This is a genomic window from Streptomyces sp. NPDC002476 (assembly GCF_042889785.1).
In the GTDB taxonomy this organism is placed as follows: Bacteria; Actinomycetota; Actinomycetes; order Streptomycetales; family Streptomycetaceae; genus Streptomyces.
Genome location: NZ_JBIARH010000022.1, coordinates 57672 through 113936, shown reverse-complemented (window position 1 = coordinate 113936; position 56265 = coordinate 57672). Strand labels below are relative to the sequence as shown.

53 protein-coding genes and 1 pseudogene (1 of these 54 cut by a window edge) are annotated in these 56265 nt (G+C 71.0%); 20 read left to right on the top strand and 34 right to left on the bottom strand.

Annotated features, from left to right (window positions below; all coding sequences use genetic code 11):
* Positions 1 to 209, top strand: partial view of a two-component system response regulator CseB gene (gene cseB, locus ACFYXM_RS23900; RefSeq protein ID WP_389292151.1) — the 3' portion only. 496 nt of this gene lie to the left of the window's left edge; 209 of the gene's 705 nt are visible here — the last part of the coding sequence; the start codon falls outside the window, past its left edge; its stop codon occupies positions 207 to 209.
* Positions 98 to 1588, top strand: coding sequence for a two-component system sensor histidine kinase CseC (gene cseC, locus ACFYXM_RS23895; RefSeq protein WP_389292185.1), 1491 nt, complete (start codon positions 98 to 100; stop codon positions 1586 to 1588). The genes cseB and cseC overlap by 112 nt, the downstream gene beginning before the upstream one ends.
* Before the next feature lie 182 nt (positions 1589 to 1770).
* On the opposite strand, the gene ACFYXM_RS23890 is transcribed toward cseC, so the two are convergent.
* Positions 1771 to 2460, bottom strand: coding sequence for a M23 family metallopeptidase (locus tag ACFYXM_RS23890; protein ID WP_389292149.1), 690 nt, complete (start codon positions 2458 to 2460; stop codon positions 1771 to 1773).
* A 584-nt stretch (positions 2461 to 3044) separates the two neighbouring features.
* On the bottom strand, positions 3045 to 5573 hold the full coding sequence (locus ACFYXM_RS23885) for an ATP-dependent Clp protease ATP-binding subunit (RefSeq protein WP_389292147.1): 2529 nt from the start codon (positions 5571 to 5573) through the stop codon (positions 3045 to 3047).
* A gap of 461 nt (positions 5574 to 6034) precedes the next feature.
* Here ACFYXM_RS23885 and ACFYXM_RS23880 point away from each other — a divergent pair.
* Positions 6035 to 6633 (top strand): annotated as a pseudogene (locus tag ACFYXM_RS23880) (SCO3374 family protein).
* On the opposite strand, the gene ACFYXM_RS23875 reads toward ACFYXM_RS23880, so the two are convergent.
* From ACFYXM_RS23875 to ACFYXM_RS23830, 10 genes are all read right to left on the bottom strand, one after another.
* Entirely contained in the window at positions 6612 to 6947 is a 336-nt protein-coding gene (locus ACFYXM_RS23875) for an Lsr2 family protein (RefSeq protein ID WP_389292145.1), read from the bottom strand. The pseudogene ACFYXM_RS23880 and the gene ACFYXM_RS23875 sit on opposite strands and share 22 nt — an antisense overlap.
* Before the next feature lie 144 nt (positions 6948 to 7091).
* Positions 7092 to 7649, bottom strand: a complete 558-nt coding sequence (locus ACFYXM_RS23870; RefSeq protein ID WP_389292144.1) for an amino-acid N-acetyltransferase — start codon at positions 7647 to 7649, stop codon at positions 7092 to 7094.
* A 9-nt stretch (positions 7650 to 7658) separates the two neighbouring features.
* Positions 7659 to 8279 carry a BlaI/MecI/CopY family transcriptional regulator gene (locus ACFYXM_RS23865; RefSeq protein ID WP_389292183.1) on the bottom strand — a complete coding sequence of 207 codons (621 nt, stop codon included), beginning with the start codon at positions 8277 to 8279 and terminating at the stop codon, positions 7659 to 7661.
* A 207-nt stretch (positions 8280 to 8486) separates the two neighbouring features.
* Positions 8487 to 8663 carry a hypothetical protein gene (locus ACFYXM_RS23860; protein ID WP_389292143.1) on the bottom strand — a complete coding sequence of 59 codons (177 nt, stop codon included), beginning with the start codon at positions 8661 to 8663 and terminating at the stop codon, positions 8487 to 8489.
* 84 nt (positions 8664 to 8747) lie between these two features.
* Entirely contained in the window at positions 8748 to 9338 is a 591-nt protein-coding gene (locus ACFYXM_RS23855) for a hypothetical protein (RefSeq protein ID WP_389292181.1), read from the bottom strand.
* 138 nt (positions 9339 to 9476) lie between these two features.
* Positions 9477 to 10274: a type III pantothenate kinase gene (locus ACFYXM_RS23850; RefSeq protein WP_389292141.1), complete on the bottom strand. Its 798-nt coding sequence runs from the start codon at positions 10272 to 10274 to the stop codon at positions 9477 to 9479.
* Positions 10274 to 11341: a carboxylating nicotinate-nucleotide diphosphorylase gene (nadC, locus tag ACFYXM_RS23845; protein ID WP_389292139.1), complete on the bottom strand. Its 1068-nt coding sequence runs from the start codon at positions 11339 to 11341 to the stop codon at positions 10274 to 10276. The genes ACFYXM_RS23850 and nadC overlap by 1 nt, the downstream gene beginning before the upstream one ends.
* A gap of 36 nt (positions 11342 to 11377) precedes the next feature.
* Complete coding sequence (locus ACFYXM_RS23840; RefSeq protein ID WP_389292137.1) at positions 11378 to 13339, bottom strand: L-aspartate oxidase; 1962 nt, start codon at positions 13337 to 13339, stop codon at positions 11378 to 11380.
* Entirely contained in the window at positions 13336 to 14370 is a 1035-nt protein-coding gene (gene panC / locus ACFYXM_RS23835; RefSeq protein WP_389292180.1) for a pantoate--beta-alanine ligase, read from the bottom strand. The genes ACFYXM_RS23840 and panC overlap by 4 nt, the downstream gene beginning before the upstream one ends.
* Positions 14371 to 14549: 179 nt before the next feature.
* Positions 14550 to 15497: a Rossmann-like and DUF2520 domain-containing protein gene (locus ACFYXM_RS23830; protein ID WP_389292135.1), complete on the bottom strand. Its 948-nt coding sequence runs from the start codon at positions 15495 to 15497 to the stop codon at positions 14550 to 14552.
* A 335-nt stretch (positions 15498 to 15832) separates the two neighbouring features.
* Between ACFYXM_RS23830 and ACFYXM_RS23825 the strand changes: the two genes are divergently transcribed.
* Positions 15833 to 17038, top strand: coding sequence for a threonine aldolase family protein (locus tag ACFYXM_RS23825; RefSeq protein ID WP_389292179.1), 1206 nt, complete (start codon positions 15833 to 15835; stop codon positions 17036 to 17038).
* Positions 17039 to 17138: 100 nt separating this feature from the next.
* Here ACFYXM_RS23825 and ACFYXM_RS23820 read toward each other — a convergent pair whose 3' ends face one another.
* The gene (locus ACFYXM_RS23820) at positions 17139 to 17363 is read right to left on the bottom strand and encodes a hypothetical protein (RefSeq protein ID WP_389292134.1); all 225 of its coding nucleotides are present in this window, start codon (positions 17361 to 17363) and stop codon (positions 17139 to 17141) included.
* A 104-nt stretch (positions 17364 to 17467) separates the two neighbouring features.
* On the opposite strand from ACFYXM_RS23820, the gene ACFYXM_RS23815 reads away from it, so the two are divergent.
* Entirely contained in the window at positions 17468 to 18568 is a 1101-nt protein-coding gene (locus tag ACFYXM_RS23815) for a DUF5937 family protein (RefSeq protein ID WP_389292178.1), read from the top strand.
* A gap of 48 nt (positions 18569 to 18616) precedes the next feature.
* On the opposite strand, the gene ACFYXM_RS23810 is transcribed toward ACFYXM_RS23815, so the two are convergent.
* Both ACFYXM_RS23810 and ACFYXM_RS23805 read right to left on the bottom strand, forming a co-directional pair.
* A complete protein-coding gene (locus tag ACFYXM_RS23810; RefSeq protein WP_389292133.1) occupies positions 18617 to 19297 on the bottom strand; it encodes a response regulator in 681 nt (226 codons plus the stop codon).
* A 240-nt stretch (positions 19298 to 19537) separates the two neighbouring features.
* Positions 19538 to 20737, bottom strand: a complete 1200-nt coding sequence (locus ACFYXM_RS23805; protein WP_389292131.1) for a sensor histidine kinase — start codon at positions 20735 to 20737, stop codon at positions 19538 to 19540.
* 348 nt (positions 20738 to 21085) lie between these two features.
* Between ACFYXM_RS23805 and ACFYXM_RS23800 the strand changes: the two genes are divergently transcribed.
* Positions 21086 to 22141, top strand: a complete 1056-nt coding sequence (locus tag ACFYXM_RS23800; RefSeq protein ID WP_389292176.1) for an SAM-dependent methyltransferase — start codon at positions 21086 to 21088, stop codon at positions 22139 to 22141.
* Positions 22142 to 22326: 185 nt separating this feature from the next.
* Entirely contained in the window at positions 22327 to 23469 is a 1143-nt protein-coding gene (locus ACFYXM_RS23795) for an NADH-quinone oxidoreductase subunit D (protein ID WP_389292130.1), read from the top strand.
* Positions 23470 to 23667: 198 nt separating this feature from the next.
* Here ACFYXM_RS23795 and ACFYXM_RS23790 read toward each other — a convergent pair whose 3' ends face one another.
* The 4 genes from ACFYXM_RS23790 to ACFYXM_RS23775 all read right to left on the bottom strand — a co-directional run bounded on the left by ACFYXM_RS23790 (position 23668) and on the right by ACFYXM_RS23775 (position 27359).
* Entirely contained in the window at positions 23668 to 24681 is a 1014-nt protein-coding gene (locus ACFYXM_RS23790; protein WP_389292128.1) for a hypothetical protein, read from the bottom strand.
* Between the two features lie 130 nt (positions 24682 to 24811).
* Positions 24812 to 25795, bottom strand: coding sequence for an ABC transporter substrate-binding protein (locus ACFYXM_RS23785; protein ID WP_389292126.1), 984 nt, complete (start codon positions 25793 to 25795; stop codon positions 24812 to 24814).
* A gap of 182 nt (positions 25796 to 25977) precedes the next feature.
* Positions 25978 to 26652 (bottom strand): ABC transporter permease, encoded by a 675-nt coding sequence (locus ACFYXM_RS23780; RefSeq protein WP_389292125.1) that lies wholly within the window; start codon positions 26650 to 26652, stop codon positions 25978 to 25980.
* 2 nt (positions 26653 to 26654) lie between these two features.
* On the bottom strand, positions 26655 to 27359 hold the full coding sequence (locus ACFYXM_RS23775) for an ABC transporter permease (protein ID WP_389292123.1): 705 nt from the start codon (positions 27357 to 27359) through the stop codon (positions 26655 to 26657).
* Positions 27360 to 27642: 283 nt separating this feature from the next.
* Between ACFYXM_RS23775 and ACFYXM_RS23770 the strand changes: the two genes are divergently transcribed.
* On the top strand, positions 27643 to 28884 hold the full coding sequence (locus ACFYXM_RS23770; RefSeq protein ID WP_389292122.1) for an ABC transporter ATP-binding protein: 1242 nt from the start codon (positions 27643 to 27645) through the stop codon (positions 28882 to 28884).
* On the opposite strand, the gene ACFYXM_RS23765 is transcribed toward ACFYXM_RS23770, so the two are convergent.
* Positions 28871 to 29992 (bottom strand): alpha/beta hydrolase, encoded by a 1122-nt coding sequence (locus ACFYXM_RS23765; protein ID WP_389292120.1) that lies wholly within the window; start codon positions 29990 to 29992, stop codon positions 28871 to 28873. The genes ACFYXM_RS23770 and ACFYXM_RS23765 overlap by 14 nt on opposite strands.
* 148 nt (positions 29993 to 30140) lie before the next feature.
* Here ACFYXM_RS23765 and ACFYXM_RS23760 point away from each other — a divergent pair, with 148 nt between their 5' ends.
* The 6 genes from ACFYXM_RS23760 to ACFYXM_RS23735 all read left to right on the top strand — a co-directional run bounded on the left by ACFYXM_RS23760 (position 30141) and on the right by ACFYXM_RS23735 (position 35177).
* Positions 30141 to 31982, top strand: coding sequence for a phosphatidylglycerol lysyltransferase domain-containing protein (locus ACFYXM_RS23760; protein ID WP_389292118.1), 1842 nt, complete (start codon positions 30141 to 30143; stop codon positions 31980 to 31982).
* 32 nt (positions 31983 to 32014) lie between these two features.
* Positions 32015 to 32872, top strand: a complete 858-nt coding sequence (gene folP, locus ACFYXM_RS23755) for a dihydropteroate synthase (protein ID WP_389292116.1) — start codon at positions 32015 to 32017, stop codon at positions 32870 to 32872.
* Positions 32869 to 33363, top strand: a complete 495-nt coding sequence (locus ACFYXM_RS23750; RefSeq protein ID WP_389292114.1) for a nuclear transport factor 2 family protein — start codon at positions 32869 to 32871, stop codon at positions 33361 to 33363. The genes folP and ACFYXM_RS23750 overlap by 4 nt, the downstream gene beginning before the upstream one ends.
* A gap of 269 nt (positions 33364 to 33632) precedes the next feature.
* Complete coding sequence (folB, locus tag ACFYXM_RS23745; RefSeq protein ID WP_389292113.1) at positions 33633 to 33992, top strand: dihydroneopterin aldolase; 360 nt, start codon at positions 33633 to 33635, stop codon at positions 33990 to 33992.
* Positions 33989 to 34600 carry a 2-amino-4-hydroxy-6-hydroxymethyldihydropteridine diphosphokinase gene (gene folK, locus ACFYXM_RS23740; RefSeq protein ID WP_389292112.1) on the top strand — a complete coding sequence of 204 codons (612 nt, stop codon included), beginning with the start codon at positions 33989 to 33991 and terminating at the stop codon, positions 34598 to 34600. The genes folB and folK overlap by 4 nt, the downstream gene beginning before the upstream one ends.
* A 94-nt stretch (positions 34601 to 34694) precedes the next feature.
* Positions 34695 to 35177, top strand: coding sequence for a DUF3180 domain-containing protein (locus ACFYXM_RS23735; RefSeq protein ID WP_389292111.1), 483 nt, complete (start codon positions 34695 to 34697; stop codon positions 35175 to 35177).
* Between the two features lie 108 nt (positions 35178 to 35285).
* Here ACFYXM_RS23735 and folE read toward each other — a convergent pair whose 3' ends face one another.
* The 6 genes from folE to dacB all read right to left on the bottom strand — a co-directional run bounded on the left by folE (position 35286) and on the right by dacB (position 43046).
* The gene (gene folE, locus ACFYXM_RS23730) at positions 35286 to 35891 is read right to left on the bottom strand and encodes a GTP cyclohydrolase I FolE (RefSeq protein WP_389292174.1); all 606 of its coding nucleotides are present in this window, start codon (positions 35889 to 35891) and stop codon (positions 35286 to 35288) included.
* Positions 35892 to 36036: 145 nt separating this feature from the next.
* Positions 36037 to 38067 (bottom strand): ATP-dependent zinc metalloprotease FtsH, encoded by a 2031-nt coding sequence (gene ftsH / locus ACFYXM_RS23725; RefSeq protein ID WP_389292109.1) that lies wholly within the window; start codon positions 38065 to 38067, stop codon positions 36037 to 36039.
* A 218-nt stretch (positions 38068 to 38285) separates the two neighbouring features.
* Entirely contained in the window at positions 38286 to 38825 is a 540-nt protein-coding gene (gene hpt / locus ACFYXM_RS23720) for a hypoxanthine phosphoribosyltransferase (RefSeq protein WP_389292172.1), read from the bottom strand.
* Positions 38826 to 38925: 100 nt separating this feature from the next.
* Positions 38926 to 40062: a tRNA lysidine(34) synthetase TilS gene (gene tilS / locus ACFYXM_RS23715; RefSeq protein ID WP_389292108.1), complete on the bottom strand. Its 1137-nt coding sequence runs from the start codon at positions 40060 to 40062 to the stop codon at positions 38926 to 38928.
* A 225-nt stretch (positions 40063 to 40287) separates the two neighbouring features.
* Positions 40288 to 41415: a zinc-dependent metalloprotease gene (locus ACFYXM_RS23710; RefSeq protein WP_389292107.1), complete on the bottom strand. Its 1128-nt coding sequence runs from the start codon at positions 41413 to 41415 to the stop codon at positions 40288 to 40290.
* 125 nt (positions 41416 to 41540) lie between these two features.
* Positions 41541 to 43046, bottom strand: coding sequence for a D-alanyl-D-alanine carboxypeptidase/D-alanyl-D-alanine-endopeptidase (gene dacB / locus ACFYXM_RS23705; protein ID WP_389292106.1), 1506 nt, complete (start codon positions 43044 to 43046; stop codon positions 41541 to 41543).
* Positions 43047 to 43132: 86 nt separating this feature from the next.
* Between dacB and ACFYXM_RS23700 the strand changes: the two genes are divergently transcribed.
* Together ACFYXM_RS23700 and ACFYXM_RS23695 are read left to right on the top strand one after the other, a co-directional pair.
* Positions 43133 to 43627, top strand: a complete 495-nt coding sequence (locus ACFYXM_RS23700; protein ID WP_351518875.1) for an inorganic diphosphatase — start codon at positions 43133 to 43135, stop codon at positions 43625 to 43627.
* A 305-nt stretch (positions 43628 to 43932) separates the two neighbouring features.
* Positions 43933 to 45648, top strand: coding sequence for a threonine/serine exporter ThrE family protein (locus tag ACFYXM_RS23695; RefSeq protein WP_389292104.1), 1716 nt, complete (start codon positions 43933 to 43935; stop codon positions 45646 to 45648).
* A 319-nt stretch (positions 45649 to 45967) separates the two neighbouring features.
* On the opposite strand, the gene ACFYXM_RS23690 is transcribed toward ACFYXM_RS23695, so the two are convergent.
* Together ACFYXM_RS23690 and ACFYXM_RS23685 are read right to left on the bottom strand one after the other, a co-directional pair.
* Positions 45968 to 46684, bottom strand: a complete 717-nt coding sequence (locus tag ACFYXM_RS23690) for a DedA family protein (protein WP_389292102.1) — start codon at positions 46682 to 46684, stop codon at positions 45968 to 45970.
* A gap of 187 nt (positions 46685 to 46871) precedes the next feature.
* A complete protein-coding gene (locus tag ACFYXM_RS23685; protein WP_389292101.1) occupies positions 46872 to 47630 on the bottom strand; it encodes a MerR family transcriptional regulator in 759 nt (252 codons plus the stop codon).
* Between the two features lie 235 nt (positions 47631 to 47865).
* Here ACFYXM_RS23685 and wrbA point away from each other — a divergent pair, with 235 nt between their 5' ends.
* Together wrbA and ACFYXM_RS23675 are read left to right on the top strand one after the other, a co-directional pair.
* The gene (gene wrbA, locus ACFYXM_RS23680) at positions 47866 to 48489 is read left to right on the top strand and encodes an NAD(P)H:quinone oxidoreductase (protein WP_389292170.1); all 624 of its coding nucleotides are present in this window, start codon (positions 47866 to 47868) and stop codon (positions 48487 to 48489) included.
* Between the two features lie 47 nt (positions 48490 to 48536).
* Positions 48537 to 49961: a glutamate decarboxylase gene (locus tag ACFYXM_RS23675; RefSeq protein WP_389292099.1), complete on the top strand. Its 1425-nt coding sequence runs from the start codon at positions 48537 to 48539 to the stop codon at positions 49959 to 49961.
* A 158-nt stretch (positions 49962 to 50119) separates the two neighbouring features.
* Here the strand turns inward: ACFYXM_RS23675 and ACFYXM_RS23670 are convergent, their stop codons facing one another.
* From ACFYXM_RS23670 to ACFYXM_RS23650, 5 genes are all read right to left on the bottom strand, one after another.
* Positions 50120 to 50761 carry a PadR family transcriptional regulator gene (locus tag ACFYXM_RS23670; protein WP_389292097.1) on the bottom strand — a complete coding sequence of 214 codons (642 nt, stop codon included), beginning with the start codon at positions 50759 to 50761 and terminating at the stop codon, positions 50120 to 50122.
* A gap of 18 nt (positions 50762 to 50779) precedes the next feature.
* Positions 50780 to 51331, bottom strand: coding sequence for a DinB family protein (locus tag ACFYXM_RS23665; protein WP_389292095.1), 552 nt, complete (start codon positions 51329 to 51331; stop codon positions 50780 to 50782).
* A 200-nt stretch (positions 51332 to 51531) separates the two neighbouring features.
* Positions 51532 to 52989 carry an aldehyde dehydrogenase family protein gene (locus tag ACFYXM_RS23660; protein ID WP_389292093.1) on the bottom strand — a complete coding sequence of 486 codons (1458 nt, stop codon included), beginning with the start codon at positions 52987 to 52989 and terminating at the stop codon, positions 51532 to 51534.
* Positions 52990 to 53042: 53 nt separating this feature from the next.
* The gene (locus tag ACFYXM_RS23655; RefSeq protein WP_389292091.1) at positions 53043 to 53927 is read right to left on the bottom strand and encodes a helix-turn-helix domain-containing protein; all 885 of its coding nucleotides are present in this window, start codon (positions 53925 to 53927) and stop codon (positions 53043 to 53045) included.
* 73 nt (positions 53928 to 54000) lie between these two features.
* On the bottom strand, positions 54001 to 54318 hold the full coding sequence (locus ACFYXM_RS23650; RefSeq protein WP_389292187.1) for a hypothetical protein: 318 nt from the start codon (positions 54316 to 54318) through the stop codon (positions 54001 to 54003).
* On the opposite strand from ACFYXM_RS23650, the gene ACFYXM_RS23645 reads away from it, so the two are divergent.
* A complete protein-coding gene (locus tag ACFYXM_RS23645; RefSeq protein WP_389292089.1) occupies positions 54254 to 54817 on the top strand; it encodes an ATP-binding protein in 564 nt (187 codons plus the stop codon). The two genes, ACFYXM_RS23650 and ACFYXM_RS23645, sit on opposite strands and share 65 nt — an antisense overlap.
* Before the next feature lie 252 nt (positions 54818 to 55069).
* Here the strand turns inward: ACFYXM_RS23645 and ACFYXM_RS23640 are convergent, their stop codons facing one another.
* Entirely contained in the window at positions 55070 to 55312 is a 243-nt protein-coding gene (locus ACFYXM_RS23640; protein WP_376239767.1) for a DUF397 domain-containing protein, read from the bottom strand.
* 280 nt (positions 55313 to 55592) lie between these two features.
* Between ACFYXM_RS23640 and ACFYXM_RS23635 the strand changes: the two genes are divergently transcribed.
* Complete coding sequence (locus ACFYXM_RS23635) at positions 55593 to 56129, top strand: hypothetical protein (protein ID WP_389292087.1); 537 nt, start codon at positions 55593 to 55595, stop codon at positions 56127 to 56129.
* The last annotated feature ends 136 nt before the right edge of the window (positions 56130 to 56265 follow it).

The window sequence follows — 56265 nt, the reverse complement described above, 5'->3', positions numbered from 1 at the left end:
TGACCCCGACCGAGATGCGGTTGCTGCTGGAGTTCTCCGCCGCGCCCGGCACGGTGCTCTCCCGCGACAAGCTCCTGGAGCGCGTCTGGGACTACGGCTGGGGCGGGGACACCCGGGTCGTGGACGTCCATGTGCAGCGGCTGCGCACCAAGATCGGCCAGGACCGGATCGAGACGGTCCGCGGCTTCGGCTACAAACTCAGGCCATGAGGCGGCCGGCGCTGCGGACGAGCGTCCGCTGGAAGATCAGCATCGCGATCGCCGCGGTCGGCGCGCTGACCGCGGTGGCGCTCAGCTTCGTCGTCCACAACGCCGCCCGGGTCTCGATGCTGGAGAACGCGCGCGAGGTGCAGCTGACACGGCTGACGTACGCGCATCTGCTGTACGAGGCGAAGAAGACGCAGAAGTCCGACCCCCGTTTCGGCGCCAAGCTCAACGACCCGTCGATGCCGAGCAGCCTGCGCGCGGAGGTCAGGAAGAACCACCGGGCCACGCATGTCGAGATACTGCGGAACGGGGTGCCCGACGTGTGGGCGGCGGTGCCGGTCGGCAACGACGACGTGCTCTCGCTGCACACCCGTTTCACCGGCCGCAGCGCCAAGATCATGGGCGATCTCGACCGGGCGCTGATCATCGGCTCGGTGTCGGTGGTGCTCGGCAGCTGTGCGCTGGGCGTGCTGATCGGCGGGCAGCTGTCGCGCCGGCTGCGCAAGGCCGCCGCGGCCGCGGGCAGGGTCGCCCAGGGCAACACGGACGTACGGGTGCGGGAGGCTGTCGGCGGAGTCGTCCTGGACGAGACCGACGAGCTGGCCCGCGCGGTGGACGCGCTGACCGACGCGTTGAACGAGCGGATCGAGGCGGAGCGCCGGGTCACCGCGGACATCGCGCACGAACTGCGGACGCCGGTGACCGGTCTGCTGACGGCGGCCGAGCTGCTGCCGCCGGGCCGCCCCACCGAGCTGGTACGGGACCGGGCGCAGGCGCTGCGCACCCTGGTCGAGGACGTGCTGGAGGTGGCCCGGCTGGACAGCGCCTCGGAGCGGGCCGAGCTCCAGGAGATCGCGCTGGGCGAGTTCGTCAGCCGACGGATCGCGCTGCTGGACCCGAACGTACGGGTGCGGGTCGTCCACGAGTCATGGGTGAGCACCGATCCACGCCGCCTGGAACGCATCCTCGGCAATCTGCTGGGCAACGCCGCGAAGCACGGTGCCACCCCGGTGGAGGTCACGGTCGAGGGCCGGGTGGTACGGATCCGTGACCACGGCCCCGGGTTCCCGGCGGCCCTGCTGCGCGAGGGCCCGAGCCGGTTCCGTACCGGAAGCAGCGACCGGGCGGGACACGGACACGGTCTCGGCCTGACCATCGCGGCCGGTCAGGCGAGGGTCCTCGGGGCCCGGCTGACCTTCCGCAACGCGGCCCCGGAGGGGGCGGCGAAGGGGGCGGGCGGGGCGATCGCCGTCCTGTGGCTGCCCGAGCACGCGCCGACGAACACCGGCAGCTTCCCGGTCCTGCGCCTGTCCGAGCAGCGCGCGGCGGACGACGACGCGGCGGGGAGCGGTACGGCGGGCAGGTCCCGGTCCGGCGCCTGAGACCGGACCACGACGCGACCGGACCACGACGCGACCGGACCACAACGCGGCGGGCTCCCGAGGGCATGTGCCCCGGGAGCCCGCCGCGCGAGGTGTGCGTCTGCCACGGGTCCGGATTCCCGGTCCATGAGGCCCGGACGCGTGACCCGTGAGGCCCGGTTCCGGGCCCGACGGTGGTCGGGTCAGACCCCGACGCCCTTCTGGTGCAGGAACGTGACCGGGTTGACCGCGGAGCCGTAGTCGGCGGTGTGGCGGATCTCGAAGTGCAGGTGCGGGCCGCTGGAGTTGCCGGTGTTGCCCGAGAGCGCGATCCGCTCGCCGGTCGTCACCTTCTGGCCGACGTGGACGTCGATCTGCGAGAGGTGCGCGTACTGCGAGTACGTACCGTTGCCGTGCTTGATCACGACGGCGTTGCCGTACGCGGGGCCGTCGCCGCCGCCGTTCGGGCCGGCCTTCACGACGACGCCGCTGTGCGCGGCCGTGACCTTCGTGCCGACCGGAACGGCGAAGTCCTGGCCGGAGTGCTTGTGGGCCCAGCGGCTGCCGTCGTTGCCGAAGCTCGCGCTCAGCTCGTAACGGCTCACCGGCTTCTCCCAGGAGGCCGCCTTCTTCGCGGCCGCCTTGACGGCCGCCACGCGCTCGGCCTCGGCGGCCTTGGCCGCCTTGCCCTGCACGGCCGCCTGCTTGGCGACCGAGTGGGCGGCGGTGCCGTCGATCAGGTTCGCGGCTTCGGGGGAGCCCATCGTGCCGGCCGCGAACGCAGCACTCGCACCGAGCGCCATCGTCGTTCCCAGGCCGGCTGCCACCACGGCGCCACGGACACGGGACAGGGACGGGCGGCGGGAGTGCTGGAACGGAACGCGCTTCGACATATGCGGAAATCCTCCGGGGATGACGGGACCCGACGCTTTCGGCCGGGCTGGCCGTTCCTTGGTAACCCGCACCCTTGCCGGTGCTCAAACCCCCCATCTACGAACAAAAGCCGTAGCCGAGAGCTCGCGAGGGCCCCGGAGTCCACCCCGCTCACCGCCGAATCCCACCCCGTCGACGCCGCCGCCCGGAGCAGATCCGCCGCAGCTCAAACCCTATATAAACGGACTAAACATACTGATCTCGGCTTTTTTGCACCGGTTCCCGACGCCCCTCCCGCGCGGGTGCGCACGCCGCCGCCGCGATCAGGGCGTTCTCCCCTATCGGCCGTAGTAGTCCCGAAAAGGCTGTGTGCCTTGTCACCGCCGACAGGCCCGGAAGGCGTCCGATCCCGGACCTCCGGCCCCGCGTCCGACCGCCGCGCGCGACACCGCACCGACGCGTGCGACGCCGGACCGAACGCACGGAGACGCCCGACCGAAGACATGGAAAAGGGGCTGCCCCGGACCGTTTCCAACGGTCCGGGGCAGCCCCTTCGGTCGTTCAGACGCCCGATCGCGCCTTCACGGCGTTCTCACGCGTCCGGTCACGCGTCCTTCGACAAGTTCGGACCCGCGCCGCCCGCCGCCTGCTCGATCGGCGGAACGTCGGGCAGCGCCGACTTCTCCTCGCCGCGGAAGGTGAACTTCTTCTCCTCACCCTCGCCCTCGGTGCCGACGACCACGATGTGGCCGGGTCGCAGCTCGCCGAAGAGGATCTTCTCGGAGAGGACGTCCTCGATCTCGCGCTGGATCGTCCGGCGCAGCGGCCGGGCGCCCATCACGGGGTCGTAGCCCTTCTTCGCCAGGAGCAACTTGGCCTCCGAGCTGAGCTCGATGCCCATGTCGCGGTCCTTCAGGCGCTCGTCCACCTTGGCGATCATGAGGTCGACGATCTGGATGATGTCTTCCTCGCTGAGCTGGTGGAAGACGACCGTGTCGTCGACACGGTTGAGGAACTCGGGGCGGAAGTGCTGCTTGAGCTCTTCGTTGACCTTGTTCTTCATCCGCTCGTAGCCGGTCTTGACGTCGCCCTGGGCGGCGAAGCCCAGGTTGAAGCCCTTGGAGATGTCCCGGGTCCCGAGGTTGGTCGTCATGATGATGACCGTGTTCTTGAAGTCCACGACCCGACCCTGGGAGTCGGTCAGACGACCGTCCTCCAGAATCTGGAGCAGGGAATTGAAGATATCGGGGTGGGCCTTCTCGACCTCGTCGAAGAGAACGACGGAGAACGGCTTGCGGCGCACCTTCTCGGTGAGCTGGCCACCCTCTTCGTAACCCACGTAACCGGGGGGAGAACCGAAGAGGCGGGAAACCGTGTGCTTCTCGCTGAACTCCGACATGTCGAGAGCGATCAGCGCGTCCTCGTCGCCGAAGAGGAATTCGGCGAGCGTCTTGGAGAGCTCGGTCTTACCGACACCGGACGGGCCGGCGAAGATGAACGAGCCACCGGGACGCTTCGGGTCCTTCAGACCGGCCCGCGTACGGCGGATCGCCTGCGAAAGGGCCTTGATGGCGTCCTTCTGACCGATGACGCGCTTGTGGAGCTCGTCCTCCATGCGCAGCAGACGCGAGGACTCCTCCTCCGTCAGCTTGAAGACGGGAATGCCGGTCGCGGTGGCCAGGACCTCGGCGATCAGCTCGCCGTCGACCTCGGCCACGACGTCCATGTCGCCGGCCTTCCATTCCTTCTCGCGCTTGTTCTTCGCGGCGAGGAGCTGCTTCTCCTTGTCGCGCAGGGACGCGGCCTTCTCGAAGTCCTGCGAGTCGATCGCGGACTCCTTGTCGCGGCGGACGCCCGCGATCTTCTCGTCGAACTCGCGGAGGTCCGGCGGCGCGGTCATCCGGCGGATGCGCATCCGGGAACCGGCCTCGTCGATCAGGTCGATCGCCTTGTCCGGCAGGAAGCGGTCCGAGATGTACCGGTCGGCCAGGGTCGCGGCCTGGACCAGTGCCTCGTCCGTGATGGAGACGCGGTGGTGGGCCTCGTAGCGGTCGCGCAGACCCTTGAGGATCTCGATCGCGTGCGGCAGCGAGGGCTCGGCGACCTGGATGGGCTGGAAGCGGCGCTCCAGCGCGGCGTCCTTCTCCAGGTGCTTGCGGTACTCGTCGAGCGTCGTGGCACCGATGGTCTGCAGCTCGCCGCGGGCCAGCATCGGCTTGAGGATGCTGGCGGCGTCGATCGCGCCCTCGGCGGCACCCGCACCCACCAGGGTGTGGAGCTCGTCGATGAACAGGATGATGTCGCCGCGGGTGCGGATCTCCTTGAGGACCTTCTTCAGGCGCTCCTCGAAGTCACCGCGGTAGCGGGAGCCGGCGACCAGGGCACCGAGGTCCAGGGTGTAGAGGTGCTTGTCCTTGAGGGTCTCGGGCACCTCGCCCTTGACGATGGCCTGCGCCAGTCCCTCGACGACCGCCGTCTTGCCGACGCCGGGCTCGCCGATGAGCACGGGGTTGTTCTTGGTGCGGCGGGACAGCACCTGCATGACCCGCTCGATCTCCTTCTCGCGCCCGATGACCGGGTCGAGCTTGGACTCCCGGGCGGCCTGGGTGAGATTCCGGCCGAACTGGTCGAGCACCAGGGACGTGGAAGGGGTGCCTTCCGCGGGTCCGCCCGCGGTGGCCGCCTCCTTGCTGCCGGAGTAACCGGAGAGCAGCTGGATGACCTGCTGCCGCACCCGGTTCAGGTCGGCTCCGAGCTTCACGAGGACCTGGGCGGCGACGCCCTCGCCCTCGCGGATCAGACCGAGCAGGATGTGCTCGGTACCGATGTAGTTGTGGCCGAGCTGGAGGGCCTCGCGGAGCGACAGCTCCAGGACCTTCTTGGCCCGGGGCGTGAAGGGGATGTGCCCGGACGGGGCCTGCTGGCCCTGGCCGATGATCTCCTCCACCTGCTGGCGGACCGCCTCGAGCGAGATCCCGAGGCTCTCCAGGGCCTTAGCGGCGACACCCTCACCCTCATGGATCAGGCCCAGGAGAATGTGCTCGGTGCCGATGTAGTTGTGGTTGAGCATCCGGGCTTCTTCCTGAGCCAGGACGACAACCCGCCGCGCGCGGTCGGTGAACCTCTCGAACATCGTTAATCGCTCCTCAGAGCGGTCAGGCAGTAAGGGGTCGGTCCCCTCCCTGTCCTTCCGCAGCTTAGTCCCGCAAGCGGGGACCGCTCATTCCAACTGCCGACACCGGCCGGATCACCCCGCTCCCGCGAGGACGGAGTTGCCGCCTCCCCGTCGTCCGAACGCCGACATCTGCTCCAACCCGATGGTGCGAGACGATGTTCCCGCAGGCCAGACAGATACGCCTTTCGCCAGTACGCCGTTGGCGAACGGGAGATGTCCGGGCCCGCGTGTCGCCCCTCCCCACTAGGGATGTCATACCCGCAATTACAGACAGTCCATGCGACGCGCGGCGGTTCCCTCCGCTACGGGCGAACATTTTTGCGCCGCCCAACCCGCCCATACGCCCCCATTCCGGACACACCGCACAACGGGACGTGAACACCACGTAACTCCGGAGGGCTGCCGGACGTTCCTCCGGCATGGCCGACACCTCCCCGCCGTCGCCCGACGGCGGAGGGAAGGGGCACGACGAGGGTGCGCGCTGGGCTCGGTGGTACGAGCGCGAGCTCGGCTGGACGACCGAGGGCGTCGCACCGGTGCGGCTGCCGACCGGTCTCCTCTTCGATGTCCTCGACGTGCCCGCGGCCGTGGGGCGCGCGGTGCTGCGGCGGGTGGGCCGCACCGGTCCGGTGGCGTCGACCGGCTCCCGGACGAGCCTGCTGGTGGCGGCGGGGAGCGCCGGGGAACTGCCCGGGCTGCTCGACTGGCTGGAGTGGGGCGGGGTCGCCCTCTCACTGACCGCCGTCGGCAGGGGCGGTCGGATCGAGGCGCCGGCACCGCCCGGTGGGGCGGCGGGCCGGCCAGGGGCCGCGGTGTGGTTGCGACCCCCCGGACTGCCGCGCGAGGGAGGGCCGGGCTCCCGGACCTCGCCGGCCTCGGGAGCAGGGGTGGGGATGCTCCCGATCTCGTGCGGCTCGTGGACGCGGTGGCAACCGAGTGCCACCGGGCCAGGTTGATGCGTGCCCGAGCGGGGCGGCCGACCGATGGGTCGACAGCTCAGCCGTTGGCCTTCTCGTAAGCCTCACGGATCTCGGCGGGGACACGGCCGCGGTCGTTCACGTTGTGACCGTTCTCGCGCGCCCACTTGCGGATCTCCGCGGTGTCCTTGTTGCCTCCGGCTACGGCGCGACCCCTGCCACGACCGGACGTCGCCCGGCCACCCGTGCGCCGGCCACTCTTGGTGTACGGCTCGAGAAGGCCGCGGAGCTTGTCCGCGTTGCTCGTGGTGAGGTCGATCTCGTACGTCTTGCCGTCGAGAGCGAACGTGACCGTCTCGTCCGCCTCGCCGCCGTCGAGGTCATCGACAAGAAGGACCTGAACCTTCTGTGCCACCGGATTTCCTTTCATCGAAAATGCAGTACGCGGAAAGGAAACCGCTTTTCTCCGGAAAACACAAACCCTCGGCAGAGGTTCAGGATCGCGAGAAGCCGGGAAACATGCGCGATTCGGACATAGGGCCACGGCTTCTTGTGGCCGTCACAGGTGCAGAAGCATCCGACTGTTGCCCAAGGTGTTCGGCTTCACTCGTTCGAGGCCCAGGAACTCCGCCACACCCTCGTCATAGGAACGCAGCAGCTCGCTGTAGACATCTCCGTCGACCGGCGTCTCTCCGATCTCGACGAAGCCGTGCTTCGCGAAGAAGTCGACTTCGAAGGTCAGACAGAAAACCCTGCGTACGCCCAGCCAACGGGCGGTCTGCAACAACTTGTCCAGTACTTGATGTCCGACTCCGGCGCCCCTGATGCCGTGATCGACCGCGAGAGTACGCACTTCGGCCAAGTCTTCCCACATCACGTGCAGTGCACCGCATCCGATGACACGGGCATCCTCGTCGCGTTCCGCGATCCAGAACTCCTGGATGTCCTCGTAAAGCGTCACCGTCGCTTTGTCGAGCAGGATGCCTTCACGTACGTACCCGTCGAGGAGACGGCGGACCGATGGCACATCACTGGTCCTGGCACGCCGGACGGTGACGGCCGTCTTTATAACCGACGGTCCGGTACGGAAATCGCTATGCGGAAGCTCAGAGGACATACCCCGACGCTATCGCCCGGAGGCGGGTCCGGCGTCATCGGCCGGAACACCGGACCGCTCTCCGGGCTGTTGTCCGCCCTGTTGTCCGGCCCGGTCCCCGGTTCGCCGTCCGGCCCGGTCGGCGGGCTGTCGCGCGGGCCGGTCCGCGGCCGGTTCCCCGGCCTCCCGGCTCCCTTCCCCGCCCGCGGGTGCGTTCGCCGGTTCGCCCTCCGGCTCGCCCGACGGAGGCCGTACCGGAACTTCGGACGAGATTTCGGCCCGCTCGTGCGGCACTTCGCGCTCCGGGGGCGGCGGAGCGTCCGGCAGACCCGGGCGAACGATCCGCATGGCGTCCCGGAGCGCCTGGCGCTGTTCGGCCGACATCATGCCGAAGAAGGCGACAAGGGCGGCCGCCGGGTTGTCGCTGCGCGACCATGCTTCGTTCATCAGCGCGGCCGAGTAGGCGGCGCGGGTGGAAACCGCCGTATATCGATATGCGCGGCCGTCGACTTCCCTGCGCACCCAGCCCTTCTGATGGAGATTGTCCATTACCGTCATGACGGTGGTGTAGGCGATGGAGCGTTCCCGTTGGAGGTCCTCCAGGACTTCTCGCACGGTGACCGGACGGTTCCATTGCCAGACCCGTGTCATCACGGCGTCTTCCAGTTCTCCCAATGGACGGGGCACAATGGCATTTTAGTGCCAATTGTCCGAAATGCACGGTTATTCATGCGACGAGAAAGGGCGCACGGCCATGACGAGCCGTGCGCCCTTTCGCATACCGCCGAAGGCATGCCGCCGGACGCGGAGTGCCGGGTACGGGAGTGTGCCGGGTAGAGAGTGCCGGACGGGGAGCGCTCAGGCGCCGCCGCTCCGGGCCTCCTGGACCGAATCGGAGCGGCTCATCGCCGCGTCCGCGGCCGCGTCCTCCTTGGCCTTGTTGGGACCACCCTGGCTCTTGATGATCGTCACGACGATGCCGATGAAGAAGACTGCCATCACCACGGGGGGCAGGAGCGCCGATACGTAGTCCATGGCTTCCAGGGTAGCGAGGCCGGTACGGACGTCCACGCGCACCCTCCGGGTGGCGGGACGGCCGTCCGGTCTCGCGCGGGGCGGCTATCCGACGGCCCGCTGCCTCGGCGGCGACGGCGGGGCCGGGCGGCGGCGCGGCGGGAACACCTCGGAGGGCTTGGGTGCCGCCGGGCGCTCGGACGGCGGGGCGGGCCGGGGCGGCTTCTCCGGGGTCCTGGGCCGTTCGGGTTCGGCGTCGCCGGTCCGGCCGCCGGGCAGGGCGAGGAGACGGCTGCGGGGCGCGGGGGCCGCCGCGGGCACGGCGCGCCCGGCGAGGCGGGCCCGTACCGACCGTTCCGCGAGCACCTGGCAGCGTTCCAGGAGCGCGGCCGCTGTCGGCCGGTGCCGCAGGGCGCGCAGCGCGGCGAGATCGTCGGAACAGGGGTCGTACCCGCCCGCGAGGGCGTCCTGGAGGAGTTCCAGGTAACCACTGGCGGAGCCGGGGAGGGCGTCGCGGTAGCGGGCGAGGTCGGCGAGGAGGAACGCGCGCAGCCGTCCCGCCTCGCCCACCGCCTCGTCGACCGCGCCCGCCAGCCGCAGGCAGTCCTGGACATCCTCTTCGGGCAGGGGGGCGGGGTGCAGGGCGACGGCGAGGGCGCGTCGGAGCACACGCAGCTCGTCCGCGCCGAACGCCATACCGCCGCGTGATCCGTAAGGCGTGGGCATGACGCGACAATACGTGCTAAATGGACAAAATCCGTTTAACTGGGCGTCGGCGGCGCGGCGGCGGCCCCCGTTCCGCCGCGCCGTTCCCGCAGGTGAGCCCGGTGCCCGCTACATCCGGGAGATATTCCGTTCGTACACCAGCCGCAGACCGATGAGGGTCAGCCACGGCTCGTGCTCGTCGATGACCGAGGACTCCCCCAACACCATCGGAGCAAGGCCGCCCGTCGCGATGACCGTGACGTCGTCGGGGTCGTCCGCCAGCTCCTTCTTCATCCGGGCGACGACACCGTCGACCTGGCCGGCGAAGCCGTAGATGATCCCCGCCTGCATCGCCTCGACCGTGTTCTTGCCGATCACGCTGCGCGGCCTGGCCAGCTCGATCTTGCGGAGCTGGGCGCCCTTGACGCCGAGCGCCTCGACCGAGATCTCGATGCCGGGAGCGATGACGCCACCGGTGTACTCGCCACGTGCGGAGACCGCGTCGAAGGTGGTGGCCGTGCCGAAGTCGACGACGATCGCCGGACCGCCGTACAGGTCGGCGGCGGCGGCCGCGTTGATGATGCGGTCCGCGCCGACCTCCTTCGGGTTGTCCATGAGGATCGGCACCCCGGTCTTGATGCCCGGTTCCACGAGGACCGCGGGAACGTCGCCGTAGTAACGGCGGGTCACCTCGCGCAGCTCGTGCAGGACGGCGGGGACCGTGGAGCAGATCGCGATGCCCTCGATGCCGTCGCCCAGCTCCTCGCCGAGCAGGGGGTGGGCGCCCATCAGGCCCTGGAGCAGGACCGCGAGTTCGTCGGCGGTGCGGCGGGCGTCGGTGGAGATCCGCCAGTGCTCGACGATCTCCTCGCCGTCGAACAGGCCGAGGACGGTGTGGGTGTTGCCGACGTCGATGGTGAGCAGCATCAGGCGTCGGTCCCGTCGGAGTCGGCGGTGTCGGTGTCGGTGTCGCGGAAGTCGAGGCCGATGTCGAGGATCGGCGAGGAGTGGGTGAGCGCGCCGACGGCCAGGTAGTCGACGCCCGCCTCCGCGTAGGCGCGCGCGGTGTCGAGGGAGAGGCGCCCGGACGACTCCAGGACCGCGCGTCCACCGACCAGGGCGACGGCCTCGGCGGTCTGCAGCGGCGTGAAGTTGTCCAGCAGAATCAGGTCGGCCCCCGCATCGAGGACCTCCCGTACCTGCTGGAGGGTGTCGACCTCGACCTCGATCGGCACGTCCGGAAACTCGTTCCGTACCCGCTTGAACGCCTCGGCCACCCCGCCCGCCGCGACGACGTGGTTGTCCTTGACCAGCGCCGCGTCCGACAGGGACATGCGGTGGTTGACGCCGCCGCCGCAGCGCACCGCGTACTTCTCCATGGCACGCAGGCCCGGGGTGGTCTTGCGGGTGTCACGGACCTTGGCCTTCGTGCCCTCCAGGACGTCGGCCCAGGCGCGGGTGGCGGTCGCGATGCCGGAGAGCCGGCACAGCAGGTTGAGCGCGCTGCGCTCGCCGGTCAGCAGGTCACGGGTGCGGGTGGTGACGGTCAGCAGCTTCTGGCCGGGGGCGACCCGGTCGCCGTCCTCGACGTGCCGCTCGACCGTGAACTCGTCGGCGCAGACGATCGACAGGACCGCCTCGGCGATGCGCAGACCGGCCACGACGCCGGCCTCGCGGGCGGTGAAGTCGCCGGTGGCCATGACGTCCTCGGCGACCGTGGCGACGGTGGTGACGTCGATCCCGCCGTCGAGGTCCTCCGCGAGGGCGACGTGCGCGACGTCCTCGACCTGGACCGGGTCCAGGCCCGCGTCGGCGAGGAGCCGGGCGAGGTCGGGGTCGAGGCCGCACTCCCATCCGTCGGTGTCGTGGGCCCCGTCGGCACCGCAGCCGCAGCCGTCACCGCAGCCGCCGCCCTCGGCGGGCGCGGGCGCACCGATCTGGATCAGCGGTACGTCCACGGGAGCGGGGCGCGGATTCTCTTCGGGCGTGCTCACGGTTGCGACTCCTCGGTCACGTCGGCGGGGGGTGGATCAGTCGTCGGGGTGGTCGTCGGGGTGGATCGGGGGTGCTGCTGCGCAGTCTGGTGCCTGCGCGGGGCGTACGGGCCCGAATGCCGCGGTCTCCGTCCGACGGAGGACGAGCCGGCGCTCCGGGGTGAGCCGGACGACGAGGTGGCGGCGCCAGTTCTCGTCGTCGCGCTCGGGCCGGTCCTCGCGCCAGTGGCAGCCGCGGGTCTCCTCACGGCGGCGGGCGGCGGCGACCAGGACGCGCGAGACGAGCAGCAGGTTGGTGGCCTCCCACGCCTCGACGCCGGGCTCGGCAGGCTTGGGACGGTCGGCGTCCGGTGCGTCGGCGTCCGGTGCGCCGTCCGGGGCCGCGGCTCGGACGGCGCCGTCGTGCAGGGCTTCGAGCGCTTCGGCGGCGGCGGCCAGGCTCTCGGCGGAACGGAGGACTCCGGCGCCCCGCGTCATGATCCGCTGGACGGTGCCGCGTTGCTCGGGGTCGAGCAGCGGGGACGGGGCGGGAAGGGCGGCCGGGTCCGCGGTCGCGGAGAGGGGCCGGTCGGCCGCGGCGGAGGTCCGGGTGCCGGTCCCTCCGGCGGCAGGCTCGACGTCGTCCGCCCGCGCGGCGCTGTCGGTCTGCGCAACGCCGTTGGTCTGCTCGACGCCGTCCGCCCGCTCGGCATCGTTCGCCTGCTCGGCACCGTTCATGTGCTCGGCATCGTTCGCCTGCTCGACGATGTCCGCCGCGATGCGTTCGGCGAAGACGAGGCCCTCCAGGAGGGAGTTGGACGCCAGCCGGTTCGCGCCGTGCACGCCGGTGCAGGCGACCTCGCCGCAGGCGTACAGGCCGGGTACGGTCGTGCGCCCGCGCAGGTCGGTATGCACGCCGCCGGAGGCGTAGTGCGCGGCGGGCGCGACCGGGATGGGCTCGGTGACCGGGTCGATGCCGTGGGCGCGGCAGGCGGCCAGGATCGTGGGGAAGCGCCGCTCCCACATGTCGGCCCCGAAGTGACGGGCGTCGAGATACATGTGTTCGGTGCCGTGCAGCTCCATCCGGCGCGTGATGGCCTTGGCGACGATGTCACGTGGGGCCAGTTCCGCCAGTTCGTGCTGCCCCACCATGAAACGCGTACCGGACGCGTCGACGAGGTGGGCGCCCTCGCCCCGTACCGCTTCCGACACCAGGGGCTGCTGGCCCTCGGAGTCGGCGCCGAGGTAGAGGACCGTGGGGTGGAACTGGACGAATTCGAGGTCGGAGACCTCCGCCCCGGCCCGCAGCGCCAAGGCCACGCCGTCCCCGGTGGAGACGGCCGGGTTGGTGGTGGCGGAGAAGACCTGGCCCATACCGCCGGTGGCGAGCACCACGGCGGGGGCGCGCACCGCGCCGACGCCGTCGTGCCGGCCCTCGCCCATGACATGCAGGGTGACGCCCGCGGTACGGCCGTCGGCATCCGTCAGCAGGTCCAGGACGAGGGCGTTCTCGATGGTGCGCAGGGCGGCCTCGCGGACCGCCGCGACCAGGGCCCGGGAGATCTCGGCGCCCGTCGCGTCACCGCCCGCGTGGGCGATGCGGCTGCGGTGGTGGCCGCCCTCCCGGGTCAGCGCGATCTCGCCGCCGTCCGTGGTGTCGAAGCGGGCACCGGTCCCGATGAGCCTGCGTACGGCGTCGGGCCCCTCGGTCACCAGGGTCCGTACCGCGTCCTCGTCGCACAGGCCCGCGCCCGCGACCAGGGTGTCGTCCAGGTGCTGCTCCGGGGTGTCTCCCTCGCCGAGGGCCGCGGCGATGCCGCCCTGCGCCCAGCGGGTGGAGCCGTCGTCGAGGCGGGCCTTGGTAACGACGACGGTGGCGAGGCCCGCGGCGGCGCAGCGCAGCGCTGCGGTGAGGCCGGCCACGCCCGAGCCGACCACCACGACATCGGCGTCGATGGACCAACCGGGTGCGGGGGCGGTCAGCCGTATTCCGGTCGCGTGGTGGCGTATTCCGGTCACCGGGTGGCTCCGAAGGTCAGCGGGATGTTGTCGATGAGGCGGGTGGCGCCGACCTTCGCGGCGACCGCGAGGATCGCGTCGCCGGTGGTGCGGTCGTCGGGGATCTCGGTGAAGTCGGACGGGTCCACGAGCGCGAGATAGTCCAGGACCAGCGGCGGCTGCTCGGCCGCGGCGTCGTCGAGGACCAGCCGCGCCGCGGCCCGTACCGCCGCGGGCCCGTCCACGGGGCGGGCCAGGGCCACCGCCTGGGTGTCGGCGGCGGCGCGGGCCTCGCCGAGCGCGGTGAGCGCGGCGGCCCGGCCGGTGGTGGCCGCGGTGGTCTGCGCGCGGGCGTGCAGCGCCTGCTGGGCGGCGAGCCGGTCCCGCGCCGCGAACAGGGCCCGGGACAGGGCGAGGGCGGTGCGCCGCTCCTCGACGTCCAGGAAGCGGTTGCGGCTGGAGAGCGCGAGGCCGTCCGGCTCACGGACGGTCGGCACGCCGACGATCTCCACCGGGAAGTTCAGGTCGCGCACCATGCGGCGGATCAGTGCCAGCTGCTGGGCGTCCTTCTGCCCGTAGAACGCGAGGTCGGGGCGGGTGAGATGGAGGAGCTTGGCAACGACGGTGAGCATGCCGTCGAAGTGCCCGGGGCGGAAGGCGCCTTCGAGGCATTCGCCCATGGGGCCCGCCGAGACGCGGACCTGTGGTTCGCCGCCGGGGTAGACCTCGTCGACGGACGGCGCGAAGACGGCGTCGGCGCCTGCCGCGCCCGCCACGGCGAGATCGGCTTCCAGGGTGCGGGGGTATCGCTCCAGGTCGGCCGCCTCGCCGAACTGGAGCGGGTTGACGAAGACGGTGACGACGACCTGGCCGTCCGGACCCGCCGTCGCGCGCGCGGTACGGATCAGGGTGGCGTGGCCCTCGTGCAGGGCTCCCATGGTCATGACGACGGCCCGGGGGCCCTTGAGCGGCGCGAACGCGGCGAGCTCGGCGGCCGTACGGAGGAGGGCGGCCGACGGAGTGGACGCGGGGATGCGGGCGGTGGTGTGCATGGCGGTGGCGGGGGGTGTGTCGGGGGTGGTGGGTACGGGGTCGGCTCCGGGGACGGGGTCGGCTCCGGGGACGGGAGCGGTTCCGGACTCGGGAGCTGTTCCGGGTATGGGAGCTGTTCCGGGGACGGGAGTTGCTCCGGGTACGGGAGTTGCTCCGGGCTTGCCGGGTGTGGTGGTCATCAGGGCTCCCGTGGTCCGCTGCCGCCCGTGGTGCCGGCGTCGTCGGCCAGGACGCCCAGCAGGTTCTCGGCCGGTTCCGGCTTGAGCATGCCGTGGGCGAGGGCGCGGTCGGCGGTGGCGCGGGCCATCGCGACGTAACCGGCCACGGCCTGCGGCGCGTGCCTGCGCAGCTCGTCGATGTGCGCGGCGACCGTGCCCGCGTCACCGCGGGCCACCGGGCCGGTCAGGGCCGCGTCGCCGGAGCGCAGGGCGTTGTCGAGCGCGGCGCCGAGGAGCGGCCCGAGCATCCGGTCGGGGGCGGCGACCCCTGCCTTGCGCAGCAGCTCCATCGACTGCGCGACCAGGGTGACCAGGTGGTTCGCGCCGAGGGCGAGCGCCGCGTGGTAGAGCGGGCGGGCCTCCTCCGCGATCCACTCGGGCTCCCCGCCCATCTCGATGACCAGCGCCTCCGCGGCGAGCCGCAGCTCCTCCGGGGCGGTCACGCCGAAGGAGCAGCCGGCCAGCCGCTGGACGTCGACGGAGGTGCCGGTGAACGTCATCACTGGATGCAGAGCGAGCGGCAGTGCCCCGGCCCGCAGGGCGGGGTCCAGCACCTTCGTCCCGTACCGCCCCGAGGTGTGGACGAGCAGCTGGCCCGGCCGCACCGCTCCGGTCCCGGCCAGTCCCTCGACCAGGCCGGGCAGGGCGTCGTCGGGCACGGTCAGCAGCACCAGCTCGGCACGCGCCAGCACCTCGGCGGGCGGCACCAGCGGGACATCGGGGAGCAGCTCGGCGGCCCGGCGCACGGACGCATCGGAGACTCCCGACACGGCGACGGGACGATGTCCGGCGAGGCTCAGCGACGCGGCGAGGGCGGGGCCGACGCGGCCCGCGCCCACGACGCCGACCGTGAGTCGGGCGGGGCGGTCCCTCGCGTCGAGGGGTTCCTTGGGGGGTGTTGCGTTCACTCGGCGGTGGCCTTCCGTTCCAGTCCGCAGGGGGTACCGGACGATTCCTCTGCATGCTACGCCAGCGTCGCGTCCGGCCTCCCGGCCGTCCACAGCCTGTGGGCAATGCCGCGGCCCGTGGCAGCGGCCTGCGGGAAATGCCGCACGGGGCCCGGCCGGGCGGCCCGCGCGCACGACGATCACGCGAAAACCATGCGGGGCCGGGCCGGGCCCTGCGTGATGATCGCCCCATGACGGATACAGCGGGCACCGCAACGGACGCGACGGCGGACGCGACACCTGCAACAGACGAGACAGACGCGACAGACGCGACGGATACGGCACACGCGGCGGACATGGCGGGCGTGGCGGAGGGGACGGCAGGGACGGCGGGCGCCGACGAGCAGCCCTCGGCGCAGGAGCGGCGACTGCGCAGGCTGCGGGCCTGGCGCGGCGCCGAACGGGCCCTGTGCCGCCCGCCCATGCACCTCCCGGTCGGTGAACGACTGGCCGCGCTGGTGGCGGGGGCCGGGGACGTCACCGATCTCGACCTGCCCGCGGACATGTACGGCGACGGCGTGGTCGCCGAGCTGGAGGAGCGGGTCGCGGAGCTGCTGGGCATGGAGGCGGCGGCGTTCTTCCCGACCGGGACGATGGCGCAGCAGGTCGCGCTGCGCTGCTGGGCCGGGCGGACCGGCGACTCCACGGTGGCGTTGCACCCCATGGCCCACCCGGAGGTGCACGAGCGCGGCGCGCTGGGGACGGTGAGCGGGCTGCGCACCGTCCACCCGACGTCCGAGCCCCGCCAGCCCACGGCGCAGGAGGTCCGTGACCTCTCCGAGCCGTTCGGCACGCTGATGCTGGAGCTGCCGTTGCGCGACGCCGGTTTCATCCTGCCCACGTGGGAGGAGCTGGAGGAAGTGGTGGCGGCGGCGCGCGAACGCGACGCGGTGGTGCACTTCGACGGCGCGCGGCTGTGGGAGTGCGCGCCCCATTTCGGGCGGGAGCTGCCGGAGATCGCGGCGCTCGCGGACAGCGTGTACGTGTCGTTCTACAAGACCCTGGGCGGACTCTCCGGTGCCGCGCTGGCCGGTCCGGAGTCCCTGATCGAGGAGGCCCGCGCCTGGCGTCACCGGTACGGCGGGCAGCTCTTCCAGCAGTTCCCGGCGGCGGTCGCCGCGCTGATCGGCCTGGACCGGGAGCTTCCCCCGCTCCCGTCGTACGTGGCGCAGGCGAAGGTGGTGGCCGAGGCGCTGGCCGAGGGTCTCACGGCGGCCGGCGCCGGCTGGTTCCGGGTGCATCCGGAGCCACCGCACACGCACCAGTTCCAGGTCTGGCTGCCGTACGGGGCGGACGCCCTGACGGAGGCGTCGGTACGGCAGGCGGAGGAGACGGGCACGGCTCTCTTCCACGGCTGGCACTCCGCGCCCGCCGGTCCGCCGGGGGTGGCGTTCACCGAGGTCACGGTGGGCCGGGAAGGGCTGGAGTGGACGGCGGCCGACGTCCGGGAGGCGGTGACCGTGTTCCTGGACCTGGTGAACCCCGCGGAAGGGCCCTCGTAGGACCAGAAGGACCTCGTAGGACCAGGACGGTCCTCGTACTACGTGGAACACGGCTCAGCCCTCGCAGCGTCCCTCCACCGCACGCCCCGCCCCCGGCCGGTCAGCGCACCGGCCGGGGGCGCCGGGCGAACATCGCGCGCAGGGCCCGCAGCAGCGCCCGCCGACGGCCGCCCACCGGACGGCCCGCGATCACGGCCTCGAACCGTTGCCGGTCACGGGCCCCGCGCAGCACCTCCCAGTCGTGCCGGCCCGGCGACGGCGGCGGCGTCTCGCCCCGCGCGATCGCGCGGTAGCAGTCGAACATCTGCTGCTGAATGGCGTCCATCGCCACAGCGTGGGCCGGGGCCGCCCGCACGGCCCGTCAATTGACGACCGCCGTCAAACGGACGAATGACTTCCGCACGCACCCCGCACCATGGAGGGGTGAGCGTGCACATCGACATCAAGGGCCTGGCCCCCGACCGCATCGTCTTCGAGACCTCTCCCCTCGCGGAACTGGGCCTGGTCCTGCACGCTCTCTCCGAACCCGGGCACCACCCGGGTCTGCACTGCTGGGCGACGGCGACGGCCAGCGCGCTGGAGCCCGATCTCGCCGACCGCCTGCACGAGGCGGACTTCCTGTGGCGCCACACGTTCTCGGACGTCTTCATGGCGTTCGCCGGGGTGCGCGGCGGCGACGGCAGGACGGGCGCGAGCCTGGCCGAGGACCTGGACACCCTCGACCGGCTGGACGACGAACGGTTCGTGTCCGCCGCCCTGGAATTCACCTGCACCAGCCTGTACGGGCTCGGCGCGCCCTCTCCGCTCGGCAACCCGACAATGCAGGCCCGTGCCCTGGAGATGGCGGCGGCGCGGGGCCCCCGTCAGGTGGAGTTCACCCAGCAGCTGCTGGCCGACCCCGCGCCCGTGCGCCGCTGGGTACGGCGCCTCTTCGAGGACTGCGACCAGGCGTTCTTCGCCGAGACCTGGCAGCGGGTTCGGGTTCAGCTGGTCGCCGACGCCCGGCACAAGACGGACCTGCTGCGCCGCAAGGGGCTCGGCGAGGCGCTGAGGGCGGTGTCCCCGGCGCTGGCCCTCGACGAGGCGAGGGCCCTGATCAGTGCGGACAAGCTGTCCGACGGCCGGACCAGCGCCGTCGGCCCCGGGCTCACCCTCATCCCGTCCACCTTCGGCTGGCCGCACCTCAACCTGCTGCACGCGCCGGGCTGGCGGCCGGTGATCCACTACCCGGTGCACCAGCCCGAGCTGCCCTCCCCCGCCTCCGTGGAGCTGCTCCAGCTACGGCTTGAGGCGCTGGCCCACCCCATGCGGATGCGTCTGTGCCGCCACCTCGCCCGTTCCGCGCACACGACCGGCGAACTCGCCGACACGCACAACATCACGGCCCCCGAGGTCTCCCGGCATCTCGCGGTGCTGAAGAAGGCGGGCCTGGTCACCACCCGCCGGCGCGGCCGTTACGTGCTGCACCAGCTGGACCTGACCACGGTGGCCCGGCTCGGCAGCGACTTCCTGGAGGGCATCCTGCGCTGAACCGGCCCGACGGAACGCCCGGGCCGGCCGCCCCCTCGTCCCCGCCGGTCAGATCGCCCCGGCCCCGCCGCCGGCCCGGACCAGCCCCGTCTCGTACGCGAGGACGACGACCTGCACCCGGTCGCGCAGGTTCAGCTTCGTGAGGATGCGGCCCACGTGCGTCTTCACGGTCGCCTCGGAGAGCACCAAGCGAGCCGCGATCTCGCCGTTCGACAGTCCCTGTGCCACCAGCAGCATCACCTCGCGCTCGCGTTCGGTGAGCTTGGCGATGCCCTGGTGCTTCGGTTCGCTCGTACCGCCCGGCAGCATCGGCGAGAAGCGGTCGAGCAGACGGCGGGTGGTGGACGGTGCGACGACGGCGTCGCCGCTGTGCACGGCGCGGATGGCGCTGAGCAGTTCGGCGGGCGGGACGTCCTTGAGCATGAAGCCGCTGGCCCCGGCCTTCAGCCCGGAGAAGGCGTACTCGTCCAGGTCGAACGTGGTCAGGATGAGCACCTTGGGCGCGCCCGGCTGCGCGCAGATGCGCCGGGTGGCCTCCACGCCGTCCAGCCTCGGCATCCGGACGTCCATCAGCACCACGTCGACGGCGGTGGAGCGCAGCACGTCGATCGCCTCGGCGCCGTCACCGGCCTCGGCCACGACCTCCATGTCCGGCTGGGCGGCGAGCACCATCCGGAAGCCGGTGCGCAGCAGCACCTGGTCGTCGACGAGCATCACGCGGATCGCCATGGGGGTCTGTCTCCTGTCTGTCCCGCATCATCCGGGGCGAAGGTGTGGGTGGGCCGGTGGACCCGGAGCGGCGGCCGGGTCCGGCACGTCTGGTGGGCCGACGGGTCCGGCGGGCGGCCGGGGCTCGGACCCGATCCGGTTTCGGTCCCGGCCTGATCCGGACCCGCATCCCGGCCTGCTCCGGATCCGCATCCCGAGCGGGCACGCACACGATCCTCGTCCCGGTCCGGGTCCGGAGCATCAGCGGGCCGGTTTGAGCGGCAGCAGCGCACTGATCCGGAAGCCGCCGCCCGGGCGCGGCCCGGCGTCCAGCGTTCCGCCGACCATGCCGACCCGCTCGCGCATCCCGATCATCCCGTGTCCCGCGCCGTCGGCGCCCCCGTCCTCGTACATCTCGTGCGAGGCGCCCCGCCCGTCGTCCTCGACCAGCAGCCCGAGCCCGTCGTCGAAGTAGACCAGCCGCACGCTGGCCCCGGCGTCCGGGCCGCCGTGCTTGCGGGTGTTGGTCAGCGCCTCCTGCACGATGCGGTACGCGGTCAGCTCGACCCCGCTGGGCAGCGGGCGCGGCGTTCCCTCGATCTTGAAGTCGACGGTCAGACCGGTCTGCCGCACCTGTTCGACCAGATCCTCGATCTGGCCGACATCGGGCTGCGGGACGTACTCCCCGCTCTCCTCCGCGTCCCCGGTCCGCAGCACCCCGAGCAGCCGCCGCATCTCGGCGAGGGCCTGCCTGCCGGTGCTGGAGATGGTCTCCAGGGCCTGCTTGGCCTGGTCGGGCGCCACGTCCATGACGTACGCCGCCCCGTCGGCCTGCACCACCATCACCGACACGTTGTGCGCGACGACGTCGTGGAGTTCGCGGGCGATACGGGCCCGCTCGGCGGCCACCGCGACCTTCGACTGCGCCTCGCGCTCCCGCTCCAGCCGGGCGGCCCGCTCCTCCAGCTGGTTGAAGTAGGCGCGCCGGGTCCGCATCGAGTCGCCGAGCACCCAGGCCAGCACGAACGGCACGGTCATCACGATGGCGACGAAGGTCTGCTGGACCCAGCCGGACTGCTGCGTCTCCGCGGGCCAGCGCAACTGGGCGAGCCCCGCCGCGCCCAGGCTGCACACCAGCGCGAGCCGCGAGGCCCAGCGCTCCCCCACCGTCGCCACGGTGAACACGATCACCAGCATCGCGAAGTTGGCGGTGCCCGGCACGACCCCGGTCAGCAGTTGCGCCACTCCCATCGCGATGGCCAGCAGCAGCATCTTCTCCGGGGCGCGGCGGCGCAGTGCGACGACGGTGCACAGGCCGATGGTGATCAGCGCGGCGGCCAGCAGTCCCCCGCCTCTCTCCACTGCCACCGCCGACAGTCCGGAGAGCCCGAGGAGGAAGACAGCCCAGAAGGTGTCGACGCCCGTCGGGTGTCTGCGGAGGAAGGCGTAGAGGCGCTGCACGTGATCCAGCGTAGGGAAGGCGGAAGGTGCCCGGGTCAGCCGAAGGGCCGATCCGATCTGCGGGACCGTACTCCCCAAGGTGGAGACTTGGAAATCGTGACGGCCGGGACGGGCGGGACGGGCACGCCGGGCATGGCGGACGTGACGGTCGAGACGGGCGCGGCAGGCATGGCGGACACGGCGAACGTGACGGTCAGGACGGGCACGGCAGGCATGGCGGACACGGCGAACGTGACGGTCAGGACGGGCACGGCAGGCATGGCGGACACGGCGAACGTGACGGTCGGGACGGGCACGGCAGGCATGGCGGACACGGCGAACGTGACGGTCAGGATGGGCACGGCGGACATGGCGGACATGACAGGGGCGACAGGCGCGACGGACGAGTGGCGTGGGTGGCGCGAGGCTGCGCAGACGGCTCTGTACGGGGACCGGGGGTTCTACCGGAGGCCCGAGGGACCGGCCGGTCACTTCCGTACCTCCGTCCACGCGTCCCCGCTGTTCGCCTCCGCCGTCGCCCGGCTGCTGGTGCGGACGGCCCGCGACCTGGGCACCGAAGAGGTCGACCTGGTGGACCTGGGGGCGGGGCGCGGCGAACTGCTGACGGGGGTGCTGGCGGCGCTGCTGGCCGAGGACGCCGACGGGCTCGTCGTACGGGCGTACGCGGTGGAGGTCGCCGCCCGCCCGGACGGTCTCGATCCCCGGATCGAGTGGTGCGCGGAACCGCCGTCGGGGGTCCGCGGCCTGCTGTTCGCCAACGAGTGGCTAGACAACGTGCCGACCGATGTCGCGGAGACGGACGCGGACGGCGTCGACCGGTACGTCCTGGTCCGGGCCTCGGACGGGGAGGAGCAGCTGGGCGAGCCGGTGACCGGGCCCGACGCGGAGTGGCTGCGCCGCTGGTGGCCGTCGGCCGGGCCGGGCTGCCGGGCGGAGATCGGGCGCCCGCGCGACGAGGCGTGGGCGCGGGTGGTGTCCACGCTCGGCGGCGGGCTCGCGGTGGCCGTGGACTACGCCCATGCGCGCGGGACGCGACCGCCCTTCGGCACGCTCACCGGCTTCCGGTCGGGCCGCGAGGTACGGCCGGTGCCGGACGGCAGCTGTGACCTCACCTCGCATGTGGCGCTGGACGCGTGCGCGGCGGCGGTGGACGCCGTCGCCGTCCCGGGGAGCGGTGCGGCGACCGGCTCCGGGAACGTCAGGGCGTCCGAGCCGGTATCGGAGGTGCTGACGCAGCGCGAGGCGCTGCACCGGCTCGGCGTCGACGGCGCCCGCCCGCCCCTGTCCCTGGCGTCGGCCGATCCGGCCGGGTACGTACGGGCCCTGACCTCGGCGGGCGAGGCGGCCGAGCTGACGGCCCGGGGCGGTCTGGGCGACTTCGGATGGCTGATGCGACGCGTATGACGGCCGGTGCCCCGGGCGTACGCGCCGGGCGGCGCCATGGAAGCCGCGCCCGTACGCGCACGTGCGCCCCTGGGTCCGTGGCCCCGTGCCCGTCGGTGACCCGCGCCCCGCGGCACCACCGCCCCGCCACCTCCCCCTCCCCGCCTCACCACCCCGTCACCTCGCCGTTCAGGAATACTGGCCGCATGACGGAGACGACGGTCGGCATCGGCGGCGCGGCGGAGAGCACCGACATGGTGCTCAACATCGGCCCTCAGCACCCCTCCACCCATGGCGTGCTCCGACTGCGCATCGTCCTCGACGGCGAACGCGTCCAGCACGCCGAACCGGTCATCGGCTACATGCACCGCGGCGCGGAGAAGCTGTTCGAGGCCCGCGACTACCGGCAGATCGTGATGCTCGCCAACCGCCACGACTGGCTGTCGGCGTTCTCCAACGAACTGGGCGTCGTCATGGCCGTGGAGCGGATGCTCGGCATGGAGGTCCCGGAGCGGGCGGTCTGGACGCGCACCCTGCTCGCCGAGCTGAACCGGATCCTGAACCATCTGATGTTCCTCGGCTCGTACCCGCTCGAACTCGGCGGGATCACCCCGGTGTTCCACGCGTTCCGCGAGCGCGAGGAGCTCCAGGCCGTGATGGAGGAGGTCTCCGGCGGCCGGATGCACTACATGTTCAACCGGGTCGGCGGGCTCAAGGAGGACCTCCCCGCGGGCTGGCTCGGCCGTGCCAGGGACGCCGTCGCGGCGGTTCGGGCCCGGATGGACGTGTACGACGACCTGGTGCTCGGCAACGAGATCTTCAGGGGCCGCACCCGGGGAGTCGGGGTGCTGCCCGCCGCGACCGTGCACGCGTACGGGGTGTCCGGGCCGATCGCCCGCGCCTCGGGCGTCGACTTCGACCTGCGGCGCGACGAGCCGTACCTCGCGTACGGAGAACTGGGCGACATCCTCGAGGTCGTCACGCGCACCGAGGGCGACTGCCTGGCCCGCTTCGAGTGCCTGCTGGAACAGACGCACAACTCCCTGGACCTGGCGGACGCCTGCCTGGACCGGATGGCCGGCCTGGCGCCCGGCCCGATCAACCAGCGCCTGCCCAAGGTGCTGAAGGCCCCCGAGGGCCACATCTACGCCTGGACCGAGAACCCGCTCGGTATCAACGGCTACTACCTGGTGTCCAAGGGCGAGAAGACCCCGTACCGGCTGAAGCTCCGCGCCGCCTCGTACAACAACATCCAGGTGCTCGGCGAGCTGCTGCCGGGCACCCTGGTCGCCGACATGGTGGCGATCCTGGGCTCGCTCTTCTTCGTCGTCGGAGACATCGACAAGTAGCGGACGGGCGGTGCCCGGCCATCCGTACGAACACGGTCCGGACCGCCTTCGCACCGCTTCGCGGACAACGGTCCGGACCGCCCGCGCACTATTTCGCGGACAACGACCGGGCGACCCGCGCGCGAGCACACGGAACAACAATCCGGGCCGCCCGTACGCGAACGACGGGCGGCCCGGGAGAACGGCGCGAGCACGCGGCTACGAGATCGCGGTGCGCAGCTCCACCATGTCCATCTGCTCCGTCTCGTCGTGTGCGGTCAGGTCGATGACCTTGCCGACGGCGCCGTTCTCCGCCGTGCCCGTGCGGTGGGCGGCCAGCGCCTCCTCGCCCACCACGTCCGCGAGGTCCTCGTTCTGCACGGACTCGATCGCGGTGCGCGTCTTCTGCGTGCCGAAGAAGTCGAAGCTGCCCTGCGGCACCTGCTGGCGGCGGGGCGCCGGCCCCGGGGCGACCGTGCTGGCGGCCGGCACCGGACGCGCCGGGAGCAGCGCGGCGGACGGCCGGGACGCGGGAAGGGCGGTCGCCGGACGCGGCTGAGGCGCCGGGGAGACGTCGTCCTCGGCCGCCGTGTGCCTGCCCGGCCGCTCCTCCGTCTTCAGGCCCCGCTCGGCGAGGTCCCGCTTCCGGGCCTCCTCGGCGTTGCGCCGTGCCTCCTGGAGCGCCCTGTTGCGCGGCAGATCCTCCAGCGCCTGAGCGGCACGCAGATAGGCGGCCGGGGTCGGGGTGCTGAGCGCGGCCGGCAGCTCCCTGGGGGCCGCGGCTTCGAGCGCGAGCCGCCTGCGGCCCTCCAGCGCGCTGGCGCGCCCCGTCTCGGCGTTGGCGTACCGGCGCAACAGCGCGGCGTGCTCCCCGCGCAGATTGGCCAGCTCCACCCGCTTGCGCCGCAGCTTCGTCTCCAGCCGGGTGCGCAGCTCGCGCAACTCCTCCAGGTCGGACTCCAGCTCGGCCACGCGTTCCTCGGCCCGCCACTCGTCACCGGCACGGGCACGCTTCAGCTCCGCGACCCGACGGCCGGCCTCCCGGTCCCAACTGCGCATCAGATACGCGCCGGTCACCGCGGCGGTCGCCGTGGCGGCCACCAGACCGCGCAGGACCAGGGGTTCCGCGAGCAGCCAGGCGCCCGTGGCGCAGAGGACCGAGACCCCGGCGACGGCCGAGGGCGGAAGGATTCTGTGCAGCGGTGTCGAATGGCGATGACGTCCACGTGGCATGGCCTGAAATTTACCGTGTGTAGGAGGAACTTGGGGGCTGCCCGGCAATCTGTTCCCGGCCGGTTACCTGACGGCCCCCTTCCCGTCCCGAATCGCGCCTTGCTTCTCCACTTCTCCCTGCTTCCGGCCCCTACTTCCGGATGAGGCCCTTCGACCGCAGATAGTCCTTGGCCACATCAGCGGGCTTTGCGCGCTCCGCGTCGACCTTGCGGTTCAGTTCCGCGAGATCCTCGGTGGTCAGCGCCTTGGTGATCTTGCCGAGCGCGTCGGCGACGTCCTGCGAACCCGCGTCCTTCGCATTGACGACCGGCAGTACGTTGTCCGCGTTCTGGAGCTTCTTGTCGTCCTCCAGGAACACCAGGCCGTAGCTGTCGAGCACCGCGTCCGTGGTGGTCGTGAGGACCAGTTGGTCCTTGCCGTCCTCGACCGCCTGCTTGGACTGCGGCGTGCCGACTCCCTTGGGGTCGATGCCGGTGACATTGATGCCGTACGTCTTTTTCAGACCCGGCGCGCAGAACGGCCGCACCTCGCACTCGTCACCTGCGGCGATCTTCACCGCGACCTTCGATCTGCCGAGATCAGAAAGCGACTTGAGCTTGTGTTCGGCGGCGAATTCCTCGGTCACCGCGAAGGCGTTCTGGTCGACGGCCGCGCCGGCCGGGAGCACCTTCAGTCCGCGCGGGGCGGCGAGCTTCTCCAGCGCCGCGACCGTGGCGGCGGCGTCGCCCGAGGCCACCGGCTTCTTCGCGGCCTCCTTCGCGCCATTCGCCTTGGCGTTGAGGAATTCCGCGATCGTCGCGGCATATTCGGGAACGACATCGATCTCGCCCTTCTCCAGGGAAGGTTCGTAGAGTTCCCGGTTGGCCACGCTGGTGACCGAGGTGCGGTATCCGGCGTCGCCCAGGATCTGCGCGTACAGCTCCGCGAGCACCTTGGACTCGGTGAAGGAGGCCGCGCCGACGACGAGCGAGCCCTTCTCGCCGCCGCCGGATCCGCCGGAGGGCGCCGAGCCGCCCTTGTTCTTCTCCAGGCTGTCGCCGCCGCACGCGGCGAGCGAGCCCGCCAGCGCGACCATGCCGATGACCGCGCCGGCTATGCGCGAGGTCTTGCTCATCGTGTTCTCCGTCCACAGCACCAGGGCTGTTCGAGTACGAGATGGGTCAGGACTGTTCGGGTGCGGGGCACGCTTCGGCGGTCGGGGCGGGCGGGGCGCTCCCCCGCTCGGGGTACGAGCGGCGGGCCCCCTGGTGCCGGCCCTCATGCGGGCCCCCTCGTGCCGGGTCCTCATACCGGGCCTCATGCCGTCCCGCGGCGGCGCAGCGGTGAGAGCACCCGTCCGAGCACCACCAGCACCGCCTCCACCAGCAGCGCGAGCGAGGCGACCAGCACCGCCCCCGCGACGACCTGCGGAGTGTCGTACGTGTTGAAACCGGCCGTGATGATCCGGCCGAGACCGCCCTGGCCGACCATCGCCGCGATCGTCGCCGTGGCGACCACCTGGACCGCCGCCGAGCGCAGCCCGGTCATGATCATCGGGTAGGCCAGCGGGAGCTCGACCCGTACGAACAACTGCCCGCCGGACATCCCCATGCCCCGCGCCGCCTCGGTCACCGAACGGTCCACCTCCGCCATCCCGACGTAGGTGTTGGTGAGCAGCGGCGGCACGGCGAACAGCACCAGCGCGACGATCGTCGGTACGTACCCGGCGTTGCGCAGCGGCGAGACCATGAAGAGGGCCAGAACCGCGAAGACCGGGACCGCCCGCCCCACGTTGGAGAGGTTGACGGCCGGCGCACCCCCCTTCCCGATGTGGCCCAGATACAGCGCGACCGGCAGCGCGATCGCGCAGGCGGCAGCGAGCGCGATCCCGCTGACCCAGAGGTGCTCCACGAGCCGGTGGGCCGCCCCGTTCTCCCCCGTCCAGTTCGCCCCGGTGGTGAGCCAGGCCCATGCCTGACCAATGACGCCCATGGTCAGACCGCCTTCGCCGTGGTGCGTGAGGGAGTGACGCGTATTCGGGTCCAGGGGGTCAGCAGTCGCTGGAGCCCCAGCAGCAGCAGGTCGGCGACGACCGCGAGCAGCACGCACAGGACCGAGGCGGTGAGCACCTGCGCCTTGAAGAAGCTGGGCAGGGCATCCGCGATCAGATTGCCGAGGCCGCCCCTGCCGATGATCGACCCGACCGTCGTCAGGGCGATCGTCGAGACCGTGGCGATCCGCACGCCTGCCATCACCGCGGGCATCGCGAGCGGGAGTTCGACCTCCCAGAGCAGCCGGACCGGCCCGTACCCCATGCCCTTCGCGGCTTCCCTGGCCTCCTGCGGAACGGCTTCGAGACCCGCCAGGATGTTCCGTACGAGGATGGTCAGCGAATACAGCACCAGGCCGGTGACCACCAGCGCGGCGGACAGTCCGAAGAACGGCAGCAGCAGCGAGAACATGGCCAGCGAGGGCACGGTGTAGAGCACCGTCGTCAGGCCGAGGACCGGACCGGCGAAACGAGGGCCTCGGCGGGCGAGCAGCGCCAGCGGAAATGCCACGAGCAGCCCGATCAGCACCGATACCGCCGTGATCCAGATGTGCTGGACCGTCGCGTCCGTCAGCTCCTCGCCGCGGGAACGGAGATACTCCCCGCAGATCCAGTCATTCGTCACCATGCAGTTCTGTACGGCAGCCATCCGCCCCCACCTCCCTTTTGCCGCCTCGCGCCGAAACGGCGGGATACCGCGTACGACGCCGGGCTGTCCCGCACGTCGAAGCACCGAAGTGCCCGAAGTGCACCGAGCACCGGAGCACTCGACGCACCGAAGCACCGGAGTACCGAAGTACCCGGAGCATCAAAGCACTCGACGCACCGAAGCACCGCCGTTCCGAGACCCTATCCCCGACCACTGACACTCGCCGCGACCGTCGTATTCCAGCAACATGGCCTCCACACCACACCCGCGACAATGGGGAACCATGATCCGTTTCGAGCACGTCACCAAGCGGTACGCGGACGGCACCACCGCCGTCGACGACCTTTCCTTCGAAGTCGCCGAGGGTGAACTGGTCACGCTCGTCGGACCGTCGGGCTGCGGCAAGACGACCACCATGAAGATGGTGAACCGGCTGATCGAACCGACCGAGGGCCGGATATTCCTCGACGGCGACGACATATCCGCCATCGACCCCGTCCGGCTGCGCCGTCGTATCGGGTACGTGATCCAGCAGGTGGGCCTGTTCCCGCACCGTACGATCCTGGAAAACACCACGACGGTCCCTCATCTCCTGGGCTGGAAACGGGGAAAGGCCCGCGCACGCGCGGCGGAACTCCTCGATCTCGTCGGACTTGACCCTTCCGTCTATGGCGACCGCTATCCGGAACAGCTCTCCGGCGGCCAGCGCCAACGCGTGGGAGTGGCGAGGGCGCTGGCCGCGGACCCGCCGGTGCTGCTGATGGACGAGCCTTTCGGCGCGGTCGACCCCGTCGTACGGGAACGGTTGCAGAACGAATTCCTGAAACTCCAGGCACAGGTCCGCAAAACCGTGCTGTTCGTCACGCACGACATCGAGGAAGCCGTCCGGCTCGGCGACCGGATCGCCGTCTACGGGCAGGGCACCATCGAGCAGTTCGACTCCCCGGCGACCGTGCTCGGCGCGCCCGCCACCCCCTATGTCGCGGACTTCGTCGGCGCCGACCGCGGTCTCAAGCGGCTCTCCGTGACCCCCGTCGAGGCGGGCGACCTCGACCAGCCTCCCGTCGTCCATCTCGACGACTCCCTGGAACGGGCGACCGAACGGCTCCGGGCCGAGGGAGCGCGCTGGGCGGTCGTCCTGGACGGCGAGGACAATCTGCACGGCTGGATCCCGGCCGGCCCTCCCGCCACCGCGCACACCGCCGGATCCGCACCCAGCTCCGCCGGTTCGGAAGCCGGCCCCGCCTCCGGCGCCACGGTCCGCGCCCACGCCCGGCGGATGGAGGCGTGGCTTCCGGTCGGCGCCCCGCTCAAGCAGGCGTTCGCCACCATGCTCCAGCACGACGCGGGCTGGATCGCCGTCATCGACGAGGAGGCGAACGGCCGGTTCCTCGGCGTGCTCACCCCGGCACGGCTCCACGAGGCGCTGCGCCGCTCCATCGACGCCGACGCCCAGGACGTGCCGCGCGCCGAGGTGGCCGTCGAGTCCGTGGAGAGCCTGGCCGGGCCGCTCAGTTCTCGCTGAGCCGGCTGCTCATCCAGTCCAGGGCCGGGGGGATCTCCCGCCGCCAGGTGTTGAAGTTGTGCCCACCGCTGTCGAGCACGATCGACGAGACCTGGGCGGGCGCCTTCACCTTCGCGATGAACTTCTGCGTGGACCGGTAGTTCCCCTCGCCCTGCCTGGAGGTCGTGACCAGGAAGGACGCATCGGGCTGCGGCAGGTGGTCCAGACTCCACATCAAGTTCGCCCGGTCGCGCGCCCGCCGGTCGCCGTGGAAGAGATCGCCGGTCGTCGGGTCCTCGGCCGCCTTGTAGTACGCGGAGAGTCCCGCGCTCGCGGCGAACCGGTCCGGGTGATGGAGACCAATCTTCAGCGCGCAGTAACCCCCGGTCGAGTTGCCCATGATGCCCCAGTTGCGGGCCCGGGTCCCGACCCGGTACGCCTCCGAGATCGCCCGCGGCAGGTCCTCGGCGAAGAACGTCTCCGTCTGCGGTCCGCCCTTGATGTCCACGCATTCGGTGTCCCTCGGCGGCGCCACCGTGGGCCGCAGCATCACCAGGATCATCGGCTGCGCGCGCCCGGCCTTCACCCGCGCGTGTGCCGTCTGGGGATACCGCAGGCCCTTGAGGAGGTTCTCCGACACGCCCGGATAGCCCGTCAGGACGACGACCGCGGGAAACTTCCGACGGGCGAACTCGGGCCGGAAGTACTCCGGCGGGAGGTACACGTACGCCGAACTCTCTATCCCCGACTTCCGGCCCGCGATCACGACCTTGTCCACCCGCCCGGACACGACGGGGCGCGGTGCGCCCGGAACCCCCGAGTGCTGCGTCCCGACCCGGACGATGTTCCTGGAGGCCGATGCCCCGTCCGCGTGGTCCGTGACCACACCCTGTTCCTGCTCCTGGCCGAACAGATCCGCCCAGGAACCGTAGAAGAGGAACGACTTGTTCGCCGCCAGGGCAACCGAGACGAACAGCATCACCTGGGTCACGAGCAGCAGCCCGACCCGCCCGAACACCACGGAGACGCCACGCCGGGCCAGCCGTGGCCAGAACCAGACCGTGGCGGCGAAGGAGACCACGCCCAGCGCGATGGCCGCGACCAGAAGCGTCGTGCTGGTAAGACCCATGGGGGTGAGCTTTCTTGTCTGGAAATTTCCGGTGCGCGGATAAACCCTTCGCGCGGAAGCCTCGTCCTACAGTTCGCACATCGTCCGAAAGCCCTTCGGACGAAGGACTCAGAAAACTCAGGAATCTCTCGCGGAGCCACGGGAAGCGATGTCTGTCACGCTAGATGGGGATAAATCAGGATCGGTTCCGAGTTCCGTACGCAAGTTCGTACGGGGCCCGCGCCCCGAGGCCGTCCCGACGCTGATCGGTACCGCCTGCACCGTCGTCGGCCTGATCGACGTCGCCGCAGGCGTCTTCCCGCGCTTCCGGCACAGCCGGATGCACGCGCTCGCCGAGGTGCTGCCGGGCGCGTTCGGACCGTTCGCCGCCGCTCTCTCCCTGAGCGCGGGCGTCCTGTTGCTGCTCCTCGCCCACGGTCTCAAACGGCGCAAGCGGCGGGCCTGGCGGGCCGCCGTCGTCCTGCTGCCGGCCGGGGCACTGGCGCAGTTCCTCTACCGGCACTCGATCACCGGCATGCTCGTCTCGCTGGCCCTCTGCGCGCTGCTGGTCCGTCACCGCGGCGAGTTCTCCGCGCTCCCCGACCCGAGGAGCCGCTGGTGGGCACTGGCCAACTTCGTGGTGCTCGGTGCGGGTTCGATGGGCCTGGGCCTCGTCATCGTCAGCTCCCATCCCCGGCGGATCGTGGGCAGCCCCAGTATCGCCGACCGGCTCCAGCACGTGCTGTACGGGCTGTTCGGTGTGGAGGGCCCCGTGGACTACGCCGGGGACACCTCCTGGACCGTGGGGTACTCGCTCGGCGCCCTCGGCCTGCTGACCGCCGTCACCACCATCTACCTGGCCTTCCGTCCCGAACACCCGGCCGCGCGCCTCACCGGGGACGACGAGGCCCGGCTGCGCGCCCTGCTGGAGAAGCACGGCGGCCGGGACTCGCTCGGCCACTTCGCGCTCCGCCGCGACAAGGGCGTCGTCTTCTCCCCGAGCGGCAAGGCGGCCGTCTGCTACCGGGTCGTGTCCGGGGTGATGCTGGCGAGCGGCGACCCGATCGGCGACGTGGAGGCATGGCCCGGCGCCATCGAACGCTTCATGGACGAGGCCAAAGCCCACTCCTGGACCCCCGCCGTGATGGGCTGCAGCGAGACCGGCGGCGAGGTCTGGACCCGCGAGACCGGGCTCGACGCGCTGGAACTCGGCGACGAGGCGGTGGTGGACGTCGCGGATTTCTCGCTCGCCGGGCGCCCGATGCGCAACGTACGCCAGATGGTGAAGCGCATTGAACGCCTCGGCTACGAGACCCGGGTCCGGCGCGCACGCGACATCGGCGAGGACGAACTGGCCCGTATCCGCCGGGCGGCCGACGACTGGCGCGGCACCGACACCGAGCGCGGCTTCTCCATGGCGCTCGGCCGGATCGGCGACCCGGCCGACGGAGACTGCGTCATCGCCACCGCCCACAAGGCCGACGAACCGGATGCCGAGTCCCCCTACGGCGACCTGAAGGCCGTGCTCCACTTCGTCCCGTGGGGCCCCGACGGCATGTCCCTCGACCTCATGCGCCGCGACCGCTCCGCCGATCCCGGCATGAACGAGCTGCTGATCGTCGCCGCCCTCCAGGCCGCTCCCCGGCTGTCCGTCGGCCGGGTCTCGCTGAACTTCGCCATGTTCCGCTCCGCCCTCGCCCGCGGCGAGAAGCTGGGCGCGGGACCGGTGCTGCGGCTCTGGCGCGGGCTGCTGATCTTCCTCTCGCGCTGGTTCCAGATCGAGTCGCTGTACAAGTTCAACGCCAAGTTCCGGCCCCGCTGGGAGCCCCGCTTCGTGGTCTACCGCACCGCCCGGGACCTGCCCCGGATCTCCCTGGCCGCCATGCGGGCGGAGGGCTTCGTGAACCTCGCCCTGCCCCGCCCGTTCGCCCGCCGGTTCCCCCGCTCCCAGCCCCGCCCCTGCGCCCACGCTCCGGCCACGGGCCGCGAGCAGCACGCCCGCGCGGCGTAACCCGCACACCGTGCGGGGCCTACGCTGGTCGCATGAGTACGTTGCGTGGACGAGGCACGGTCCAGGGCCTCCCGGAGTGGGACCGCTGCGCGGTCATGGGTGTCGTCAATGTGACCCCGGACTCCTTCTCCGACGGGGGCCGCTGGTTCGACACCACGGCCGCGATCAAGCACGGTCTCGACCTGGTCGCGCAGGGCGCCGATCTGATCGACGTCGGCGGTGAGTCGACCCGGCCCGGCGCCAGCCGGGTGGACGCGTCGGAGGAGCTGCGGCGCGTGGTCCCGGTGGTCCGGGGCCTGGCCGCCGAGGGCGTCACGGTCTCCGTGGACACCATGCGGGCCGGGGTCGCCGAGCAGGCCGTCGCGGCCGGGGCCACCCTGGTCAACGACGTGAGCGGCGGCCTCGCCGACCCGGCCATGGTCGGGGTCGTCGCCGACGCCGGGGTGCCGTTCGTCGTCATGCACTGGCGCGGTTTCAGCGAGTCGATGAACAGCCGCGCGGTGTACGAGGACGTCGTCGCCGAGGTCGTCCAGGAGCTGCGGGAACGGATGGACGCCGTGGTCGCCGGCGGCGTCGCCCCGGAACGGATCGTCATCGACCCCGGCCTCGGCTTCGCCAAGGAAGCCGCCCACGACCTCGCCCTGGTCGCCCACCTCGACGACCTGCACGCCCTGGGCCGCCCGCTGCTGGTCGCCGCCTCCCGCAAACGCTTCCTCGGCCATGTGCTGGCCGGCGAGGGCGCGCCGCCGCCCGCCCGGGAACGCGACGCCGCCACCGCGGCGATCTCCGCACTCTCCGCCCGCGCGGGCGCCTGGGCCGTCCGGGTCCACGAGGTGCACGCCACCGCCGACGCCGTCCGGGTCGCCCGCGCCGTCGAGGGCGCCGCGTGAGCGGGCCGCGCGACGAGCACGCGGAGGCCGCCGCCGACATCGCGGCCGTCGAGCAGGCCAACACCGCCTTCTACGAGGCGATGGAGCGCGGCGACCTCGACGAACTGTCCGGGCTGTGGCTGCCGGGCGAGGACCTCACCGTCTCCTGTGTCCACCCCGGCTGGCCGGTGCTCCGCGGCCGCGGCGAGGTGCTGCGCAGTTACGCCCTGATCATGGCCAACACCGAGTACATCCAGTTCTTCCTGACCGACGTCTCGGTCTCGATGACCGGCGGCACCGCCCTGGTGACCTGCACGGAGAACATCCTCAGCGGCGGGCCCGCCGAGGACGGCAACGCGCTCGGACCGCTCGTCGGCCAGCTCGTCGTGGCCACCAATGTGTTCCGGCGCACCCCCGACGGCTGGAAGCTCTGGTCCCACCACGGCTCGCCCGTGCTGACCGAGTCCGACGACGACGAGAACGAGAACGGAAACGGCGAAGGCGCCTCCTGATCGTCCGAAAGCCGTCTCCCGGCAGGCTCTGAGCGGGAACGAGCCCTTTCCCGATCGTCCGGAAGCCGTCTCCCGACCGGAAAGTTCACCTCCTGGGAGGGTTGGAATTCACCTCTGCGGGTAGTAGCGGCTACCAGTCCCGTGAGGTTCTGTCCATAGCCCCCACGGGGGAGCACTGTCGGTGCTCGAAGGTAGATTCGAAAGAGAGCACCTCGCCGTCCGTGCGCGGCCCCGTGTCTCTACGCCCAACGACAGCAGGAGTGATTCGCGTGGATCGTGTCGCGCTGCGCGGCCTCAAGGCCCGTGGACACCACGGCGTCTTCCCCCGGGAACGGGAAGAGGGCCAGACCTTCATCGTGGACCTGGTGCTCGGCCTGGACACCCGACCTGCGGCAGCCACCGACGACCTGACCAAGACGGTGCACTACGGCATCGTCGCCGAGGAGGCCGTCGAGGTCGTGCAGGGAGAACCGGTCGATCTGATCGAGACGCTCGCGGAGCGCATCGCCCAGAAATGCCTCAAGCACGAAGGAGTCGAGGAAGTGGAGGTGGTGGTGCACAAACCGGACGCGCCGATCACCGTCCCCTTCGACGATGTCACCATCACCATCACACGGAGCCGAGTATGACTGGTTTTTCCACCAAGGGGCAGAGCGACCCCACCGTACAGCCGGTCCCCGCCTCCGTGGTCGCGCAGGTGGACGCCGCGGACAGCACCCTTTCCAACCCCAAACGCGCCGTGCTCTCCCTGGGGTCCAATCTCGGCAACCGGCTGGAGACCCTCCAGGGCGCCATAGACGCGCTGGAGGACACCCCGGGCCTGCGGGTCAAGGCCGTCTCACCGGTGTACGAGACGGAGCCGTGGGGCGTCGCCCCCGGCTCCCAGCCCTCGTACTTCAACGCGGTGGTCGTGGTGCGGACGACGCTCCCCCCGTCCTCGCTCCTGGAGCGCGGCCAGGCCATCGAGGAGGCGTTCGAGCGGGTCCGCGAGGAGCGCTTCGGGCCGCGCACCATCGACGTCGACATCGTGGCGTACGCGGACGTCGTCTCCGACGACCCGGAGCTCACCCTCCCCCACCCCCGGGCCCATGAGCGGGCCTTCGTCCTCGCCCCGTGGCACGACATCGAGCCCGATGCCCAGCTTCCGGGCGCCGGTCCCGTCGCGGAGCTGCTGGCCGGTGTAGGGCGCGCCGGCATACGGCCCCGCGCCGACCTGGAACTCCGTCTGCCCGAGTAGTCGTTAGGCTCGACGGACGGAATCCGGCCGGACACGAGCAGGCCGGGCGGGACCGGACGGACACGATCATGGGCGGCGAAGGGCGGATCACTCGGTGAAGCAACTACGGCTCGGGGTACTCATCGGCCTCTTCGCCGCGGCCGGGGTGCTCTCCTGGGGCGGTGCGCGCCTCTGGGACTCCCTGGGCAGCCTGCCGAGCGTTCCCCTCGCCGCGCCGATCGTGCTCGCGGTGATCGCCGCCGTCCTGCTCGCGACGGCGCTCTCCATCCGTTCCCGGCTGCGCGCCCAGCGCGAGCGCCGGCCGGGAGCCAAGGGCGTCGAGCCCCTGATGGCGGCACGGGCCGTCGTCTTCGGCCAGGCCAGCGCGCTGGTCGTCGCCCTGGTCTCCGGGATGTACGGCGGCACGGGCGTCTTCCTGCTCGGCTCCCTCGACATCCCCGCCCGCCGCGACCAGGCGATCTACGCGGGCTTCGCGGTCCTGGCCGGCATCGCGGTGGTCGCCGCGGCCCTCTGGCTGGAGCGCATCTGCAAGCTCCCGGAGGACGAGGACGGCGACAAGAGCCGCTCGTCCGCCTGACGGCGGCACCGGCCCCGGAGCCGGAACCCGCCGTCCGCCGTCTCCCGGCCGGAGCAAGGCTCCGCGCCCCCGACCGGGCCCAAGGCCCTCCCCGGCCGGGCAGGGGCCTCAGCGGGCCAGTATCAGGCTCATCGCCTCGGCCCGCGTGGACGCTTCGCGCAGCTGGCCGCGCACCGCCGAGGTCGTCGTCTTCGCACCGGGCTTGCGGATGCCCCGGACGGACATGCACATGTGCTCCGCCTCGATGACCACGATCGCGCCGCGCGCCTCCAGGATCCGCATCAGCGAGTCCGCGATCTGCGTGGTCAGCCGCTCCTGCACCTGGGGCCTGCGGGCGAACACGTCGACCAGGCGGGCGAGCTTCGACAGACCTGTGATCTTGCCGCTCTCCGCCGGGATGTAGCCGACGTGGGCCACCCCGTGGAACGGCAGCAGGTGGTGCTCGCAGAGGCTGACGATCTCGATGTCCTTCACCAGGACCATCTCGTCGTGCCCCAGATCGAACGTAGTGGTCAGGACATCCTCGGGCACCTGCCGCAGCCCGGCGAGAATCTCCTTGTACGCCCGCGTCACCCGGCTCGGTGTCTCGCGCAGCCCCTCGCGGTCCGGGTCCTCGCCCACGGCGAGGAGGAGTTCGCGCACCGCGGCCTCGGCCCGCTTCTCGTCGAACTCGCCGATCGGCCCCTGGCCGTCCAACGTCACCGGGTCGGTCATCTGTGCCTCGTTCCTCTGAGCTGTCACCGCACACGCTTCTCGTACGGTCGTACGAAAAAGCCGCGCCCTCACAGGCTAGAACCTGCGAGGGCGCGGCATCCATTCCGAGCCCGGTCCGGCCCCCGTGACAGGGACCACATCCGGGTCAGGACTCGGGGCGGTCCTCCGGCAGCGCCTCGGCCGCCGGAACACTGTCCGTCGGGACGACCGAGCCGTTCGCCGTGGTGGCGCCGTTGGTGAGCGCGAGTTCCTTCGGCGAGAGCACCGGGGGCCGCGTCGACGGGGTGCGCCGGGCGGAACCGGTCCACGCCGGGCGGGCCGGGCGCTTCACGACCGGGGCGAAGATCTCGGCGATCTCCTCCTTGCCGAGGGTCTCCTTCTCCAGGAGCTGGAGAACGAGGTTGTCCAGCACATCGCGGTTCTCGACGAGGATCTCCCACGCGTCGTTGTGGGCGGTCTCGATGAGCTTCTTGACCTCTTCGTCGACGAGGGCCGCGACCTCTTCCGAGTAGTCGCGCTGGTGGCCCATCTCCCGGCCCACGAAGGGCTCGGTGTTGTCACCGCCGAACTTGATCGCGCCGAGCCGCTCCGTCATGCCGTACTGCGTGACCATCGCGCGGGCCGTGGCCGTGGCCTTCTCGATGTCGTTCGCCGCACCGGTGGTCGGGTCGTGGAAGACCAGCTCCTCGGCCGCGCGCCCGCCCAGCATGTAGGCCAGCTGGTCGAGCATCTCGTTGCGCGTCGTGGAGTACTTGTCCTCCTCCGGGAGCACCATCGTGTAACCGAGGGCGCGGCCGCGGGAGAGGATCGTGATCTTGTGGACCGGGTCCGCCTGCGGAGAAGCCGCCGCGACCAGGGCATGTCCGCCCTCGTGGTACGCGGTGATCTTCTTCTCCTTCTCGGACATGATCCGGGTCCGCTTCTGCGGGCCCGCCACGACGCGGTCGATGGCCTCGTCGAGCATCTTGTTGTCGATCAGCTTCAGGTTGCCGCGCGCCGTGAGGAGCGCCGCCTCGTTCAGCACGTTCGACAGGTCGGCACCGGTGAAGCCGGGCGTGCGCCGGGCGACGGCGCCGAGGTCGACGTCCTTCGCGACCGGCTTGCCCTTCTGGTGGACCTTGAGGATCTCCAGACGGCCCTGCATGTCCGGCCGGTCGACCGCGATCTGCCGGTCGAAACGGCCCGGACGCAGCAGCGCCGGGTCGAGGATGTCCGGCCGGTTCGTGGCGGCGATCAGGATGACGCCGCCCTTCACGTCGAAGCCGTCCATCTCGACGAGCAGCTGGTTCAGCGTCTGCTCGCGCTCGTCGTGTCCGCCGCCCATCCCGGCACCGCGGTGCCGGCCGACGGCGTCGATCTCGTCGACGAAGACGATCGCCGGGGCGTTCGCCTTGGCCTGCTCGAAGAGGTCACGGACCCGGCTGGCACCGACACCGACGAACATCTCGACGAAGTCGGAACCGGAGATCGAGTAGAAGGGGACGCCCGCCTCGCCCGCGACGGCGCGCGCGAGCAGCGTCTTGCCCGTACCGGGAGGCCCGTACAGCAGGACGCCCTTGGGGATCTTGGCGCCGACGGCCTGGAACTTCGCCGGCTCCTGGAGGAACTCCTTGATCTCCTGGAGCTCCTCGACCGCCTCGTCCGAGCCCGCCACGTCGGCGAACGTCGTCTTCGGGGTGTCCTTGGTGATCAGCTTGGCCTTGGACTTCCCGAACTGCATGACCCGGGAGCCGCCGCCCTGCATCTGGTTCATCAGGAACAGGAAGACGACCACGATCAGGACGAAGGGCAGCAGCGACAGGAGGATCGAGATGAACGGGGACTGCTTCGACGGGGAGACCGTGTAGCCCTTGTCGATCTTGCCGCTCTCGAACTTCTGCTGCAGCGTGTCGGCGAGCTCGACGCCCTGGGTGCCGATGTAGTTCGCCTGGAACTTGCTGCCGGACTCGCCGGAGAGCTTCTGGCCGTTCTTCAGCTCGATCTTGATGATCTGTTCGTCACCGGTGGTCAGCTTGGCCTGCGCCACCTGGTCCTTGCTGATCGCCTGGACCACCTTGCCGGTGTCCACCGATTTGTAGCCGCCCGACGAGCCGACGACCTGCATCAACACGACCACGGCGAGGACGGCCAGCACGATCCACATGACCGGCCCACGGAAGTATCGCTTCACGTCCATCCATACGGGGCGATCACGCCCCGTCCCTCCTGCCCGTAGGTAAATGCTGCTGTGAGAAAAGACTGTTCTTCGGACGGTACCCCAGCATTGTCACCCGCGACTGCCGGGGACGTCTGTCAAAACCGTCCTTCCATGTCTCAACGACGGGAATCGAGTAAAAGGTTCCCGTCGCCGGTCGCCGCCGTCGTCCGTACCGGACGGCGGCACCGGGCGGGCGGTCAGCCGCCGTAGACGTGCGGGGCGAGCGTGCCGACGAAGGGGAGGTTGCGGTACTTCTCCGCGTAGTCCAGCCCGTAGCCGACGACGAATTCGTTGGGGATGTCGAAACCGACCCACTTGCAGTCGAGCGCGACCTTGGCCGCGTCCGGCTTGCGCAGCAGCGTGCAGATCTCCAGGGACGCGGGCTCGCGCGACCCGAGGTTGGACATCAGCCAGGACAGGGTCAGGCCCGAGTCGATGATGTCCTCGACGATCAGGACGTGCTTGCCCTTGATGTCGGTGTCCAGGTCCTTCAGGATCCGGACCACTCCGGAGGACTGGGTCCCCGCGCCGTACGACGAGACGGCCATCCAGTCCATGGTGACGGGGTTGGACAGCGCACGCGCCAGGTCCGCCATCACCATCACCGCGCCCTTGAGGACGCCGACGATGAGCAGCTCCTTGCCCGCGTACTCCGCGTCGATCTTCGCGGCCAGCTCGACGAGCTTCGCGTCGATCTCTTCCTTGGTGAGGAGCACCGACTGGAGGTCGGTGCCCATGTCCTTCTCGTTCACCCGCGTCTCTTTCTGTGCCTGCCGGGCCCGGGGCCGCGCCCCGTACCGGCGGCGGCCTCTCGCCTGCGTGTCAGCCGCTCGTGCTTCAGCTCTGCCGAATCACAAGTCTGCCACCCTGGCGCATGGCCTCGACGCGGCCGGGCAGGTTGATGGCCCGCTGGCCGCGCCAGCCGGTGATCAGGCGGTCGACCTCCTCGATGTGCCGGGCGAACAGCGAACCGGCCGGGGATCCGGCCTCCACGACGGCCCGGCGCAGCACCCGGCGGCGTACGGCGGGCGGCAGCGCGTACAGCTTGGCGCACTCCAGCCGGCCCGCCTCGTCCCGTACGGTGCGCTCGGCCTCGGCGGCCCAGGTGTCGAGCGCGTCGGCGTCGTCGCGGGAGAGCTGCGCGGTACGGGCCAGGGCCTCGACGACCCCCTTGCCCAGCGCCTTCTCCAGGGCGGGCAGGCCCTCGTGGCGCAGCCGGGAGCGGGTGTAGGCGGGATCGATGTTGTGCGGGTCGTCCCACACGGGCAGGGACTGGACGAGGCAGGCCTTGCGGGCGGTCTGCCGGTCGAGCTGGAGGAAGGGACGGCGGTAGCGGCCGGACGGGCCGGACGCGGCGGCCATGCCGGAGAGGGACCGGATGCCGGAGCCGCGGGCGAGGCCCAGCAGCACCGTTTCCGCCTGGTCGTCGCGGGTGTGGCCGAGCAGCACGGCGGCGGCTCCGTGCCGTTCGGCGGCCTCGTCCAGGGCTGCGTAGCGGGCGTCACGGGCGGCGGCCTCGGGCCCGCCCTCGTGGCCGACGCGCACGGCGACGGACTCGACCGGGTCGAGGTGCATGGCGGCGAGGCGGTCGACGACTTCGGCGGCCCGGGCGTCGGAGCCGTCCTGGAGGCCGTGGTCGACGGTGATGCCACCGGCCCGGACGTCGAGCTTGCGCGCCTCGAAGGCGAGGGCGGAGGCGAGTGCCATGGAATCGGCGCCGCCGGAGCATGCGACGAGCACCAGTGGGGTATCGGGGAGTGCGGGGCGCTGTCTGCCCGCACCGGCTTCGGCGAACGCGGGCCCGGGGTGCGGAGTGCGCCGGGGGTGCCCGGCGTCGCGGGCGCGTCCGGCGTTGTCACAGGTGTGGCCGTGGTTGCTGTCGCGGGCGTTGTTGCGAGTGTGTTCGGTGAGTACGTCGTGGAGTACGCGGCGGACCGCCAGGCGTATCGCCGCGACCGCAGGATGGGGACCCATGTCCGGTGCCCTTCGTGGAGTGTCGGGGGTGCCTAGGAGTGACGGAACGAGCGAGAATTCCGTCACTCAGAGTGCATCGATGGTGACAGAGGCAAGCCGTCCATCGAGCATTGCACGCCTTCCCATGCCTCTACGGTCCCTCGGATGGGTGATTACCGGCGCGTTCTCGTCCTGTCGCGCGCCGTCGTGGCCGCCATGGTCACGGCTCTGCCTTACGGTGCACCCTCACTCCGCCCTGCGGTGCACCCGCGCGATCCAGTCCGCGGGCTTCGAGATCTCCGCCTTGGTGGGGAGCGTGTTCGGCGAGGTCCAGACCCGGTTGAAGCCGTCCATGCCCACCTCGTCGACCACGGCGCGGACGAACCGTTCGCCGTCGCGGTACTGGCGCAGTTTGGCGTCGAGCCCGAGGAGCTTGCGCAGCGCCTGGTCGAGGCGGCTCGCCCCGCGCGCCCGGCGCTGCTGGAACTTCTCGCGGATCTCGGCGACGGAGGAGACGACCTCGGGGCCGACGCCGTCCATCACGTAGTCGGCGTGCCCTTCGAGCAGGGACATCACGGCGGTGAGCCGGCCGAGGATCTCCCGCTGGGCGGGGGTCTGGACGAGTTCGACGAGGCTGCGTCCGCCCTCCTCGCCGTCCTCGCCCTCGGGGCGGCCCCCGGCCAGCGACTGGGCGGCCTCACGAAGCCGCTCCAGGAAGGTCATCGGGTCGACGTCGGTCTCTTCGAGGAATGACTGGATCTCGCCCTGGAGGTGGTCACGCAGCCAGGGCACCCCGGTGAACTGGGTGCGATGGGTCTCCTCGTGCAGGGCGACCCAGAGCCGGAAGTCGTGCGGGTCGACCGCCAGCTCGCGCTCGACGTGGACGATGTTCGGCGCGACCAGCAGCAGCCTGCCGCCGTCGGCCGCGGCCGGGAATTCCCGGCCGGCGGGTGCGAACGTCTCGTACTGGCCGAGGACCCGGGAGGCCAGGAACGACAGCAGCATCCCCACCTCGACACCGGTCACCTTGCCGCCGACGGCGCCGAGCACGACTCCCCCGGGGCCGTTGCCGCGCCGCTCGCGCATCTTCCCCAGCAGCGGGCGGAGCAGTTCGCGGAAGCCGTCGGCGTTGGCCCGGATCCAGCCGGCCCGGTCCACGACCAGGACCGGGGTGTCCTCCGGTTCGCTCCCCTCGGGAATCATCCGGGTGAAGGAGCGGACGTGGTCCTCGGACGCCTTGGCGTGCCGGCGCAGCTCCGCGACGACCTCGCGGGCCTCCTCACGGCTGATCTCCGGCCCGGGCCGGACCAGCCGGGTCGCGGTCGCGACCGCGAGATTCCAGTCGACCATCTCGGCCCCACCGATGCTCGTCATGTGTCAACCGTACGTGCTCGGGTCCGTCCGCGCCGGGGTGTCGACGGGGCCACGAGCGGAAGCCCGGGGTCCGGGCGCCCGGTGGACCGGTGCCGGAGGGGCACCGGTCCACCGGGCGCACCGGCTCACCGGGCGGGGGCGGCGAGGCTGGTGGCGAGGGCGTCGAGGGAGGACTGTGCCTCGGACGGGGAGGTGGTGCCCGAGGCCAGGAAGGCGAAGGCGAGCAGCCGGCCCCGTGCGTCGACGACCGTGCCGGCGAGCGAGTTCACCCCGGTCAGGGTGCCGGTCTTGGCACGGATCAGGCCGGTGCCCGCGGACTTCGCGGTGTAGCGGTCGCTGAGCGTGCCGGTGAACCCGGCCACGGGGAGGCCGGTGAGGACCGGGCGCAGTTCGGGGTGGGCCGGGTCGGCGGCGCGGGCGAGGAGCCCGGCCAGCAGTCCGGCGGTGACCTTGTCCTTGCGGTTCAGCCCGCTGCCGTCGGCGAGGTTCACGCCCTTCAGGGGCAGGCCGAGCTTGCCGAGTCGCGCGGTGACGGCGCGTCGGCCGCCGTCGAAGTCGGCCGGTTCGCCCGCGGCGACGGCGGTCTGCCGGGCAAGGGCCTCGGCGATGTCGTTGTCGCTGTTGGTCAGGGTGCGTTCCACCAGGGCGGAGAGCGGGGCGGACAGGTGCCGGGCGACCGGACGGGAGTCGGCGGGCGCGCGGCCGGAGACCGGGTCGGACGGGACGGCGATCCCCGCGTCGTCGAGGAGTTCGCCGAAGGCGCGGGCGGTGTCGCCGGCCGGGTCGTCGCTGCGCGGGGCGGGCCCGCTGTCGCTGCGGTCGAGCCGGCCCTCGTCGGTCATCAGCGCGGTGAGGGGCGCGATGTTCTCGTTGCGGCCGATCGGATGCCGTGCGGGGCCGGAGTAGTGGGAGGTGTCGTACGCGAGGCGGACCTTCGTCACACCCCGCTGCTTCAGGGCCCGGGCGGTGTCGGCGGCCAGGGCACGCAGGGCCGCCTTGTCGAGGGTGGGGTCGCCGCCGCCGACAAGGGTGACGGCACGGAAGTCGGGGGACGCCCGGACCGTCGTGGCGATGCGGTGGTGGGGGCCGAGCGCGCTCAGGGCGGCGGCCGAGGTGGCGATCTTGATCGTGGAGGCGGGGGTCATGGGCGTGTCGGCGCCCTGCTCGTAGAGCCGCTTCCCGGTGGCGGTGTCGATGACGACGGAGGCGCGCGCGGTGCCCAGGGCGGGGTCCTTCAGCAGTCGGCCGAGAGCGGCGGTCGGGTCGGACGCCGCCCCGTCGGGGGCGGCGTCGCCCGCGGTGTCGGCGGCGCCGGCCGGGGCGGAGAGGGGGGCGAGGACGGGCGGGGCGCTGGGCGCGGGACGCGCGCCGGACGGCGTACCGGCTTCGTGATGTACGCCACCTGTGCCGCCGCGGGCCGCTGCCCAGTCCTGCTCGGCCTTACGCTGACCCGAGTCCCACGGACCGGCGGCAAGGGCGGCGCCGGCCGCGAGCACCAGACCGAGGCCGGCGGCGACGGCCGTGAACTGCCGGTCGCTCAGTCCCTTCAGCCTGGTCGCACTGCCCCTGCGGGTGAGCGCGCCCAGTCTGTCCAGCGGGTTGACCGACGGTCTCTTCACCGGCTCGTCCACCGTTGACCAGCCCCTTTCGCGAGCACACATCTGCGTGGGGGACACTTAATCACCAGTCGTATGTCTTGATCATGGAGGAGCCACCCGTGGAGTTCGACGTCACCATCGAGATTCCGAAGGGTTCGCGGAACAAGTACGAGGTGGACCACGAGACCGGTCGGATCCGTCTGGACCGTCGGCTCTTCACCTCGACGAGCTACCCGGCGGACTACGGCTTCGTCGAGAACACCCTCGGCGAGGACGGCGACCCGCTGGACGCGCTGGTCCTCCTGGACGAGCCGACCTTCCCCGGTTGCCTCATCAAGTGCCGCGCCATCGGCATGTTCCGCATGACGGACGAGGCCGGCGGCGACGACAAGCTGCTGTGCGTGCCGGCCTCCGACCCCCGGGTGGAGCACCTGCGCGACATCCACCACGTGTCGGAGTTCGACCGCCTGGAGATCCAGCACTTCTTCGAGGTCTACAAGGACCTGGAGCCCGGCAAGTCGGTCGAGGGCGCCGACTGGGTGGGCCGCGCCGAGGCCGAGGCCGAGATCGAGGCGTCCTACAAGCGCCTTGAGGCGCAGGGCGGCGCGCACTGACGTCCCCGGTCCGGTTCGCGGGACCGATCACGGTTCCGCTTGTGCTCCGGCCCGCCGTTCCGTCCGCGGTTCCGCGCTCAGGCTCCCGCCCACGGCTCCGTGTGCGGCCCGGCCGACACTGACTTTCCGGAAACGGGCGGCACTCCTTCCCACGGAGTGCCGCCCGTTTCGTCTGCCCGCCGCGCCCGCCCGTTCCCTGCGCCCGTTCCGTACGTCCGGCCCCTCGCGTTACCGCCCCGGCCCGTGCCCATACTGGGGTGCAGAGGAGCGAGCCGAGGTCGCACAGCCGAGGAGGAACTGGTCGAGTGGTGGCGGAACCGGGCGGTCCGGAGGACCAGAAGCCCCAGTCCGACGAGGCACGCAGCGCCTTCGTACCACCGGCGGGGGTGGAGCCGCCCGCGCCGGCCGCGGACGACGACCACCCGACCTCGGAATTCGCCGTCCCGGCCGGTCTGGCGACCGAGTCCCAGGGGGCCGGGGCGGGTTCCGCTTCGGGTTCCGGCTCGGGGCCGGGTTCCGGTTCGGGCTCGGACACGATCGGCTCCGCCTTCGTGCCGCCGAGCACGTACCGCGCCCACCAATCGCCTCCCGCCTTCACTCCCGCGCACGGCAGCCCGATGATCCGGCTGACCAAGGAGGCTCCCTGGCAGGACCGGATGCGCACGATGCTGCGCATGCCGGTCGCCGAGCGTCCCGCGCCCGAGCTGGTGCAGAAGTCCGACGAGACGGGCCCGGCGGTGCCGCGCGTGCTCGACCTGACGCTGCGCATCGGGGAACTGCTGCTCGCCGGTGGCGAGGGCGCCGAGGACGTCGAGGCGGCGATGTTCGCGGTGACCCGCAGCTACGGGCTGGACCGCAGCGAGCCCACGGTCACCTTCACCCTGCTCTCCATCTCGTACCAGCCGTCGCTGGTCGACGACCCGGTGACGGCGAGCCGTACCGTACGCCGCCGGGGCACCGACTACACCCGGCTGGCCGCCGTCTTCCGGCTCATCGACGACATCACCACCGGGGAGGTCGAGGTCTCGCTGGAGGACGCCTACCGGCGCCTGGCGGAGATACGACGCAACCGGCACCCGTACTCCGGCTGGGTGCTGACGCTGGCCGGCGGCGGTCTCGCGGGGGCGGCCTCGGTGCTGGTCGGCGGTGGCGCGCTGGTGTTCGTGGTGGCGGCGATCGGCGCGATGCTCGGTGACCGGCTCGCCTGGCTGTGCGCCGGGCGCGGGCTGCCGGAGTTCTACCAGTTCGTGGTGGCGGCGATGCCGCCCGCCGCGCTGGGCGTGGCGCTGACCCTGACCCACTGGTCGGACCTGCGGCCGTCCGCGGTCATCACGGGTGGGCTGTTCGCGCTGCTGCCGGGGCGGGCCCTGGTCGCGGGCGTGCAGGACGGGCTGACCGGTTTCTACATCACGGCGGCGGCACGCCTGCTCGAAGTCATGTACCTGTTCATCGGCATCGTCGTCGGTGTGCTGCTCGTGCTGTACATGGGCCTCCAGCTGGGCGCACAGCTGAACCCGGGGACCAGGTTCTTCGCCACCGACCGGCCCGTGGTGCAGATCCTGGCGTCGATGGCACTCTGTTTCGCCTTCGCGATCCTGCTCCAGCAGGACCGTTCCACGGTCCTGGCGGTCACCCTCAACGGCGCCGTGGCCTGGGTGGTCTTCGGGGCGATGGCCCGTACCGGAGGCATCTCACCGGTGCTGGCGACGGCGACGGCGGCCGGTCTGGTGGGCCTGTTCGGGCAGCTCCTCTCGCGTTACCGGCACACCTCGTCGCTGCCCTTCATCACGGCCGCGATCGGCCCGCTGCTGCCGGGTTCGGCCACGTACTTCGGGCTGCTGGCCGTGGCGCAGGGGAACGTGAACGCCGGGCTCGTGTCGCTGTCCACCGCCGTGGCGACGGCGCTGGCCATCGCGATCGGGGTGAACCTGGGGAGCGAGATCTCCCGGTTGTTCATGCGGGTGCCGGGAGAGGTCGGCGGGGCGAACCGCCGCGCGGCCAAGCGGACGCGCGGCTTCTGAGCCGGTCGCGACCTCCGGGCCGGATTTTCCGGACTCCCGCCTGACTCCCCGCCGGAGTCTCGGCACACGGACCTGCGGCCCAAGTGTCCGGGCCCGCAGTACGGGTCTCCAGGCCGGAGCTTCCGGTCCCGGGGCCTGCGGGTGCGGGTGCCCGAGCCGACAGCCGCGGCACGGGTGCCCTTGTCGGCGGCACCGGACCACGGGCCCACGACGCCGGGGCGCGGCCCCGGGGGCCGAGTCGGTGGATACGCCGCGGGGGCGTACGCGCCGTACGCGTACGCCCCCGCGGGAAGCGAGCATCGTGGGCCTCGGGGCCCGGTCAGCGCTTGGCGTGGCGCCCGCGCTGGACGGCGACCGGTCCACCGTCGGCGGCCGGCCCGTCGCCCGAAGCCGCGATCCCCGCCGCCGCGTCCTTCTTCGCCCTGGAACGGGCCCGCAGGAACTCGATCGCGATCGGCACCACCGAGATGAGCACGATCAGGATGAGTATCGCCTCGATGTTCTTGTGGACGAACTCGATCTTGCCGAGGGCGGAGCCGAGGAGCGTGACGCCGACCCCCCACAGGATCCCGCCGATGATGTTGAACACGATGAACGAGCGGTAGTTCATCCGGCTCACGCCGGCGATGATCGGCGTGAACGTACGCACCACGGGGACGAAGCGGGCCAGGATCAGCGACTTCGGCCCGTACTTCTCGAAGAAGTCGTGCGCCTTCTCGACGTTCTCCTGCTTGAAGAGGCGGGAGTCCGGGCGCTTGAAGAGCGACGGGCCCACCTTGCGGCCGAAGAGATACCCCACCTGGTCACCGATGATCGCCGCCACGGCCACCAGCGTGCAGACCATCCACAGCGGGAACCGCAACTGGCCCGTGGTGACCAGCAGGCCCGTGGTGAAGAGCAGGGAGTCGCCGGGCAGGAAGAAGCCGATCAGCAGTCCGGACTCGGCGAAGACGATGAGGAGGACACCCGGGAGTCCGAAGGTGTTGATGAGATAGTCCGGGTCCAGCCAGCTCGGTCCGAGCGCAAGCGTATTCAAGGGTCCGGGCTCCTGAGTCGGTCGATGGCGGCTGCGTGGCCGCCGACAACTGCGTGGCCGCCCAAAGCTATCAACGCAGAATGCCGTCGTCGGGTTCCAGTCTCCCTCACGGGCGCACGGACCGGAACAACCAGGGACAAATCTCCCCTTGCGCGGCCACGCGAGTCCCCCGCACGGCCGCGCGCGACTACAAGAGGCGTTCCGCGTTGGCGACGACGGCGTCGCGCAGGTGCTCGGCCATGCCGGGCCGGATCGACTCGTAGTGGGCATGGAACCGCGGGTCGGACACGTACATCTCCGCGAGCGCCCGGTGCATCTCGGGCGTGCACGGGTAGAACCACTTGGTGATGTGCTGCCGGTACGCCTCGACCAGGTCCATGGCGCGCGCACCCGTGGCCGGCTCGCCGGCCTCCATGAGCGCGACGTAGGCGGCGTCCCAGTCGGCCAGCTCCGCCTGCATCCGCTTCCAGTCCTCCTTCGTGTACCGGGCGGCCCGGCGCTGCGACTCGGTGTAGGCGTCGGTGCCGCCCCAGCGGCGTTCGGCCTCCTCCGCGTGCTCCTCGGGGTCCTTGTCCCCGAACACCTCGAACTTCTCCTCCGGCGTGAGGTCGATGCCCATCTTCCGTGCCTCCATGGCTGTCTCGACGGCGTCCGCCATCCTCTGGAGCCCGGCGATCCGGTCGGTCAGCAGTCGGTGCTGGCGGCGCAGGTGCTCCTGCGGGTCCGCGTCCGGGTCGTCGAGCAGTACCGCGATCTCATCGAGCGGGAAGCCCAGCTCCCGGTAGAACAGGATCTGCTGCAACCGGTCCAGGTCCGCGTCGTCGTACCGACGGTGACCGGAGTAGCTGCGCCCGCCGGGCGAGAGCAGCCCGATGGCGTCGTAGTGGTGCAGGGTGCGCACCGTGACCCCGGCGAAGCCGGCCACCTGTCCCACGGAGTGGCCCACGACCCTCCCCGCTCCCTTCTCCGCTCGCTACGTCTCCTGCCCCGGGACGCCTGAATCCCGGGTACGTTCCGATCCTGCGTCCTGACGTCACGTGAGGTGCAAGCCGGAGCCCCTTCACGGCACCGCTCGGCCGGCCGACGCGCCGGATGCCCCCACATTCCGTATCGTCACCTCCATATGGATACGTCCGGATATGTTCGGATTCGTTCCCTCCTGCCTGCCGGAGGTCTCCGCGATGCCCACGCCCGTCAACGTCGCCGTCATCTACTACTCCTCGACCGGTACGGTCGCCGCGATGGCCGAGGCCGTCGTGGAGTATGCGGAGAAGGCCGGTGCACAGGTACGGCTGCGCAAGGCTGCCGAACTCGCCCCGCAGGCCGCCATCGACTCCAATCCGGCCTGGGCCGCCAACGCGAGGGCGACCGCCGACGTCGCCGAGGCGTCGCCCGACGACATGATCTGGGCGGACGCCGTGATCTTCGGCACGCCCACCCGCTTCGGCAACGTCACCTCCCAGCTGAAGCAGTTCCTGGACACCCTCGGGGGCCTCTGGCAGGCGGGCCGGCTCGCCGACAAGGTGTACAGCGGCTTCACCTCCACCAGCACCGCGCACGGCGGCCAGGAATCCACCCTGCTGGCGCTCTACCACACGGTTCACCACTTCGGCGGCATCCTGGTCGCCCCCGGCTACACGGACCCAGCGAAGTTCGTCGACGGGAACCCGTACGGCACCTCTCACGTGTCGGGGCAGGGCGACATCCCGGTCGGCGAGCAGACGCTGACCGCCGCCCGGATCCAGGCCGAGCGGGTCGTGAAGTTCGCCCGTGCCATCAAGGACGGTCTCGCCGCGCAGAGTTGACCCCCGCCGTCCCGAGTCCGTCGAGAGCCGAGAAGGGCTGTCCGCCGATGTCTCTCCACACTGGTTCGCCCCCCGGCACGGAACCGTCCCGGGAACGCCGCAGGCTCGCCCTCAACCCGTTCTTCGGCGAGGCCGATCCGGTCGCCGGCATGGAGACGGCGCCGCCCCGTCACCGGCTCCCCGACGGGCCGATGGCGCCGTCGACCGCGTACCAACTGGTCCACGACGAGTTGATGCTGGACGGCAACGCGCGGCTCAACCTCGCCACCTTCGTCACCACCTGGATGGAGCCCCAGGCCAGGGTGCTGATGGGCGAGTGCTGCGACAAGAACATGATCGACAAGGACGAGTACCCGCGCACCGCCGAGTTGGAGCGACGGTGCGTGGCGATGCTCGCAGATCTGTGGAACGCGCCCGATCCGTCGGCCACCGTGGGCTGCTCGACGACCGGCTCCAGCGAGGCGTGCATGCTCGCGGGGATGGCGCTGAAACGCCGTTGGGCGGCCAGGAACGCCGACCGCTACCCGGCGTCCGCCCGGCCGAACCTGGTCATGGGCATCAACGTGCAGGTCTGCTGGGAGAAGTTCTGCAACTTCTGGGAGATCGAAGCGCGGCAGGTCCCGATGGAGGGCGACCGCTTCCATCTCGACCCGCAGGCGGCGGCCGACCTCTGCGACGAGAACACCATCGGCGTCGTCGGCATCATCGGCTCCACCTTCGACGGCTCGTACGAGCCGATCGCCGAACTCTGCGCCGCCCTGGACGCGCTCCAGGAACGCACCGGTCTCGATGTCCCCGTCCACGTCGACGGGGCGTCCGGCGGGATGATCGCGCCGTTCCTGGACCCGGACCTGGTGTGGGACTTCCGGCTGCCCCGGGTCTCCTCGATCAACACCTCGGGCCACAAGTACGGACTGGTCTACCCCGGCGTCGGCTGGGCGCTGTGGCGCTCGCCCGCCGAACTTCCCGAGGAGCTGGTCTTCCGGGTCAACTACCTGGGCGGCGACATGCCGACCTTCGCGCTGAACTTCTCCCGGCCCGGCTCCCAGGTGGTCGCGCAGTACTACACGTTCCTGCGGCTGGGCCGGGACGGATACCGGGCCGTCCAGCAGTCGTCCCGCGACATCGCCTGCGGACTGGCGGGAAAGATCGAGGAGTTGGGGGACTTCCGGCTGCTCACGCGGGGCGATCAGCTGCCCGTCTTCGCGCTGACGACCACACCGGACGTGGAGGCGTACGACGTCTTCGACGTGTCGCGGCGGCTGCGCGAGCACGGCTGGCTGGTGCCCGCGTACACCTTCCCGGCCAACCGGCAGGACCTGTCGGTGCTGCGGGTGGTGTGCCGCAACGGCTTCTCGTCGGACCTGGCCGAACTGCTCATGGAGGACCTCCGGCTGATCCTGCCCGAACTACGCCGTCAGCCGCACCCGTTGAGCCACGACAAGCAGGCGGCGACATCCTTCCACCACTGATGTCCGGCGCTGATGTCCGGCGCTGATGTCCGGCGCTGATGTCCGGCGCTGATGTCCGGCGCTGATGTCCGGCGCTGATGTCCGGCGCTGATGTCCGCCGACATGCGTCACCGGCCTCCACCACCGACTTCCGGCCGGTCACTCGCCCTTCCGCCCGGTCACTCGTCGTCGCCGGGAGCCCGGACGCCCGTCGCGTACGGGTTCTCCTGCCCCTCCGCGAGCACGCCGACGAACGGTTCGCCCTCCCCCGCGAAGCTGTACGCGCCGCCCTCGATACGGGCTATCAGCCCGCGCGTCCACTCGGCCCCGGCATCCGCCGAGTGGACCCACATGTTCATGATCTCGCCGATGTGCCCGAGTGCTTCGGGCCCGGCCTCCGGCGTGTAGTACTCCGTGACCGATGCCCGCCAGGCCACGAGACCGGCCACCCGCTGCCTGAGCAGCCCGACCACCTCGGAGCGCTCCAGGTCGACCATGCCGCCGAGGCCCGCCGCCAGTGCGTCCGGCTTCTGGTCGTACGAGGTCAGCGCCTCGCGCAGCAGCGCCAGGTACTCCTCGTTCCCCCGCTCGGTGATCTCGTACTCGGTCCGGGGCGGGCCGCCCACCGTGCTCGGAGCGGTCTCGTGGGCGACCAGCAGCCCCTGCTTCGCCATCTGCTTCAGCGCGTGGTAGATCGATCCGGGCTTGGCGTTGGACCACTCGTGGGCGCCCCAGTACTCCAGGTCGTTGCGGACCTGGTAGCCGTGCGCCCGCCCGTGCTGACGCACCGCGCACAGGACGAGCAGCCGGATCGCGGACATGTCACGCACCCCTCCTGATCAACTTTGACCAGCGTAACCCTCCGCCTTGGCGACCAGCTCGAACGCGGTGCTGCCGTCCAGGGACTCCCGGATGATGTCGGCATGTCCGGCGTGACGCGCGTGCTCCTCGACGAGGTGGAGCAGCAGCCAGCGCATCGAGACCCGCCCCTCCTCGGGGAACCAGGGCGCCTCGGGAAGCGGGAAGGTGTCGTCCAGGCTGGGCACCGAGCGGATGAACTTCTCGACCTGGACCGCGACGTCCTCCCAGAACTCCAGCATCCCCTCCACGGTCTCGTCACCGAGGAGCCGGAAACTGTCCGCCCAGGTGTCCTGGTTGCGCGAGGTCTCGCTCGGCCGCTGCTGGGCCATCCGCAGCCAGTTGAGCTCCGCCTCGGCGGCGTGCTTGAGCAGCCCGCCCAGGGACAGTTCGCTCGCGCTGGGACGGCTCGCCGCCTGCTGCGCGGTAAGACCGATCAGCGAACGGCGGATCGCGCCGCGCTGTGCCGCGACGAAGGAGAGGAGCGCGCCGCGCTCGTCACCGAAAGCTTCTGCGGGAACGTGAGTGACCATGATGTCCACCTCGGGAACCGTGCCGGATTCTGCTTGCTCTTCCTGACGCCGGTCACGTTAGGACCCCAAGAGGTCAGATCCTGACCTCATCGCGCGACGGCCCGACGGACGCCCCGACCGGCGACCCCATGGCCGCCCCGGATCGGCCCGGCCCGGCCCCGGAACGGAAGCCCTCGGAAGCCCTCGGAAAGCCCTCAGCACTAGAAGGGGAAAGCGCTCCGCCCGTGCTGGATGGACATCCATGTCTGGGTCGTGAAGGCTTCCACGGCCGCCTCGCCGTTCAGCCGGCCGACCCCGGAGGACTTCTCGCCGCCGAAGACCACCAGCGGGTCGTCCTGGACGGTGGGCCCGTTGACGTGGAACATCCCGCTGACCACGCGCCGCGCGAACCGCACCCCGCGCTCGATGCCACGGGTGTGGACGGCGCCGCTCAGGCCGTACGGGGTGGCGTTGGCGATCCGTACGGCTTCGTCCTCGCCGTCGAACGTCATCAGGACCACCACCGGGCCGAATATCTCCTGGGACAGCAGCGGGGAGTCCTCCGGCAGCCCGGTGAGCACGGTCGGTTCGACGAGGTTGCCACGCGTACGGCCCCGTACGGGCGCGGTGGCCCCCTCGGCGAGGGCCTGGTCGACGAAGGCGGTCAGCGCGTCGGCCTGGAACGTGTTGATGACCGGGCCGATCTCGGTCCGCGGGTCGCGGGGGTCGCCGGTCCGCAGGGCGGCCACCCGGGCGGTGAACTTCTCGGTGAACTCCCGCTCGACACGTCGGTCCACCAGGACGCGGTTGGCGGCCATGCAGACCTGGCCCTGGTACATGAAACGACTGAAGACGGCGGCGTCGACGGCGTGGTCGACGTCCGCGTCGTCCAGCACCACCAGAGCGCTGTTGCCGCTGAGTTCGAGGATCGTGCGCTTGAAGTGCCCGGCCGCGACGGCGCCGACGTGCCGGCCGGCCCGGTCCGTACCCGCGAAGGAGATCATCTTCGGCACAGGGTGTTCGATGAACGCGTCCCCGATCTCGGCGACATCGGTGATCAGCACGTTGAGGAGTCCCGCGGGCAGCCCGGCGTCCTCGAAGATCTTCGCCAGCAGCACGCCGCCGGAGACCGGGGCGTTCTGGTTGGGCTTGAGGACGACGGCGTTGCCGAGCGCGAGAGCCGGTGCAACGGACTTCATCGCCACCAGGAAAGGGAAGTTGAAGGGGCTTACGACACCGACGACGCCTATCGGCCTGCGGTGGACACGGTTCTCCTTTCCGTCCACCGGGGAGGGCAGAATGCGGCCCATGGGGCTCAGTGCCAGCCGTGTCGCGTCGCGCAGGAATTCCTTGGCCACGTGGATCTCCTGCTCGGCCTTGGAACGGATGCCGCCCAGTTCGTCGATGACGACCTCGACGATCGCTTCGTGCTGCTCCTCGATGATGCGCAGCGCACGTTCCAGAATTGCCCGGCGCCGGTACGGTCCCGTGGCGGCCCAGGACTGCTGGGCGCGTTCGGCGGCGCGGTAGGCCAGGTCGACCTCGCGCGCGGTGGCGATGGTGATCGCGGCGAGTTTCTCACCGTTGTAGGGATTGAAATCGATGATGTCCCACGAGCCGGTTCCGGTCCGCCACTCACCGTCGATGTACTGGTCGGCCAGCTCGTAGAAGAACGACATACGATCCCCAACTCAGGTGCAGACTCCCATCGGACCGTCATCGTAACGATGAATCAGGTGAGTTGGAGGAGACCACGAAGGAGATCGCGGCTCTCCTCGGGACCCGGACTGTCCTCGTGCAACCGCGTCATGGCCTTTTCGTACTGAGCGACTTCTTCGGCCTTGTCCAAATAAAGCGCACTTGTCAGCTGCTCCAAGTAGACGATGTCCGACAGATCGGATTCCGGGAATCGGAGCATGGTGAATGAACCTCCCTCTCCCGCGTGTCCGCCGAAACTGAAGGGCATCACCTGAAGCGTGATGTTGGGGTGTTCGGACATTTCGATGAGATGCCGCAATTGCCCGCGCATGACTTCGCGGTCCCCGTACGGGCGGCGCAACGCCGCCTCGTCCAGCACCGCGTGGAGACGCGGCGCGCGTTCGGACACGAGGGCCTTCTGGCGTTCCAGCCGCAGCGCGACGCGGCGCTCGACCTCGACGGCGGGGGCGTCACCGCCCATGCCCCGGACGACGACCGCGTGCGCGTACGCCTCGGTCTGCAACAGCCCGTGGACGAACTGGACTTCGTACACCCGGATGAGCGACGCCGCGCCCTCCAGGCCGACGTACGTCTGGAACCACCCCGGCAGCACGTCTCCGTAACTGTGCCACCACCCCGCCACGTTGGCCTCGCGCGCCAGGCCCAGCAGGGCCTCGCGCTCCGCCTCGTCCGTGACTCCGTAGAGCGTGAGCAGGTCCTCTACGTCCCTGGCCTTGAAGCTCACCCGTCCCAACTCCATGCGGCTGATCTTGGATTCGGATGCCCGGATGGAGTAGCCGGCCGCCTCGCGGGTGATTCCACGCGAGTCACGCAATCGCCTGAGCTGTGAGCCCAGCAGGATGCGCCGCACCACAGATCCACTCGACTCGCCTGCAGCCACTGGCCCGGTCCTCCCCATCGCTTCCTGGACAAGGGGCCGCCCCCAGAACCCCAAGTGCCGGATTCTGCCACCAAAACGCTTCGCCCCGTACTCATTCGATTACGCAGACAGGAAGGGCTTCGTAAAGCTGTGAAAATCCCCGCAGGAAGAAATGACCAAGAACCGGCACGGGATCGGACAGTCCCGGCGCGTGCACGTGCATCTGCCCTTGCATCTGCTCGGCGCATTCGGAACGATGGCCATCGCGCACCTGCGTGCTCGTTCGTGTTGTGCCGCTGTACCCCGTAGTACCGATACAGCCGCGAATCCCGGGAGTGCCTCGCATGGGGACGAATGGATCGACGATGCTCGCGCCGTTACGGCAAGGGCTTCCACCCATCGATCCCTCAGCCGTCTCCGGCTCGGCCACCTGCACCTTGCCCGCACGCTACGAAGCCGTGAGCGGAGCGCGACGGTTCACCCGGACGACACTGACCGGCTGGGGGCTGGACGACCGCTTCGACGACGTCGCCCTGGTCGTCTCCGAACTCGTCACCAACGCACTGCGCCACGCACTCCCCTCGGACATCGCGCCGGAACCGCAGGAACCACCCGTACGACTGCACTTGATGCGGTGGAGCTCGCGTCTGGTGTGCGCGGTGCGCGACCCCAGCCAGGAGAGCCCGATCGCCTCGGAGGTGGCGGACTCCGCCGAGTCGGGGCGTGGTCTCTTCCTGGTGGAGTCCATCAGTGACTCATGGGGCTGGTATCCCTCCCCCTTCCTGGGCGCGGAGGGCGTCGGGGCCGGGGTGATGCCGCGCGGGAAGGTCGTCTGGGCGCTGTTCCGGCTGTCCGGGTGCCCGGAGGCCGCGTCGACGGCCCCCCGGGTGCCGTACACCCGCGCACCGGGCGGACAGCTGACGAGCTGACGACCGGCCGTCGGACGGGCCGGGCCGTCCGGCCGACCGGCAGGCCGCTCGCAAGGCGGGCCACTTGACCGGGGCGGGCCACCTGACCGCAGGGGACCGGGCCGTCCGGCGACGGGCAGGCCATCGCCCGGTGGGCGGCGGTCCGGACGATCGAGTGAACGGCCGACGGGTGACACTGCCGCCCCCACCGGCCCGCGCGACGCCCGCTCCCCTTCGAACTCCGCCCTACGGAAGCCCCGTTGAGGGTTCGGGTCAGCCGCCCGCGACAAGGTGGTCGAACTCGCCGTCCTTCACGCCGAGCAGCAACGCCTCTATCTCGGCCGGCGTATAGACCAGTGCCGGACCGTCGGGGTGGCGCGAATTCCGCATCGCCACATCTCCCCCGGGCAGTTTCGCGAACTCCACACAGGATCCTTGGGAGTTGCTGTGTCTGCTCTTCTGCCAGACGACTCCGCGAAGCTCTGTGGCCGCCATGCCGTTGTACACGTGGTGCACAGGACGCTCCCCGAGTTACAAGGTGCAAGTGTCAACTGTCTCGGATCATAACCTTGTTCAGATATCCATGCATGAGCAGATGCATGAGCGGATGCACGTGCACACAAGGTGTTCCCACGATTACAGACTCAGACGCAGGAAGAGGCGTCCTGGATGCCTCTTCGGTTCGCCCACCTCGCCTCGGCCCGCCCATCCCGATACCGCGCACTGGTAGCTTGGCGCGGTCTTTATGCCGTACGAGGGGGAATTCCAGATGTGGAAAGTCGTACGCTCAGGCGCCGTGATCACCGCCGGACTCCTCACCGCGCTCACGCTGACCGGTTGCGGCGGCGGTGATGGCAGTGAGGGGGGAAAGAACGGCCCGGGCAACGGGCAGGACGCCGGGAAGACCGGCCGGACTCCAGGCGGCGACGGCTCCGGAGACGCTACCGGGGAGGGGCCGGGGAACGGGTCGGGGAGTGGCTCGGGGGGTGCCTCGGGGGGTGCCTCGGGGAGCGATTCGACCAACGGCGCCGGGGCTCTGGAGGGGGCGTGGGCCGGGAAGACCGACGGCAAGGCGGTGGTCCTGTCCGTCGCGTCCGGGAAGGCGGTGCTCATCACGGAGCAGGGCGCCTGCACGGGCGAGGTGCGGGACACCGGCAGGGTGACACTGGCACTCAAGTGCGCCGACGGAAGCACCGACCGCACCGACGGAACCGTGGAGTCCGTCAACGGCCGGACCGTCGTGGTGTCCTGGTCCGTCGGCACGAAGGACACCCTGGCGAAGACCGCGCCGGGGGCGCTCCCGTCGGGCCTGCCCGACCTGCCGGACCAGTAGAACTTGCCGAACCGGTGAACTTGCCGGACAAGTAGCCCCCGGTCCAGTAGGTCCTGCCGGACCGGCGGGACCTACCAGACCTGCCGTCCCTGCGCTCCCTGCGGGACTTGCCCGGGCCTGCCGGGCCCTGCCGGGT

What these genes read in the sequence shown, in the direction of transcription:
- ACFYXM_RS23890 (WP_389292149.1), bottom strand. Translation starts at nt 2,460, where the DNA reads ATGTCGAAGCGCGTTCCGTTCCAGCACTCCCGCCGCCCGTCCCTGTCC.
- ACFYXM_RS23885 (WP_389292147.1), bottom strand. Translation starts at nt 5,573, where the DNA reads ATGTTCGAGAGGTTCACCGACCGCGCGCGGCGGGTTGTCGTCCTGGCT.
- ACFYXM_RS23870 (WP_389292144.1), bottom strand. Translation starts at nt 7,649, where the DNA reads ATGTCCTCTGAGCTTCCGCATAGCGATTTCCGTACCGGACCGTCGGTT.
- ACFYXM_RS23865 (WP_389292183.1), bottom strand. Translation starts at nt 8,279, where the DNA reads ATGACACGGGTCTGGCAATGGAACCGTCCGGTCACCGTGCGAGAAGTC.
- ACFYXM_RS23860 (WP_389292143.1), bottom strand. Translation starts at nt 8,663, where the DNA reads ATGGACTACGTATCGGCGCTCCTGCCCCCCGTGGTGATGGCAGTCTTC.
- ACFYXM_RS23855 (WP_389292181.1), bottom strand. Translation starts at nt 9,338, where the DNA reads ATGGCGTTCGGCGCGGACGAGCTGCGTGTGCTCCGACGCGCCCTCGCC.
- ACFYXM_RS23850 (WP_389292141.1), bottom strand. Translation starts at nt 10,274, where the DNA reads ATGCTGCTCACCATCGACGTCGGCAACACCCACACCGTCCTCGGCCTG.
- panC (WP_389292180.1), bottom strand. Translation starts at nt 14,370, where the DNA reads ATGCACACCACCGCCCGCATCCCCGCGTCCACTCCGTCGGCCGCCCTC.
- ACFYXM_RS23825 (WP_389292179.1), top strand. Translation starts at nt 15,833, where the DNA reads ATGGCGGGCGTGGCGGAGGGGACGGCAGGGACGGCGGGCGCCGACGAG.
- ACFYXM_RS23820 (WP_389292134.1), bottom strand. Translation starts at nt 17,363, where the DNA reads ATGGACGCCATTCAGCAGCAGATGTTCGACTGCTACCGCGCGATCGCG.
- ACFYXM_RS23810 (WP_389292133.1), bottom strand. Translation starts at nt 19,297, where the DNA reads ATGGCGATCCGCGTGATGCTCGTCGACGACCAGGTGCTGCTGCGCACC.
- ACFYXM_RS23800 (WP_389292176.1), top strand. Translation starts at nt 21,086, where the DNA reads ATGGCGGACATGACAGGGGCGACAGGCGCGACGGACGAGTGGCGTGGG.
- ACFYXM_RS23795 (WP_389292130.1), top strand. Translation starts at nt 22,327, where the DNA reads ATGACGGAGACGACGGTCGGCATCGGCGGCGCGGCGGAGAGCACCGAC.
- ACFYXM_RS23790 (WP_389292128.1), bottom strand. Translation starts at nt 24,681, where the DNA reads ATGCCACGTGGACGTCATCGCCATTCGACACCGCTGCACAGAATCCTT.
- ACFYXM_RS23785 (WP_389292126.1), bottom strand. Translation starts at nt 25,795, where the DNA reads ATGAGCAAGACCTCGCGCATAGCCGGCGCGGTCATCGGCATGGTCGCG.
- ACFYXM_RS23780 (WP_389292125.1), bottom strand. Translation starts at nt 26,652, where the DNA reads ATGGGCGTCATTGGTCAGGCATGGGCCTGGCTCACCACCGGGGCGAAC.
- ACFYXM_RS23775 (WP_389292123.1), bottom strand. Translation starts at nt 27,359, where the DNA reads ATGGCTGCCGTACAGAACTGCATGGTGACGAATGACTGGATCTGCGGG.
- ACFYXM_RS23770 (WP_389292122.1), top strand. Translation starts at nt 27,643, where the DNA reads ATGATCCGTTTCGAGCACGTCACCAAGCGGTACGCGGACGGCACCACC.
- ACFYXM_RS23765 (WP_389292120.1), bottom strand. Translation starts at nt 29,992, where the DNA reads ATGGGTCTTACCAGCACGACGCTTCTGGTCGCGGCCATCGCGCTGGGC.
- ACFYXM_RS23760 (WP_389292118.1), top strand. Translation starts at nt 30,141, where the DNA reads ATGTCTGTCACGCTAGATGGGGATAAATCAGGATCGGTTCCGAGTTCC.
- folP (WP_389292116.1), top strand. Translation starts at nt 32,015, where the DNA reads ATGAGTACGTTGCGTGGACGAGGCACGGTCCAGGGCCTCCCGGAGTGG.
- folK (WP_389292112.1), top strand. Translation starts at nt 33,989, where the DNA reads ATGACTGGTTTTTCCACCAAGGGGCAGAGCGACCCCACCGTACAGCCG.
- folE (WP_389292174.1), bottom strand. Translation starts at nt 35,891, where the DNA reads ATGACCGACCCGGTGACGTTGGACGGCCAGGGGCCGATCGGCGAGTTC.
- ftsH (WP_389292109.1), bottom strand. Translation starts at nt 38,067, where the DNA reads ATGGACGTGAAGCGATACTTCCGTGGGCCGGTCATGTGGATCGTGCTG.
- hpt (WP_389292172.1), bottom strand. Translation starts at nt 38,825, where the DNA reads ATGGGCACCGACCTCCAGTCGGTGCTCCTCACCAAGGAAGAGATCGAC.
- tilS (WP_389292108.1), bottom strand. Translation starts at nt 40,062, where the DNA reads ATGGGTCCCCATCCTGCGGTCGCGGCGATACGCCTGGCGGTCCGCCGC.
- ACFYXM_RS23710 (WP_389292107.1), bottom strand. Translation starts at nt 41,415, where the DNA reads ATGACGAGCATCGGTGGGGCCGAGATGGTCGACTGGAATCTCGCGGTC.
- wrbA (WP_389292170.1), top strand. Translation starts at nt 47,866, where the DNA reads ATGCCCACGCCCGTCAACGTCGCCGTCATCTACTACTCCTCGACCGGT.
- ACFYXM_RS23675 (WP_389292099.1), top strand. Translation starts at nt 48,537, where the DNA reads ATGTCTCTCCACACTGGTTCGCCCCCCGGCACGGAACCGTCCCGGGAA.
- ACFYXM_RS23670 (WP_389292097.1), bottom strand. Translation starts at nt 50,761, where the DNA reads ATGTCCGCGATCCGGCTGCTCGTCCTGTGCGCGGTGCGTCAGCACGGG.
- ACFYXM_RS23665 (WP_389292095.1), bottom strand. Translation starts at nt 51,331, where the DNA reads ATGGTCACTCACGTTCCCGCAGAAGCTTTCGGTGACGAGCGCGGCGCG.
- ACFYXM_RS23660 (WP_389292093.1), bottom strand. Translation starts at nt 52,989, where the DNA reads ATGTCGTTCTTCTACGAGCTGGCCGACCAGTACATCGACGGTGAGTGG.
- ACFYXM_RS23655 (WP_389292091.1), bottom strand. Translation starts at nt 53,927, where the DNA reads ATGGGGAGGACCGGGCCAGTGGCTGCAGGCGAGTCGAGTGGATCTGTG.
- ACFYXM_RS23645 (WP_389292089.1), top strand. Translation starts at nt 54,254, where the DNA reads ATGCTCGCGCCGTTACGGCAAGGGCTTCCACCCATCGATCCCTCAGCC.